This window comes from Variovorax defluvii (genome assembly GCF_039541515.1).
Lineage (GTDB): Bacteria > Pseudomonadota > Gammaproteobacteria > Burkholderiales > Burkholderiaceae_C > Variovorax > Variovorax defluvii.
In genome coordinates this window covers 105,034-158,454 of the sequence record NZ_BAABGJ010000080.1, presented here as the reverse complement: position 1 = coordinate 158,454, position 53,421 = coordinate 105,034, and the positions used below count along the sequence as shown (strand labels likewise).

Here is a 53,421-nt window from a genome sequence, read left to right as displayed (position 1 = left end):
GAGCCGCCGGCGGCCCAGGGCACGATGATGGTGACGGGCCGCGAGGGCTTCCAGTCCTGGGCCAGTGCGGGCGAGCCCAGCGCCGCCAACGCGGCAGCCAGGGCGATGCTTCGAATCAGTCGGCGCTTCTGCATGGTGTCTCCTGTGGATGAGTTGGACTGGGAAACGGGATGCGTGAAACAGGACGGGCGCGCGCTAGCCGAGCCAGCGCGCGAGATTCGCGGCGACGAAATCGTCGTCGTGGAGATGAGGGTAGGCGTCGTGCACGCGGGACAGCGCGTCGGCCTGGCCGGGGCTCAGGCCTTCCTGCGGGTCCAGGCACCAGATGCCCTCCAGCAAACCCTGGCGCCGCAGCACCTCGTGGCAGCCGGCGATGCAGCCGCGGAAATCGTGGTCGACGTCGAACAGGGCCGCGTTGCAGTCGGTGACCTGCCCGTCGAGCGCCAGCAGTTGCATCGGCACCGCGTCCGCGGCGACGGCCTCGTGGATGCGCGCGAGCAGCTCGACCGCGCGGCGCGTTCCCACGCTCCAGTGGCCCAGCAGGCCGCCGCGGATGCGCACCGTGACCGGCTGCCCCTCGCGCATCAGCACCAAGGGCGCGAGCAGGTCCAGCACGATGTGGTCGTCGTTGCCGGTGTAGAGGGTGATGCGGTCTTCGGCGCCGGCCTCGACCACGCCGCGCACCACGTCCAGCGTGCGGTAGCGGCTGAAGGGCGCCATCTTGATCGCGATCACGTTGTCGATGGCGGCGAAGCGGCGCCAGAAGCTCACCGGCAGGTGCAGGCCGCCGACGGCGGGCTGCAGGTAGAAGCCGACCAGCGGCATCACCTCGGCCACGGCGCGGCAATGGGCGATGAGTGCGTCCTCGTCGGCGCCTCGCAGTGCCGCCAGGCTCAGCAGGCCGGCGTGGTAGCCGAGCGCGCGGGCGGTCTCGGCCTCCGAGGCGGCCTGCGCGGTCGGGCCGGCCAGGCCGGCGATCATGAAGAGCGGGCGCCGGCCACCCAGCGGCTCCCAGTGCTGCGCCTCGTGCATGGCGAGTTCGAGCACCGGCTTGTGAAGGCCCTTCTCGCGGATCGCGAACTGGGTCGAGTGCACACCCACCGCCAGGCCGCCGGCGCCGGCATCGAGGTAGTAGCGGCTCATGGCGCGCTGGCGGCGTTCGTCCAGCCGCCGGTTCGCGTCGAGCGCGAGCAGGTGCGCCGGGATCACCGTGCCGCGACGCAGCAGCGACAGGGAGGCGGCGGGGATCTGCGTGCGGTGCATGGCTTTCAGTACCGGCCGTCGCGCGCTTCGAAGTGCGTGGGCTTGTTCAGGCTCGCCATGCCGCGCCGCACCCAGTCGGCGGTCCAGTCCAGCATGCGGGAAAGGCCGACCTGCTGCGGGCCGAAGAGTTCGAAGGCTCGGCGGCAATCGACCAGCCAGGCGGTGTCCGCGGGGCGGCCGGTGAAGGCCGGCGTCACGCCCAGCCGTTCGGCCAGGCCCTCCGCGGCCTCGCGGATCGCGATGGCCGGGCCGCTGAGGTTGAGCGGCGAGGTCGGCGTGTCGCAATGGGCCAGCGCGCGCAGCGCCCAGTCGTTGGCCTCGCCCTGCCAGATGATGTTGGCGTGGCCCATGGCCAGGTCGATGGGCTCGCGCGCGATGAGCTTCTGCGCCAGGTCGTGCAGCACGCCGTAGCGCATGTCGATCGCGTAGGACAGGCGGATCAGGCGGCCCGGCGTGCCGTGCAGGTGCGAGAAGTGCTGGAACAGCCGCTCGCGCGCGACACAGGAGTTCGCGTATTCGCCGGGCGGCGGCGTGGGTGCGACCTCTTCGGCCGCGCCCGCCCCGCGTACGTCGGCGAAGGGATACACGCAGGCGGTGGAGAAGGCGACGATGCGCGAGCCTTGAAAGCGCTCGGCCACCAGCGCCGGCACGTGGGCATTCATCGCCCAGGTCAGCCACTCGCTGCCGGAGGAGCCGAACTTGCGCCCGGCCATGAAGACCACGTTGGGCGCATCGGGGAGGGCGGCAAGCGCTTCGCGCGCGAGCAGGTCGGCCTCGATGCAGTGGATGCCGTCGGCCTCGAGCCGGGCGCGCAGGCCGGGCTCGGAAAAGCGCGCCACGCCGATCACCCGGTGCGCCCGGCTCGCGCGCTTCGCCATGCGCGCCAGCGAGGGGCCCATCTTGCCGCCCACGCCAAGCACCAGGATGTCGCCCGGAACACGCGCCAGCGACCGCTGGAGCGCCTCGGAGGGGCGCGAGAGCAGCTCTTCGAGCTGGTCCGGATCCTCGATGCGGTCGGGCAATGACATGGCGATCTCGGCGGTGTTGCTTCAGTTGCCGACGCCGTGCAGCGCCAGCAGCGTCTTCATGCGCCGGACGGCCTGATCCGGTTGCGCCAGCAGGTTGGCGTGGTCGGCCAGCCGGAACAGCTCCGCCAGGTGCTGCAACGAGCGCGTGCTCTGCTGCCCGCCCACCATCGTGAAGTGCTGCTGGTGGCCGTTGAGCCAGGCCATGAACACCACGCCGGTCTTGTAGAAGCGCGTGGGCGCCGCGAAGATGTGGCGCGACAGGGGCACCGTCGGGCCGAGGATGGCGTGGAAGCCCGCCGTGTCGCCCTGCGCCAGCGCGCCCAGCGCGGCGCTCGCCGCCGGAGCGATCGCGTCGAAGATGCCCAGCAGCGCGTCGCTCTTGGCGTGCGTGGGCTCCGTGCCGGCGCCATCGCCCGCGATCAGCTCCGCGTAGTTGAAGTCGTCGCCCGTGTACATGCGCACGCCCGGCGGCAGGCGGCGGCGCATCGCGATTTCCTTGTCCTTGTCGAGCAGGGAGATCTTGATGCCATCGACCCTGTGCGGGTGGGCCGCGATGATGCCGAGGGCCGTGTCCATGGCGGCATCGATGTCCTTCGTGCCCCAGTAGCCCGCCAGGGCCGGGTCGAACATGTCGCCCAGCCAGTGCAGGATCACCGGCTGGCGGGCCTGGCGCAGGATGCGGTCGTAGACGCGTTCGTAGTCCGCCGGGCCCTTGGCCACGTGTGCGAGCGCGCGGCTCGCCATCACGATCAGCTTGCCGCCCAGCGCCTCGATCGCGGCCATCTGGGCCTCGTAGGCCTGGATGACGTGGTCCACGTCCTTCACGTCGATCAGGCTCAGGTGGTCGGTGCCGCAGCCGGACGCCACGAAGGCGCCCGGCACATCCTTCGCGGCATCGAGCGAACGGCGGATCAATTCCAGCGAGGTCGGCCAGTCCAGGCCCATGCCGCGCTGGGCCGTGTCCATGGCTTCGGCCACCCCGAGCCCCAGCGACCAGAGGTGGCGCCGGTAGGCGATGGTGGCGTCCCAGTCCACCGCGCATTGCAGCCACGGGTCGATCGCGGCGAGCGGGTCGGCCACGACGTGCGCGGCGGAATAGGCGATGCGGTTGAACTGCACGCCGCCCGGGGGGCGCACCGGCGCCGATCCACGCAGCGTGTAGGCCGCCAAGCCGCCGGCGGCAGTGGGAAGGGTGAGAGACAGGGCCATGGCGCGCTCAGACCTTCAGCGCCGGCACGTCGATCCAGCGGCGCTCCTGCCAGCTCGCCAGCGCGGCCTCCACCAGCTGCACGCCCTTGGCGCCTTCGGGCAGCGTCCACTTGTATGGCGCGTTCTCCACCACGTGCCGGATGAAATGCTCCCACTGCAGCTTGAAGCCGTTGTCGTAGACCTGAGAGTCCGGGATCTCCTGCCACTGGTCGAAGAAGTTCATGGTCTGCTTCTCGTCCGGGTTCCACACCGGCCGCGGCGTGGCCACCCGCGACTGCGCACGGCAGCTCGACAGGCCGGCGACCGCCGAGCCGTCGGTGCCGTCGACATGGAAGGTCACCAGGTCGTCACGCCGAACGCGTGTGACCCAGCTCATGTTGAGCTGCGCGATCACCGGTTCGCCGTTGTGGCCGGTCAGCTCGCAGGTGGCGTAGGCGGCATCGTCGGCCGTGGCTTCGTAGGGTCGGCCCGCCTCGTCCCAGCGCTTCGGGATGTGCGTGGCGCCGATGCAGGACACCGACTTCACTTCGCCGAACAGGTTGTCCAGCACGTAGCGCCAGTGGCACATCATGTCCAGGATCATCCCGCCGCCGTCTTCCTTGCGGTAATTCCACGAGGGGCGCTGGATCGGCTGGAGGTCGCCTTCGAACACCCAATAGCCGAATTCCAGGCGCACCGACAGCATGCGGCCGAAGAAGCCGGCGCGGCGCAGCATGTCGAGCTTGCGCAGGCCGGGCAGGAAGAGCTTGTCCTGCACGGCGCCGTGCTTGAGACCCCTTGTCTTTTCGGCTTCCTGTGCGAGGCGGGCGATCTCCACCGCCTCGTTGAGGTTGGTGGCGATCGGCTTTTCGCAGTAGACGTGCTTGCCCGCGCGGATGGCCTTGGCCAACAGCGTGGGGCGCATCTGGGTGGTGCCGGCGTCGAAGAAAACGGTGTCCTGCGCGTCGGCCAGGGCCGCGTCCAGGTCGGTGCCCCAGCGCCCGATGCCATGGGCCTTGGCCAGCGCCTCGATCTTCTCGGCATTGCGCCCGATCAGGATCGGGTCGGGCATCACCCGGTCGCCGTTGGAAAGGGTGACGCCGCCCTGCGCGCGAATGGCGCAGATGGAGCGGATGAGGTGCTGGTTCATGCCCATGCGTCCGGTGACGCCGTGCATGATGAGTCCGAGTCGTTGGGTGGCCATGTCAGAAGGTCGGGCGAGAAGGAGGTGGGCGGGTCATTGCGGCGCGAGGCCGGCGGCTTTCACCAGCCTGGCGTTGCTGGCGATTTCTTCCTTGATGTAGGCGTCGAACTGCTCGGGCTTGAGCGTCCAGGCATCGGCGCCGAGCTTGAGGAAGCGTTCCTTGACCTCGGGGCTGGCGAGCGCCTTGACCACCTCGTCGTGCAGGCGGTTGACGATCTCGCGCGGCGTCTTGGCCGGCGCCATCATTCCGATCCAGAAGTTGAACTCGGACCCGGGCACGCCGGCCTCGGCGGTGGTGGGCACGTCCGGCAGCGCGGCCGCCCGCTTGGGCGATCCCACGGCCAGGGCCAGCAGCTGTCCGTCCTTGATCTGGCCGATCACCGGGGCGATGGGCGAGAAGTAGTAGTCGACGCGGCCGGCCAGCACCTCGGTCACGGCCTCGGCCGAGCCCTTGAAGGGGATGTTGGTCGCGTCGATGTCGGCGGCCATCTTGAATTTCTCGGCGTTCAGGTGGGTGGCGCTGCCCTGGCCCGCGGAGGCGAAGTTGACGCTGCCGGGCTTGGCCTTGGCGGTCGCCACCAGGTCCTTCAGCGTCTTGATGTTCTTCGAGGGCGAGATCACCAGCGCGTTCGGCAGCGAGGAAATCGGCGTGATGCCGGCGAAGTCGGCGACTGTGTCGAAGGGCAGCTTGGCGAAGGTCGACGGGCTCACCGTGTGCGACGACGAGTGGATCATGATCGTGTAGCCGTCCGGCGCGGCCGTGGCCACCGCCTGCTGGCCGATGGTGCCGCTGGCGCCGCCGCGGTTGTCGATCACCAGCGACTGGCCCATGCTGGCGCCCATCTTGTCGGCGATGGCACGGGCAATGATGTCGGTGGTGCTGCCGGCGGCGAAGGGCACGATCACGCGGATCGGCTTGTTGGGGTAGGCGCCCTGCGCGCCGGCTCCCAGCGCGGTGCAGAGGGCCATGGCGGCGATGAGGGCGTGGCGGCGGGTGGTGCTTGGCACGGGTGTTTCCTTTGTCGTGGGCGCGTCGACGTCTCGAATGCAATTCACCAAAAAGTGAATTAGTCATTCTAGGAACGCGCTTGCGAGCCCGTCAACGGCCCGGTCCTAGGAGATACCCGTATCAGTGCAACACGTAGCCGAGCACGAGATCCGTCATGTGGGAGAGGCGCTGCGCCATGGCTTTCGGCGCGCGCAGGTCGCGGCCGAAGATGGTCGACAGCGTGTCGTTGTTCGACAGGTAGAAGTAGCAGAGCGCGGCGATGGAGATGTACAGCTGCACCGGGTCGATGCCCGCTCGGAACAGCTTGTCGCGCCTGCCGCGTTCGAGCACGCCGTCCAGCAGCTGCACCAGCGGCGAGTTCATTTCCTGGATGCGCTCGGAGCGCTTGAGGTGAGCGGCACGGTGCAGGTTCTCGCTGTTGAGCAGCGTGATGAACTCGGGGTGGTCGAGGTAGTAGTGCCAGGTGAAGGAGACCAGGCGGCGGATCGCCTCCACCGGCTCCACCTCGTCCAGGTGCAGTTGCTGCTCGGCCTCGCGGATGTCGGCGTAGGTTCGTTCCAGGACGGCCAGGAACAGGTCGTCCTTGCTGCCGAAGTAGTAGTAGATCAGCCGCTTGTTGAGCCCGGCACGCTCGGCGATGCTGTCCATGCGCGCGCCCGCCAGCCCGCGCTGCGCGAACTCGTCGCGGGCCGAGGCGAGGATGGCGAGTTGGGAGCGGTCGGCGTCACGCGAGCGCGGCTCGGCGAGTGCAGGGGAAGGGGCTGCTTTCATGGGGCGGAATTTAACCAGTTGGAGAATTAACGCAAGCGTTCCGAGGGGTGCGGATAATCGCCGCTTCCGATATTGCAGCAGAGGCATTCCTTCATGAGTTCGTCCCAACCCGCAGGCCACCTGATCGTCGAATGTCTCATTCAACAGGGCGTGGAACTGGCCTTCGGCGTGCCGGGCGAGAGCTTCCTGGCGGTGCTCGACGGCTTCCATGCGTATGGGGACCGCATCCGCTTCGTCGTCAACCGGCAGGAGGGCGGCGCCGCCTTCATGGCCGAGGCGCACGGCAAGCTCAGCGGCCGGCCCGGCATCTGCTTCGTGACGCGCGGGCCCGGCGCCACCAATGCCTCGATCGGCGTGCACAACGCCTTCCAGGATTCGACGCCGATGGTGCTTTTCGTCGGCGACGTCGGCAGCGACTTCCGCGACCGCGAGGCCTTTCAGGAGGTCGACTACGCCAGCTTCTTCGGACCCAGCACCAAGGGCTTCGCCAAGCGCGTGGAGCGCATCGACGATGCCGACCGCATCCCGGAGTACGTGGCCCGTGCCTTCGCCACCGCGATGAACGGGCGCCCCGGCCCCGTCGTGCTGGTGCTGCCGGAGGACATGCTCCGCCGGACCACCTCCGCGCGCCCGCTGGCCCGCGTGGAAGCGGTGCAGCCCTGGAGCGACCCGGGTGCACTGCGCACGCTGCGCGAGCTGCTGGTGAAGGCGAAGCGGCCGCTGGTGATCGCGGGCGGCGGCGGCTGGACCGTGCAGGCGGCGCAGGCGCTGCAGCGCTTCGCCGAGAGCTGGAAGCTGCCGGTGGCGAATGCCTTCCGCTTCCAGGACACCTTCGACAACCATCACCCGCAGTACGCGGGCGACGTGGGCATCGCGATCAATCCGAAGCTGGCCGAGCATGTGCGGCGAAGTGATCTGGTGCTGGCCATCGGGCCGCGCCTGGGCGAGATGACGACCGGAGGCTACACGCTCATCGAGGCGCCGAGGTCGAAGCAGACGCTGGTCCACATCCATGCCAGCGCGGAGGAATTGAACCGCGTCTACCAGGCCGATCTGGCCATCAACGCCGGCATGAGCGCTGCGGCGCGCAGCCTGGAAGTGCTAAGCCCCCCTGCGGAGTTGCATTGGGAGGCGTGGACGGCGCAGCTGCATGCCGACTACCTCGCCAACCTGGAGCCTCAGGCGCTGGAGGGGCTGCCCGCCGAGATGCCGCGCGGGGCGGTCGACCTGGCTGCCGTGGTGAGCTGCCTGCAGAAACACCTGCCGGAGGATGCCGCCATCACCAACGGGGCGGGCAATTTCGCGAGCTGGGTCCATCGCTACTTCCGCTATCACGGGCTCGCGAAAGGCCACAAGACGCAACTCGCGCCCACCAGCGGGGCCATGGGTTACGGCGTGCCGGCCGGCATCGCGGCGAACCTCACGACCGGCCGGATCGCCTTCACGATCGCCGGCGACGGGGACTTCCTGATGAACGGGCAGGAACTCGCCACGGCCTCGCAGCACGGTGGCAAGAGCATCATCGTGCTGCTCAACAACGGCATGTTCGGGACGATCCGGATGCACCAGGAGCGCGAGTACCCGGCCAAGGTGAGCGGCACGGCCCTGGCCAACCCCGACTTCTGCGCCCTGGCCCGTGCCTACGGGTACGCGGCCGAACGCGTGACCGAGACTTCGCAGTTCGAGGCGACGCTGCTGCGTGCGCTGGCTGCCGACACGGGCACGCTGATCGAGATTCCGCTGGACCCCGAGGTGATCACCACGCGCGGCACGCTGTCCGCGCTGACGAAGGCGGCGCAGGCGCGTGGCTGAGGCCTGCGCCTTTCGCCCGAAGAAGGAAGCCGGCTCGCGCAGTCGGCAAACAGAAAAGAAAAAAAGCCGGCTTGCGCCGGCTTTTTGATGTGAGCGCCCAAGGCGCCTTGGCTTACTTGACGTGCTTGCCGATCAGCGAGGCCAGTTCGAACATCGAGACTTGCGGCTTGCCGAAGATGTCCTTCAGCTTGGCGTCGGCGTTGATGTTGCGCTTGTTGGCCTTGTCCTGCAGGTTGTTCTTCTTGATGTAGTCCCACAGCTTGCTCACGACGGCGGTGCGCGGCAGAGGCGTCGAGCCCACGACGGCGGCGAGCGCCGGGCTGGGGGTCAGGGCCTTCATGAACGCGGCGTTGGGGGTGCGCTTCTTGGCGGGGGCGGCCTTCTTGGCTGCAGCCTTCTTCGCCGGAGCGGCCTTCTTGGCGGGTGCCGCCTTCTTCGCCGGAGCAGCCTTCTTTGCCGGAGCGGCTGCCTTCTTCGCGGGAGCAGCCTTCTTTGCAGGTGCTTTCTTGGCCGGAGCCTTCTTTGCAGTTGCCATGGTTGATTTCCTTTTTTGGATTGGACAGTCTTCACCAATGAAAACGCTGTCTCCACTGGCACTGCGGATGCTAAAGGAGAAGAAACGCGTTTCCAAGGGAAAACGGCGATTTTTCATTGGGGGCTGTTGTTTTTTCAGAGGGGAGAAGTGGTCCTTGTCCCTCTGGAGTGGGATCGAGAGAGTTCGAGCAGGCTCGCAGCGCCTCATCGACGTCGTGCAGGCCATGTCGCGAGCACCACGCCAAGCAGCGCGAACGCGAATGCGCAGACCTGCAGCAGCGACAAGCTCTCGCCGAGCACGAGCACGCCGATCAGTGCTGCACTCACGGGCAGCATGACCGTGAACACACCCGCCTGCGAGGCCGGCACGCGCTTGAGTCCCGTCATCCAGAGCCACACGGTCCAGATGCTGGCGGCCAGCGCGTAGACCACCAGCAGGCCCCAGAGGCCCAGCGGCACGGCGGCGAAGTCGAAGCGCAGCGCGAACCACAGGCCCAGCGGCGTGGAGAGCAGGAAGCCCCAGAGGTTGATCAGCGAAGAGATGCGCTTGGGACTCAGCTTGCCGGTGAGCGACTTGCCGATCACCGCATAGGCGGCTTCGCAGAGCACGGCGCAGAAAACCAGCACGTTGCCCAGCCAGGGTATCGAGGGTGTGCCTGTGCCGCCGGCATGCGCGGTGGACTGGGCCGGCGCGATGGCGAGCAGACCGATGCCGCCCGCCGCGCAGGCGATCGCGAGCGCGGTGCGCCGCGTGATGGCCTCGCGCAGGAAGACGCGGCTGCCGATTGCCACCACGGCCGGGATCGAGGCCATGATCACGCCCGCCGACACGGCCGTGGTCATGCTCACGCCGAACAGCATGCAGATCGAGAACAGGAAATTGCCCAGGAAGGACTCGAGGAAGACCAGGCCGCGCGTGCGCGTGCTCATCGACGGCTCGTCGGGCGGGCGGCGCAGCCAGTGCGGCATCGCGAGCGCCGCGATGCCGAAGCGCAGCCATGCAAGCAGGAAGACCGGGAAGGCGAGCACCAGCGGCTTGGACAGAGCGACATAGCTGCCGACCAGCGACATGCTGAGGGCCAGGCAGCCGTAGGCAAGGAGACGGCCGGTTGCGGGGTGGGCAGTGTTCAATAGACTGGGGCGATTGCAAACCGAGCCGATGATCATGCCCCAATCCCCTTGCGCCTCACGCCACGTTTTCGTCTACGGCACCTTGCGCCGTGGTGGGCGCAACGACATCGCGCGTTTCGATCCGCCGGCGCGCTTCGTGGGCGCGGCCAGCGTTGCCGGCACCCTCTATGACCTCGGCAGCTATCCGGGCGCCGTGCTCGGCGGCGACGGCGTGTTGACCGGCGAGGTCTACGCGATCGATCCGGCGCTGGAAGCGCAGCTCGATGTGCTCGAGGGGGTGCGGCCCGACGACAGCGGCGAGTACATCAAGCGCGAACTGCGGGTGCGGGTCGGCGCGTTGGAGATCGACTGCCTCGTCTACGAAATCCATCCCTCGCGCATCGTGGGCAGACCCGCGATCACCTCAGGCAACTGGCTCGACCGTGCGCCGCCTTTTTCATGATGAGAAGTTGGTTGCGCATCGCGAAATTGCCGAATGCTGCGCCGCACTATTTTTTCTTGATATGAGAAAACTATTATCGCATTGAGAAAAGTTGATGTAACTCGTTGATTTTGTTGGGTCAAAAAAAACTCTTCTATAAGACATAAGACAGGAGATGCTCGCGTACAGTGGGTTCCCAAGGGCGCACGCCCACCTCTCAATCAATCAACCCTTGAACCTTGGAGTGACCATGCCTCAAACCATCACCGAACAACTGAGCCGCGAACAACAGATCGCTGCCCTCGAGAAAGAGTGGGCGACCAATCCGCGCTGGAAGGGCATCAAGCGCGGCTACAGCGCTGCCGACGTGGTGCGCCTGCGCGGCTCCTTCCCGATCGAGTACACCATCGCACGCCGCGGCGCCGAAAAGCTCTGGGACCTGGTGAACAACGAGCCCTACGTCAACTGCCTCGGAGCGCTGACCGGCGGCCAGGCCATGCAGCAGGTCAAGGCCGGCATCAAGGCGATTTACCTGTCGGGCTGGCAGGTCGCCGCCGACAACAACAGCTATGCGGCCATGTATCCGGACCAGTCGCTCTATCCGGTGGACTCGGTCCCGACCGTGGTCGAGCGCATCAACAACACGTTCCGCCGCGCTGATGAAATCCAGTGGTCGAAGGGCACGAACCCGGGCGACAAGGGCTACGTCGACTACTTCGCGCCCATCGTGGCCGATGCCGAAGCGGGCTTCGGCGGCGTGCTCAACGGCTTTGAGCTGATGAAGGCCATGATCCGTGCCGGTGCCGGCGGCGTGCACTTCGAGGACCAACTGGCCTCGGTCAAGAAGTGCGGCCACATGGGCGGCAAGGTGCTGGTGCCCACCACTGAGGCGGTGCAGAAGCTGATTGCGGCACGCATGGCCGCCGACGTCTGCGGCACGCCCACTCTGGTCATCGCGCGTACCGACGCCGAGGCGGCCGATCTGCTGACCAGCGATTACGACGAGAACGACAAGCCCTTCCTGACCGGCGAGCGCACCGCCGAGGGCTTCTACAAGACGAGGAAGGGCATCGATCAGGCCATCTCGCGCGCCATCGCCTACGCGCACTACGCCGACCTGGTGTGGTGCGAGACCGGGACGCCGGACCTCGAGTTCGCCCGCAAGTTTGCCGAGGCCGTGCACAAGGTGCATCCCGGCAAGATGCTGGCCTACAACTGCTCGCCGTCTTTCAACTGGAAGAAGAACCTCGACGACGCCACCATCGCCAAGTTCCAGCGCGAGCTCGGTGCCATGGGCTACAAGTACCAGTTCATCACGCTGGCCGGCATCCACTCGATGTGGTTCAACATGTTCGACCTGGCCCAGGACTACGTGCAGCGCGGCATGTCCGCCTATGTCGAGAAGGTGCAGGAGCCCGAGTTCGCGGCCCGCGACCGCGGCTACACCTTCGTGTCGCACCAGCAGGAAGTCGGTACCGGCTATTTCGACGAAGTCACCACCGTGATCCAGGGCGGCAAGTCGAGCGTGACGGCGCTCACCGGCTCGACCGAGGAAGAGCAATTTCACTGATCTCCGGCTGTCACTGAGTGTTCGGTCCCCGCGCGAGTCATCGGCGGGGATTTTTTTTACCCGGACTCAGTCGCGCAGCCGCAGTTCCCGTACGCCGCGGCCGAGGCGCTGGCGAAGCAGGGCACGCAAGGTGACGCCCTCGACATAGCCCACGAGGGCGGCTATCTGCTCGAGGCTCTTGTCGCTGGTCTTGAGCAGGTGAACGGCGCGCTCCACCCGCAGGTCCTGGAAATAAGACAGCGGCGTCTTGCCCAGGACCTGCCGCATGCGGCGCGCCAGGGTGCGCTTGCTGGTGCCGGCGGCCGCCGCGGCCTCATCGAGCGAAAAGCCCTCGGCCAACCGGCTACGCGCCCAGCGTTCGAAGCGTTGCACGGTGGGATCGGCATGCGTCAGGTGATCGGTGATCACGTAGGCGGACTGGGAAGGCCGCGAGTCGACGATCAGGTACTTGGCCACGGTGGCTGCGAGCTCCGGGCTGGCGTGGCGCACGAGCAGTAGCGCCATATCGATGTGGCTCAGCGCGGCACCGGCGGTGACGAAGGGGCCCGAGCTCACCAGCATGCGGGATTCGTCGAGCTTCACGGCGGGATAGCGCTGGCGGAACAGCGAAGCCAGCCACCAGGTCGTGGTCGCATGGCGCTGATCCAGCAGGCCTGATTCCGCCAGCACGAAGGTGCCGATGCACGCGGCTGCGATGCGGACGCCGTCTCCGGCCCGGCTACGCAAAGCGGCCGCGGCTTCGTCGACGTCGCGTCGCCTCAAGGCCGCCTGGAGGCGTTCAGGCATCTTCTCACCCAGCGCCGGCACCACGATCCAATCAGGCCGGCCGGCATCGGGTGACGACACGACCGGCACGCGCAGACCCTGGGAGGTGCGGACGCGGCTGCGCATGCCCGTGACCCGCAGCTCGAAGGGAGGAACGTCGACGCCCAGCATGCCCGCCAACTCATTGGCCGTGCTGAAGACATCCTGCACCGTGGCCAGCCCGGTATCGAACACGCCATCGAGTGCGAGCAGGTTGATCCTCATGGCAATAACAGTAGCAAAGATGTCAAGAATGCCAATAGGTCGAACCCCGTGCCGTGCCTAGAGTTGTTGTCATGGACGCGCATCCCGCGCGGCCTGGTTCAACGGAGACTCTCATGATCAAGTACGCATTGTTCGCCCGCCTCGAAGCCAATCCTGGCAGGGAAGCCGAGGTGCAGAAGTTCCTCGAAGCCGGCCTCGTCATGGCGCGTGAGGAAAAGACCACGCCGATCTGGTTCGCCCTGCGCCTGTCGCCGAGCACCTTCGGCGTGTTTGATGCCTTCGAGGACGAGGCTGGCCGCCAGGCACATCTGTCCGGGCCTATCGCGCAGGCGCTGATGGCGAAGGCCCCCGAGTTGTTCGCCCGCCCGCCCTCGATCGAGCCCATCGAGGTGCTGGGACTGAAGAACGCGGCGCCCGCATCCTGATCGCAGCGGCTAGAATCGCGAGCTTCCGTCAGCGCAGCAACAAGGGCGAGAAAGGCATCCTGGTTATGACACCGCGAACTACTCCGCAAGGACTGAGCGGCTTCTTCCGTGAAGGAAAGGGCCGGTAGGCCGCGCATGCTGGAAGGCTCCAGCGCCTGATGCTCAACACCGAAGCGCGGTCCCCGGACCGCGCTTTTTGTTTTTCCGCCGAGGTTTTTCCATGATCCAGATCACGCTTCCCGACAACTCGCGCCGCGAGTTTCCAGGCCCGGTTTCCGTGGCCGACGTAGCCAAGTCCATCGGCCCTGGCCTGGCCAAGATGACGGTGGCCGGCAAGGTCGACGGCCGCCTGGTGGACGCGAGCGACCTGATCGAGCAGGACGCGAAGCTGCAGATCATCACGCCCAAGGACGAAGAGGGCCTGGAAATCATCCGCCACTCGACGGCCCACCTGGTCGGTCACGCGGTCAAGCAGCTCTACCCGACGGCGAAGATGGTGATCGGACCGGTCATTGAAGAGGGCTTCTACTACGACATCTCGTACGAGCGCCCCTTCACGCCCGAGGACATGGAGGCCATCGAGGCGCGCATGCGCCAGTTGATCGCCCAGGATTACGACGTCATCAAGAAGATGACGCCGCGCGACGAGGTCATCGAAGTCTTCAGGGGCCGGGGCGAGGACTACAAGCTGCGGCTGGTGGAAGACATGCCCGATGAGAAGGCGATGGGCCTGTACTACCACCAGGAGTACGTCGACATGTGCCGCGGTCCGCACGTGCCGAACACGCGCTTTCTCAAGGTCTTCAAGCTCACGAAGCTGGCCGGGGCCTATTGGCGCGGCGACGCACGCAACGAGCAATTGCAGCGCATCTACGGCACGGCCTGGGCCGACAAGAAGCAGCTCGACGACTACATCCGCCGCATCGAGGAGGCTGAAAAGCGCGACCACCGCCGGCTCGGCAAGGAACTGGACCTGTTCCACATTGACGAGGTCGCCCCGGGCGTGGTCTTTTGGCACCCCAAGGGCTGGGCGATCTGGCAGGCGGTCGAGCAGTACATGCGCAAGGTCTATCGCGACACGGGCTACCAGGAGGTCAAGGGCCCGCAGATCCTCGACAAGAGCCTGTGGGAGAAGACGGGCCACTGGCAGAACTACCGTGAGAACATGTTCACGACCGAGTCGGAGAAGCGCGACTACGCGCTCAAGCCGATGAACTGCCCGGGCCACGTGCTGATTTTCAAGAGCGATCTGCGCAGTTACCGCGACCTGCCGATCCGCTACGGCGAGTTCGGCCAATGCCACCGCAACGAGCCTTCGGGCGGGCTGCACGGCATCATGCGGGTGCGCGGCTTCACCCAGGATGACGGCCACATCTTCTGCACGGAGGACCACATCCTGGACGAGTGTGTGGCCTACACCGGGCAACTGCTCAAGGTCTATGCGGACTTCGGCTTCAAGGACATCCTCTACAAGGTGGCGACGCGGCCCGACAACCGCATCGGCTCCGATGAGCTCTGGGACAAGGCCGAGAACGCGCTCATGGAGGCGCTGCGCCGCTCCGGCGTGGAATTCGTGATCTCGCCTGGCGAAGGGGCCTTCTACGGCCCCAAGATCGAGTACACGCTGCGCGATGCCATCGGACGCCATTGGCAATGCGGCACGATGCAGGTGGACTTCAACATGGCCGAGCGCCTGGGCGCCGAGTACGTGACGGAAACGAGCGGCAGGGCGCATCCGGTCATGCTGCATCGCGCGATCGTCGGGAGCCTGGAGCGATTCATCGGCATGCTGATCGAACACCACGCCGGCGCCTTGCCAGCATGGCTGGCGCCGGTGCATGTCGCGGTGCTCAACATCAGTGAGGGACAGGCGGAATACGCATCTCAGGTTGCGAAAACGTTGCAAAATCAAGGGCTTAGAGTTTCACTCGATCTTCACAACGAAAAGATTACGTATAAAATACGGAAGCATTCGTTGCAAAAGCTTCCCTACATCCTTGTCGTAGGCGAGAAAGAAAAGGAAGCAGGTGCCGTCGCAGTGCGCGCCCGGGGCAATCTTGACCTCGGTGTCATGTCGGTAGAGGCGTTCTCACAGAAGATCGCCCACGACATCCAACACAAGCTTTGAATTTCAACCGGTTCAAAGGCTGATTTCAACAATCAGGCCGCTTGTGGGTGCGAACTGAACGGTGTTCGCTACAAATTTTGTAGCAAATGATTTGAAGGACCCTGACCATCGCTACTGCATTTCGCGACCGCCGCCACCGCGAGGAACGCCAACACCGCCTGAACCGGGAGATCATGGCCCCGGAAGTTCGCCTGATCGGGCCCGACAACGAGCAATTGGGTGTCGTGAGTCTTGCCGAGGCCTTGCGGCTGGCCGGTGAGCAGGACGTGGACCTCGTGGAGGTGGTTGCGGCGGCCAATCCGCCGGTCTGCCGCCTGATCGAGTACGGCAAGTTCAAGTACCACGAGCAGAAGAAGGCCGCTGAAGCGAAATCGAAGCAGAAGGTCATCGAGGTCAAGGAAGTCAAGTTCCGTCCGGGCACGGACGAAGGCGACTACAACATCAAGATGCGCAACATCCGGCGCTTTCTCGATGACGGCGACAAGTGCAAGATCACGCTGCGCTTCCGGGGGCGCGAGATCACGCACCAGGAACTGGGGCTGGCGCTGCTGCAGCGCATTCGCGACGAACTCGGCGACAGCATCGTCGTCGAGCAGTTCCCCAAGCTGGAAGGCCGGCAGATGATCATGATGATCGCGCCGGGCCGGAAGAAGGGCGGCGGGGCCGTCAAGTCGGCGGCCGACGCGTCGGCGACGCCTGCGGCGGCTTGAGCCGCTGTGGCTGTCATGGAGTTTTGAAGGGATTTCGCTGCTGCCCGCGCTCCAGGGTGCAGGCAGCGGCGAGATGAAGAAGTGTCTCGGGGCCGACAAGTCCGTGGGAATCATTCCCCGGCGCCTCACGAGCACAAAAGATAGGAGCATTCACATGCCCAAAATGAAGACCAAGAGCAGCGCGAAAAAGCGTTTCCGCGTTCGTCCCGGTGGCACCGTCAAGCGCGGTCAAGCCTTCAAGCGTCACATCCTGACGAAGAAGACCACCAAGAACAAGCGTCACTTGCGTGGTGCCACGGCAGTGCATGAGACCAACATGGTCTCGATGGCCGCCATGTTGCCCGGCAGCGGCATCTAACACGACGAACAAGGAGTACACACATGCCTCGCGTCAAACGTGGTGTTACGGCCCGCGCCCGCCACAAGAAGGTTCTCGCACTCGCCAAGGGTTTCCGCGGCCGCCGCGGCAATGTCTTCCGCATCGCCAAGCAGGCGGTGATGAAGGCCGGGCAATACGCCTACCGTGACCGCCGTACCAAGAAGCGCGTTTTCCGCCAACTGTGGATCGCACGTATCAATGCCGCGTCGCGTGAACTGGGCTTGACTTACAGCCAGTTCGCCAACGGCATCCGCAAGGCCGGTATCGAGATCGACCGCAAGGTCCTGGCCGATATTGCCGTGCACGACAAGGCCGCTTTTGCCGGCATCGTGGAGCAGGTCAAGGCCAAGCTGGCTGCTTGATCCCGCAAGCAGGTCGCCGCCTTCGGGTGGTGGCCTGCGCCCACGGCTACAAGGGCTGGCGCTTGAAAGGGCTCCAGCCCTTTTTTATTCGCGGGCCGGCCTCTTTCACTTCACGTCTCCAAGAATTTCCATGAACGAGTTGGACTCCCTGGTCGAAACCGCACGTGCGGCCTTTGCCGAAGCCAAGGCCCCGGCCGAGCTCGAGAACGCCAAAGCCCAGTTCCTGGGCAAGTCCGGCCGTATCACCGAGCTGATGAAAGGCATGGCCGCCCTCAGCGTCGACGAGAAGAAGTCACGTGGCGCTGCGATCAACGTGGCCAAGCAGGCCATCGAGGCGGCCCTGGGCGAACGCCGCCAGCAGCTTGCCGACGAAGAACTCGCGGTCCAGTTGCACGCGGAAGCGCTCGACGTGACGCTGCCTGGCCGCCGGCGTGCGGGGGGTGGCCTGCATCCCGTCAGCCGCACCATGGAGCGCATCGAGGCGATCTTCTCCAGCATGGGTTTCGATGTCGCCGATGGCCCCGAGGTCGAAAGCGACTGGCACAGCTTCACCTCGCTGAACAATCCGCCGAATCATCCTGCGCGCTCGATGCAGGACACCTTCTACGTCGACATTCACGGCGAGGATGGCATCCCCTACAACCTGCGTCCTCACACCAGTCCGATGCAGGTGCGCTATGCGCATCAGCACATCAAGAAATACGCGGCACAGTTCGAGGCCGCGGCCGCCGACTCCACCGGCACCGTCAAGGCGCCCGAGATCCGCGTGATCGCGCCGGGGCGCACCTACCGCGTCGACAGCGACGCCACCCACTCCCCCATGTTCCACCAGTGCGAAGGCTTGTGGCTGGGCGAGAACGTCAGCTTCAAGGACCTGAAGGTCGTCTTCACCGACTTCTGCCGCAGCTTCTTCGAGACCGATGACCTGGTGCTGCGCTTCCGGCCCAGCTTCTTCCCGTTCACCGAACCGAGCGCGGAGATCGACATCCAGTTTCAAACGGGCCCCCTGGCGGGCCGCTGGCTCGAGGTGTCGGGCGCGGGCCAGGTCCATCCGCAGGTGGTGCGCAACATGGGCCTCGATCCGGAGCGCTACATCGGCTTCGCCTTCGGCATGGGCCCGGACCGGCTCACCATGCTGCGCTACGGCGTGAACGACCTGCGCCTGTTCTTCGACGGCGATCTGCGCTTCCTGAGCCAATTCCAGTAAACAGACGACAGAACGAGAACGCGAGATGCAATTCCCCGAGTCCTGGTTGCGTGAGTTCTGCAACCCGCCGATCGACAGCGAAGCCCTCGCCGAGACGCTCACCATGGGCGGCTTCGAAGTCGAAGAGCGCCGCCCGGCCGCGCCGCCCTTCAGCCGGGTCGTGGTCGGCGAGATCAGAGAGGCGGCGCAGCATCCCAATGCCGACCGGCTGCGCGTGTGCCAGGTCGACGCGGGGCAGGGCAGGCTGTTGAACATCGTTTGCGGCGCGCCCAATGCGCGCGCCGGCATCAAGGTGCCGCTGGCGCTGGTCGGCGCCGAACTGCCGCCCGGCGAGGACGGCCAGCCCTTCAAGATCAAGCTGGGCAAGCTGCGCGGCGTCGAAAGCGAAGGCATGCTGTGCTCGGCACGCGAGCTCAAGCTCAGCGAGGACCACGGCGGCCTGCTCGAGCTTGCGGCCGACGCGCCGATCGGTGCGGACGTGCGCGAGTTGCTCAAGCTCGACGACATCCTGCTCACGCTCAAGCTGACGCCTAACCTCGCACACGGCCTGAGCGTCTACGGCATCGCCCGCGAGCTGGCAGCGCTGACGGGTGCGCCGCTCAAGACGCCGGCGATCCCGCCGGTGACGGTGGCCGTTGACGACAAACTGCCGGTCCAGGTCGAGGCTCCCGATCTGTGCGGCCGTTTCTCCGGCCGCATCGTGCGCGGCGTCGACACCCAGGCCAAGACGCCGGCCTGGATGGTGGAGCGCCTGGCGCGCTGCGGGCAGCGCAGCGTGTCGCCGCTGGTCGATATCTCGAACTACGTCATGTTCGAGTACGGCCAACCCAGCCACATTTTCGATCTCGACAAGATCGACGGCGGTTTGGTCGTGCGCTGGGCCAAGGCGGGCGAGCAGCTCAAGCTGCTCAATGGGAACACGGTCACTCTGGATGCGAAGGTCGGCGTGATCGCCGACGGGCACGGCAACGTGGAGTCGCTGGCCGGCATCATGGGCGGGGATGCGACCGCGGTGTCCGACGACACGCGCAACATCTACGTCGAGGCCGCATTCTGGTGGCCCGAAGCGATCCAGGGCCGGGCACGCCGCTTCAACTTCTCGACCGATGCGGGCCATCGCTTCGAACGCGGCGTCGACCCGAGCCGCACCGTGCAGATCATCGACCGCGTCACGCACCTGATCCTCGAGATCTGCGGTGGCCAGCCCGGCCCGATCGACGACAAGACCCTGCGCCAGCCCGAGGCCCGTTCCGTCACGCTGCGGGTGGCCCGTGCCGCGCGCGTGATCGGCATGCCGCTGACCCAGGCCCAGTGCCGCGATGCCCTGCGCCGGCTCGGCTTTCCGATCGAGGAGGGCGAGGGCACCCTGGTGGTCACGCCGCCGCCGCATCGCTTCGACCTGCTGATCGAGGAGGATCTGATCGAAGAGGTCGCCCGCCTCATCGGCTACAACAACCTGCCCACGGTGGCGCCCCTGGCGCCCATCACCGCCCGCGCGAAGCCTGAAGCGCAGCGAAGCAACTTCGCGGTGCGGCACCGGCTCGCCGCGCTGGGCTACCAGGAGACCATCAACTTCAGCTTCGTCGAGGCCCACTGGGAACAGCAGCTCGCGGGCAATGCCAATCCCATCAAGCTGCTGAACCCGATCGCCAGCCAGATGAGCGTGATGCGCTCCTCGCTGATCGGCTCGCTGCTCCAGGTTCTGAAGTTCAACCTCGACCGCCGCGCCCCGCGTGTACGCGTGTTCGAGATCGGCCGCGTGTTCCTGCGCGACGACACGGTCGCCACCACGGACAGCACGGTCAAGGGTGTGCACCAGCCGATGCGCGTGGCCGGCCTGGCCTTCGGCGATGCCGAGGCCGAGCGCTGGGACGGCAAGCCCCAGCGCGTCGACTTCTTCGACGTGAAGGGCGATGTCGAGGCCTTGCTCGCGCCCCGTGTGCCCACCTTCGAAGCGGCCGAGCATCCGGCGCTGCATCCCGGCCGTGCGGCGCGCGTGCTGCTGGATGGCCGGCCGGTCGGTGTGATCGGCGAACTGCACCCGCGCTGGCGCCAGCAGTGGGAGTTCCCGCAGGCGCCCGTTGTGTTCGAACTCGCGCTCGATGCCGTCAACGCGCGGCCCGTGCCCGCTGCCCGACCGGTGCCCAAGCATCAGTCGGTGGAACGCGACATCGCCGTCGTCGTGGGCGAAGCCATCACGCACGATGCCTTGATGCGTACCATCCGCGCGGCCGCCGATCCGGCGCTGCTGCGCGATGCCGTGCTGTTCGACATCTACCGGCCCCCGGTCGGTCGCGACACGCCGACGGGCCCCGGTGGGCTGGCGCGCGGCGAGAAGAGCATGGCCGTGCGGCTGCGCTTCAACAGCGATGGCGCGACGCTGACCGACGAGCAGGTCGAGGCGGCCGTGGCGGCCATCCTCGAACAACTGAGCGCGCGGCTCGGCGCGCATCTGCGGGTATGAAGCTCATGGATTTCACGCTCGAAGCTCTGGAAACGCCGGCGCTCACCAAGGCGCACCTGGCCGATCTGCTGTTCGAACAGATCGGCCTCAACAAGCGTGAGTCCAAGGACATGGTCGAGGCCTTCTTCGACCTGATCGCGCGCAGCCTGATCGAGGGCACGGACGTCAAGATCTCGGGCTTCGGCAATTTCCAGATCCGCACCAAGGCGCCGCGACCGGGGCGCAACCCGCGCACCGGTGAAGCCATCCCGATCGGCGAGCGCCGCGTCGCCACCTTCCACGCCAGCGCCAAGCTCAAGGAGCAGATCCAGGGGAGCGCCGACGAGGGCGCCTCGCAGGAGGTGGAGTGGAATCTCGGGGCCGAATAGTTGATGCTGTTGGTACCCACGGTACTTGGACTCGTGCGCTGCGTGGAGTAACCTCTCAGGTTTCCCGCGCACCGTCTTGATTTCAATGGAGAAAACGCTCCTGCCCCCGATCCCCGTCAAACGCTACTTCACCATCGGTGAGGTCGCTGAGCTTTGCGGCGTCAAGCCGCACGTGCTGCGCTATTGGGAACAGGAATTCACGCAGCTGCGTCCGATGAAGCGGCGCGGCAACCGCCGCTACTACCAGCACCACGAGGTGCTGATGATCCGCCGCATCCGCGACCTGCTCTACGACCAGGGCTTCACCATCAGTGGTGCGCGCAACAAGCTGCAGGAGATGGTGCAGTTCGAGCGCGAGCGCCGCAAGGCCGGGGACGTGCCGCTCGAAGGCATGGAAGCGGTCGAGATCGATCGCGAAGAGTTCGAGGCCGCACTGCAGGAGGACCACGAAGCGCACGACGATGCGGAACGTCCGACCTTCGACATGTCGCAACTGGCGCGGCTGAGACGCGAGCTTTATGAAATTCGTGAGTTGCTCAGCCCGAATCACTGAAAAGCCCGGGCTATAATGGCGAGCTTCGGTGTGTGGCGCAGCCTGGTAGCGCACTTGCATGGGGTGCAAGGGGTCGAAGGTTCGAATCCTTTCACACCGACCAACAAAACGTCCAAGGGCGTCCGGTTTCACTGACCGGACGCCCTTGTTTCGTCCGCCGCTCACATGTTGCCTGCCATCCAGGGTCTCGCGCACAGGGTGCGCACGCGGCGTGCCAACCGGCAACTGGGCGGTCTGCTCGCGTTCGTGGCCGGCGCGGTCAATGCCGGAGGCTTCCTGGCGGTGCAGCGCTACACCTCTCACGTGACCGGCATCATCTCTTCCGTGGCCGATGACCTGGTCCTCGGGCAGTTCGCCCTCGCCATGGCGGGCGTCTGTGCCTTGCTTGCGTTTCTCTTCGGTGCAGCCACGACGGCGGGGCTGGTGCACTGGGCGCGCCGGCGCGAACTCCACAGCGAATTCGCCTTGAGCCTTCTGGTCGAGGCCTTGCTGCTGCTGATCTTCGGCCTGCTCGGCGCCAACCTGGAACTCTACGTCGATGTCTTCGTATCCTCGACGGTCCTGTTGCTGTGCTTCATCATGGGCCTGCAGAACGCCATCGTCACCAAGATCTCCAAGGCCGAGATCCGCACGACGCACATGACCGGCATCGTGACCGACCTCGGTATCGAGCTGGGACGGCTGCTCTACTGGAACCGCACCCGCGATGCGAAGCTGGAGCATTTCGTTCGTGCCGACCGGGACAAGCTGGCCATCCACGCCACGATCCTCGGGCTCTTCTTCGTGGGCGGCCTTGTCGGTGCCACCGCCTTCAAGGCCATCGGCTTCTCTTCGACCGTCCCGCTCTCGGCGTTGCTGATGGCGGTCGCGGCGCCGCCGCTGCTGCGCGACCTGCGCGCGCGCGCCATGGCTGCGGCAAGGAAGTCTTGAGAAGCCGTGGCGCAAGCCCGCCGCGCCCGCTCGCGCGGCAGCTCAGATGATGCGAGAGAAGCGGGCCCGCTTGCGGTCCGACTGCAGATAGCGGTCGAAGACCATGGCGACGGCGCGCACGAAGAACCATCCCGTGTCGGTCACCGTGAGATCGCGTTCGGTGATGTGCACCAGGCCGCCGGTTTCCATCGGTTCCAGGCCAGCCATCTCGGCCGCGAAGTACGCCTTGAAGTCGATGAGATGGGCGATGCCGACGGATTCGAAGTCCACGTAGCCCTGGCACATGATGGCCATGATGACACTGCGGCGCAGCACGTCGTCGCGTGTGAGCGCGAGGCCGCGTGCGATCGGCAGCCTTCCCTGGTCCAGGTCGTCGTAGTAGTCCTCGAGCGACTTCGCGTTCTGGCTGTAGGTGCCGCCGAGCTTGCCGATGGCCGAGACACCCAGCGCGACCAGGTCGCAGTCCGGATGGGTGCTGTAGCCCTGGAAGTTCCGGTGCAGCCGTCCCTGCCGCTTCGCGATCGCGAGGCTGTCGGTCGGCAAGGCGAAGTGGTCCATCCCGATGTACACATAGCCTGCCGCGGTGAGTGCGGCGATGGAGCGTGACAGCATCTCGATCCTGGTTGCCGCGCCGGGCAACTCCTCTGTGGCGATCCGGCGCTGCGGCTTGAAGCGCTCGGGCAGGTGCGCATAGGCATAGAGCGCGACGCGATCCGGCCGCAGCGTGCATATCCGCGCCAGCGTGCGATCGAAGGAGTCGAGCGTCTGCCGGGGCAGGCCGTAGATCAGGTCGCAGTTGACCGAAAGAAAGTGCTGCGCGCGCGCCGCAGCCATCAGGTCGAACACCTGCTGCGCGGGCTGGATCCGATGCACGGCGCGCTGCACCTCGGGCTCGAAGTCCTGCACGCCGAAGCTCAGGCGGTTGAAGCCCAGCCGCGAGAGATGTGCCAGGCGCTTGGCGTCGACGGTGCGCGGATCGATCTCGATGGCGTATTCGCCGTCCGGCGCCAGCGTGAAGGCCTCGCGCAGCATGCGCATCAGTTCGCTCAGCCCCTGGTCATCGAGAAAGGTGGGCGTGCCCCCGCCGAGGTGCAACTGGCTCACCGGCGCCCGGGCCCCGATCTGCTCGACCTGCAGCGCGATCTCCTTGCCCAGGTACTGCAGGTACTCGCGCGCACGTTCCGCGTGGCGCGTGATGATCTTGTTGCAGGCGCAGTAGTAGCAAAGCGATGCACAGAAGGGGATGTGTACGTAGAGCGACAGCGGCGCCCTGCCGGCGCTCATGCCCAGGCGGCGCTGGCGTGCGGCGTCCGCGTAGTCGGCCGGCCCGAAGGCCTCGACGAAGCGGTCCGCCGTCGGGTAGGAGGTGTAGCGGGGCCCGGCCACGTCCAGGCGCGCCAGGGTCTGGGAGGAAACGGGGCTCGTCGGTCTTTCGGTGGGCGGCGGCGGAGCCAGCGCGATGGTAGGCATGCTGTGTAGAGATAAGGAGGGAGCGTTTTCAGCGTAGCGGTGCGCCGGACTTCGTGGTTGATCTGGATCAATCAAGTCGCGGCGCAACGCCTTGGCGCATCAGGCCCGGTGGACCTCACGGCCATCGCCGTGCCCGGGTTCTTTCCGCTTCGTGTAGCCGTGCCACAGGCTGCCCGCGATGCGATGCGCGAGTTCGTCGGCGCGCCGCTGCAAGGCAGGATTGCCCAGCGCCTGGGTCGTGTCGCGGAACAGCGCGAGCCAGCGATGGAAGAGGCAGGGCGTGAGCCCCGGCAGGGCGGCGTGGACCGGCATGGGCGCGCCCCTGTAGCGCGCCGTGCCGCGAAGGGTGGAAGACCAGAAGTCGACCAGCTTGGCGAGATGCCGGTCCCAGTCCTTGATGCGCGCATCGAAGATCGGCCCCAGCACCGGGTCCTCGCGGATCCTGGCATAGAAGGCGTGGACCAGCCGGACCACCTCGTCCTCCGTGCAGAGTTCTTCGGCCGGGTTCGGCAAGCTGTCGTCCTGCGAATCAAAGGCCCCGGGTTGTGCGCTCATCGTGCTGGCCTCCTTGTCGGTTCCATGCGTCGCGTGGTGCGGCGATCGACAAGCTTAGACCTGCTGCCCTGCGCGCGTGTTGACGTAGGGCAAGCTTTCGTCGAGGTCACGGCGCCGCGGGGGGCGGGCGACGCAAAGCTTGCGCTAGCGCAAGGTCGGCCGTCGCGGCGCAGGCGACCATTCCGGCACCACGGCACACACGTACACACGCGCAGACGGCGCCGCGAGAGCCCGGCCTGCCTGCCAGAAGGAGACCCCATGACCCATGCCACCACCAGAATCATTCGCGAGGAACACGGCGCTCTGTCCGCCATGCTGCGATCCATCCCGCTTCTTCTGGCGCAGCATCGCCAGCATGGCACCTTGCCGGACTTCGCTGCGCTGCGCGCCATGGTCTTCTACGTGGACGAGTTCCCCGAGAAGCGGCACCACCGCAAGGAATCGGAGCTGCTCTTTCCCAAGCTGCGCGCGCGCACGCCGCTGTCGCGCGAGCTCCTCGACCGGCTCGACGAGGACCATGCGCGCGGCGAGCGCAGGATCCGTCACGTCGAGCATGCGCTGCTGGCCTTCGAGATGATGGGCGAGGCGCGCCGGCGCGAGTTCGAGGAAGCCGTCGACCAGTACGTCGACTTCTACCTGGCGCACATGGCGATGGAAGAGCGCGAGATCCTGCCGCTGGCCGAGCGCGTCCTCACCCCGGAGGACTGGGCGGACCTGGACGAAGCCTTCGCTCGCAACCGCGACCCTCTGACGGGCTGCGAACCCGACGAAGAGTACCGGCAGCTCTTCACGCGCATCGTCAATGTGGTCCCCGCGCCGATCGGCCTGGGGGCCGCCGCCTGAGAGTCGGCGCGGCAGCGTGGTCCGCGCCTTGATCCAGATCAAGCCCCACGCCCCTGCCGCGCCCTAGCCTCGAAGCATGCAAGCTGCCTTCCAGCCGGCGGCGCCATCGTCGGCCTCGCCTTCTTCTTCCCCGCACGCCACGCCGCCCCAGCACGCCGCCTGGGCGCTGCTCGACGATCCTGCGGAGTGGCCCGCGTTCGGTCGCCCGGTGGACGGGCAGGGCGACGAGGGGCAGGGCGGCCGCTGGGAATCGCAGGTGGTGGTCGAAGGCATGCACTGCGCGGCCTGCGCCTTCTCGGTCGAAAACGCCCTGTCGCAGGTGCCCGGCGTGCTCGAGGTGGACGTGAACGCCGCCACCCGGCGTGCGCGCGTGGTCTGGTCCGCGGCCGCGGTGAAGCCCTCGCGCTGGTTCGCGGCCAGCGCCGCCGCGGGCTACCGCCTCCTGCCTGCGGCCGACCTCTTCCTGCGCGCGCGCCGCACGCGCGAGGCGCGGCTGGCGCTGTGGCGCTGGCTCGTCGCGGGCTTCTGCATGATGCAGGTCATGATGTACGCCTACCCGGCGTACGTCGCCGAGCCCGGCGACATGACGGCGGACGCAGCCCAGCTGCTGCGCTGGGCCTCCTGGGTGCTGACGCTGCCGGTGCTGCTGTTTTCGTGCAGCCCCTTCTTCCGCAGCGCGCTTCGCGATCTGCGGGCGCGCCGCGTCGGCATGGACCTGCCGGTCGCGCTCGGCATCGCGATCACCTTCGTCGTCAGCACGGCGGCCACCTTCGATCCGACGGGCCCGCTGGGCAGCGAGGTCTACTTCGACTCGCTGACCATGTTCGTCTTTTTCCTGCTCACGGGTCGCTGGCTGGAAGCGCGTCTGCGCGACCGTACCGCCGGTGCCCTGGAAGCCTTGATGAACCGCCTGCCCGACAGCGTGGAGCGGCTGGGCGCCGACGGCGAATTCACGCGCGTCGCCGTGCGCCGCCTGGCCGCGGGCGACGTGGTGCGCGTGCTGCCCGGCGAGGCCTTTCCCGCCGACGGGGTGGTGCTCGAAGGCGAAACCGCCGCCGACGAAGCGCTGCTCACCGGCGAATCGCGGCCGGTGTCGCGCGGCTGCGGTGCGCGGGTGCTGGCCGGCAGCCACAACCTGTCGTCGGCCGTGCGGGTGCGCATCGATGCCGTCGGCGACGACACCCGCTTCGCGCAGATCGTGGCGCTCATGGAGAACGCCTCGCTGCAGAAGCCCCGCCTGGCCCGCCTTGCGGATCGCGCAGCGCGGCCTTTCCTCGCCGCGGTGCTGGCCGCTGCCGCCGCTGCGGCCGCGCTGTGGTGGCACATCGACCCCGGCAAGGCGCTGATGGTGGCGGTGTCGGTCCTGATCGTGACCTGTCCCTGCGCGCTCTCCCTCGCCACGCCGGCCGCCATGCTCGCGAGCGCCGGCGCGCTGGCACGACGCGGCGTGATGGTGCGCAACCTCCAGGCGCTGGAAGCGCTCGCGGCCATCGACACCCTCGTCTTCGACAAGACGGGCACCCTGACCGGCGAGACGCCGCGCCTGGGCCGGGTCTACTGCCGCCAGGGCATGCGGCCCGGCGATGCGGTGGAACTGGCCGCCGCGCTCGGCCAGCGCTCCCTGCATCCCGCCTCGCGTGCAATGACGGCGGCATGGGCGGCGCAGTTCCGATCGCCGCCCGCATGGGAGCTGCTCCAGGTCACCGAGCACGGCGGCCTGGGCCTGGAAGGGAGGGTGCGGCGCCGTGGCCTCGCGGACGCCGAAGCCTGGCGCTTGCGCCTGGGTTCGGCCGCGTTCTGCGGCGTCCAGCCCCTTGACATCGAGTCCGCGCAGATCCACCTGAGCGATCCGAAAGGATGGATCGCCAGCTTCGTGCTGAACGAGGAACTGCGTCCCGATGCCTGCGATGCCGTCGCGGCCTTGAAAGCCCAGGCGCTGGCGGTGCGGTTGCTGTCCGGCGACCGCGCGGCCGCGGCGTGCGAGATCGGTCGGCAAGCGGGCATCCACGCCGTGCAGGGCGACTGCAGCCCCGAGTCCAAGCTCGGCACCTTGAGGGAGCTGCAGGCCGAAGGCCACCGCGTCGGCATGGTGGGAGACGGCCTCAACGACGGGCCGGTGCTCGCCCATGCGGACGCCTCCTTCGCCATGGGCAACGCGGTCCCGCTGGCCCAGGCGCGTGCCGACTTCGTCGTCCTCGGCGGCGCGCTCGGAGCGGTGCCCGCGGCGGTGGCGCAGGCCCGCCGGACCCTGCGTGTCGTGCGGCAGAACCTCTGGTGGGCCGCGGGCTACAACGCTCTGTGCGTGCCCGTGGCCCTCGCCGGATGGCTGCCCGCCTGGCTGGCAGGGCTCGGCATGGCCGCGAGTTCTCTGGCGGTGGTCTTCAACGCGGCGCGCCTGGCGCTGCCGGCCGGCAAGAGCGAAAGCGGGGGCTGCTGATGGACATCCTCTTCCTGCTCGTTCCCCTCTCCGTGGTGCTCGTGCTGGCCATCCTCGGCGGGCTCTGGTGGGCGGTGGAGCAGGGCCAGTTCGAGGACATCGAAGGCGAAGGCGAACGCATCCTGCACCGGGATTGATCTGTATCAAATCCCTGCGCGCGCATGGCCGGGACACTCGAAGACATGCACGACAAGGCCATGAAATGAACACGTCCAACTCTTCTCCTGCCATCTACGACGACACTGTCGTGCGGCAGTTCGCCCTCATGTCCGTGGTCTGGGGGGTGGTCGGCATGCTCGTCGGCGTGGTCATCGCATCACAGCTGGCCTGGCCGCAGCTGAACTTCGGCATCCCATGGCTCAGCTACGGGCGGCTGCGTCCGTTGCACACCAATGCGGTGATCTTCGCCTTCGGCGGCTGCGCACTGATGGCGACGAGCTTCCACGTCGTGCAGCGCACCTGCCAGACACGTCTCTTCGCGCCCAGGCTGGCCTCCTTCGTCTTCTGGGGCTGGCAGGCCGTGATCGTGGCGGCAGCCATCAGCCTGCCCCTGGGCTACACCAGCGGCAAGGAATACGCCGAACTCGAATGGCCGATCGACATCCTCATCGCGCTGGTGTGGGTGGCCTACGCCATCGTCTTCTTCGGCACCATCGGCACGCGCAAGGTGCGCCACATCTACGTGGCCAACTGGTTCTACGGCGCCTTCATCATCGCCGTGGCGCTGCTGCACATCGTCAACAGCGCGGCCATGCCGGCGGGCTGGATGAAGAGCTACTCGGCCTATGCCGGCGTGCAGGACGCGATGGTGCAGTGGTGGTACGGCCACAACGCGGTCGGCTTCTTCCTCACCGCGGGCTTCCTCGGGATGATGTACTACTACATCCCCAAGCAGGTCGGCCGGCCGGTGTACTCGTACCGGCTCTCCATCGTCCACTTCTGGGCGCTGATCTTCACCTACATGTGGGCGGGCCCGCACCATCTGCACTACACGGCGCTGCCGGACTGGACGCAGTCCATCGGCATGGTGTTCTCGCTGATCCTGCTCGCGCCGAGCTGGGGCGGCATGATCAACGGCATCATGACCCTGTCGGGCGCCTGGCACAAGCTGCGCACCGACCCGATTCTGCGCTTCCTCATCGTGTCGCTGTCCTTCTACGGCATGTCGACCTTCGAGGGGCCCATGATGTCGATCAAGACGGTCAACGCGCTGTCGCACTACACCGACTGGACCGTCGGCCACGTACACAGCGGCGCGCTCGGCTGGGTCGGCCTGATCTCGATGGGTTCGCTCTACTACCTGATCCCCCGCATGTACGGCCGCACCGAGATGTACAGCGTCAAGGCCATCGAGCTGCACTTCTGGATGTCCACCGTCGGCATCGTGCTCTACATCGCCGCCATGTGGATCGCCGGCGTGATGCAGGGCCTGATGTGGCGCTCGGTCGACCCGGACGGCACGCTGACCTACACCTTCGTGGAGAGCGTCAAGGCCACCTATCCCTACTACGTGGTACGGGTGCTCGGCGGCCTGCTCTACCTGGCCGGCATGGTCCTGATGGCCTGGAACGTCCTCATGACGGTCGTGTCCGGTCGCTCGGCGCGCGCGCCCATTCCCCAGCCGGCGGCCGCACTGACCTGAGAAATCAGCTGAGAAAGAACAACGATGAGCTCTTCTTCTTCTTCTTCTTCTTCTTCTTCCGGGTCCGGCTTCTCGCACGAGAAGGTCGAGACCAGCAATTTCCTGATGGTGGTACTGATCCTGCTCGTCGTCGCCGTCGGCGGCCTGGTGGAGATCGTGCCGCTGTTCTTCCAGCGCTCCACCACCGAGGCCGTGGCCGGCATGAATCCGCCCACGCCGCTGCAGGTGCTCGGCCGCGACGTCTACGTGCGCGAGGGCTGCTACAACTGCCATTCCCAGATGATCCGGCCCTTCCGGGCCGAGACCCTGCGCTATGGCCACTACTCGGTGGCGGGCGAGTTCGTCTACGACCATCCCTTCCAGTGGGGCAGCAAGCGCACCGGCCCCGATCTGCATCGCGTGGGCGCCAAGTACAGCGACGAGTGGCATCGCATCCACCTGGTCAACCCGCGCGACCTGGTGCCCGAATCGAACATGCCGGCCTATCCCTGGCTGGAGAAGGCGATGGTCGACGGCGCTGCCGCCGCCGAGCACATGCGGGCGCTGCGCCGCGTGGGCGTGCCCTTCACCGACGAGCAGATCGCCAAGGCACCGGCGGAGGTCAAGGGCAAGACCGAGATGGATGCCGTCGTGGCCTACCTCCAGTCCCTCGGCCTGGCCGTGAAGTGAGGAGCGCCCAGATGGACATCACCACCCTGCGCATCGTGGCCACCCTGGTCTCCTTCGCCGCTTTCCTCGGCATCCTCGCCTGGGCCTGGTCGCGCCGACGCGCCGGCGCCTTCGAGGACGCCAGCCGACTGCCTTTCGAGCAGGACTGACAGACCCGAAACACTGAAAGACAACCATGAGCGATTTTTTCAGCAGCTTCTGGTCGAACTACGTGGCCATCGCCACGCTGGCGAGCATCCTGCTCTGCGCGCTGCTGCTCTGGGTGGTGGCGCGGTCCCGCACGCCCGGCAGTGCCGACGGCACCACCGGCCACGTGTGGGACGAGGACCTGCGCGAAGCCAACAACCCCATGCCGCGCTGGTGGATGGGGCTGTTCGTCATCACCATCGTCTTCGGCATCGGCTACCTGGTGGCCTACCCGGGCCTGGGCAGCTACCAGGGCGAGCTGGCCTGGAGCACGCAGAGCGAGTACAGCAAGGACCAGGAAAGCGCCAGGCGCCAGCTGGAGCCCGTGTATGCCGGCTTCGCCGCCATGCCGGTGGAGCGCGTGGCGGGCGAGCCGGCGGCCATGGCGATCGGCGAGCGCCTGTTCCTCAACAACTGCGCCCAGTGCCACGGCTCGGATGCCCGGGGCAGCAAGGGATTCCCGAACCTCGCGGACCGCGACTGGCTGCACGGCGGCACGCCGGACAAGATCAAGGAGTCCATCACGCAGGGTCGCACCGGCGTGATGCCGCCGATGGCCGAGGCCGTCGGCAGCACGGACGACGTCAAGAACGTGGCCAACTACGTGCTCAGCCTGTCCGGCAGCCCGCACGACTCGGTGCGCGCGGGCCTGGGCAAGAGCAAGTTCAGCGCCTGCGCGGCCTGCCACGGCGCGGCAGGCACCGGCAACCCGGCCCTGGGCGCGCCCAATCTCGCCGACAAGATCTGGCTGCACGGCTACGGGCAGGAGGCGATCATCTCGATCATCAACACCGGCAAGACCAACCAGATGCCGGCGCAGCAGGGTCGCCTGACCGACGCGCAGATCCATGTGCTGACCGCCTTCGTGTGGGGCCTGTCGAACAAGGCCAATGGCGCTCCCTGAACTCCCCATGGCCGACAGTCCCACACCGGTGCGGCCTTCGCGCCGGGTCATCCCCATTGCCGCGGAGCCGGCGGCGCCGTCCGGCGGCGGGCTCTTCGCGGCCCACCAGAAGGTCTATCCGCGCAGCGTGCGCGGCGTCTTCGCCCGCTGGCGCTGGGCGATGGTGTTCCTCACCCAGCTGGTCTTCTACGGTTTGCCCTGGCTCGAATGGGGCCAGCGCCAGGCGGTGCTGTTCGACCTGAGCGCGCGGCGCTTCTACATCTTCGGGCTGGTGCTGTACCCGCAGGACCTCATCTACCTCACCGGCCTGCTGGTGATCTCGGCGCTGTCGCTGTTCCTGTTCACGGCGGTGGCGGGGCGGCTGTGGTGCGGCTATGCCTGTCCGCAGACCGTCTACACCGAGATGTTCATGTGGGTGGAGCACCGCATCGAAGGCAACCGGACCGCCCGCATGCGGCTGGACGGCGAGTCCTTCTCGCTCGAGAAGCTGGTCAAGAAATGGTTCAAGCACGTCGTGTGGCTCGGCATCGCCCTGTGGACCGGCTTCACCTTCGTCGGCTACTTCACCCCGGTCCGCGAACTCGGCCTGGCCTTCCTGCAGACGCAGATGAGCGGCTGGGAGGTCTTCTGGGTGCTGTTCTACGGCTTCGCCACCTACGGCAACGCCGGCTTCATGCGCGAGCAGGTCTGCACGTACATGTGCCCGTATGCGCGCTTCCAGAGCGCGATGTTCGACCGCGACACGCTCATCGTCAGCTACGACGGCGCGCGCGGCGAGCCGCGCGGCGTGCGGCCCAAGGGCAGCGACGCCCGCGCCCGCGGTCTCGGCGACTGCATCGACTGCGCCCTGTGCGTGCAGGTCTGCCCCACCGGCATCGACATCCGCCAGGGTCTGCAGTACCAGTGCATCGGCTGCGGCCTGTGCGTGGACGCCTGCGACACCGTCATGGACAAGATGGCGGCCCCGCGCGGCCTGATCCGCTACGCGACGCAGAACAGCATGGCCGGCGGCTGGACGCGGGCGCAGGTGTTGCGTCGGGTGCTGCGCCCGCGGGTGCTGATTTATGCCGCGGTGCTGCTCGCCTTGACCGCCGGCCTGCTCGCCAGCCTGGTGGTGCGCACGCCGATGAAAGTCGACGTGGTGCGCGACCGCGCCTCGCTGGCCCGCATCGTCGAAGGCGGGCAGCTCGAGAACGTGTACCGGCTGCAGATCATGAATGCGACCGAGCGGCCGCAGCATTACCGCATCGAAGCCCGCGGACTGCCCGGCCTGCGCGTGGCTTCCTCGGCCACGGTGGAGGTCGGCCCCGCGCAGGCGCGCTGGGTGGTCGTGGGCCTGCAACTTCCCTATGGCAGCGCCACGCCCGGCTCGCACCCCGTGCACTTCGACGTGCGCGCGGAAGAGGGCGGTGCGCAGGTGTCGGAGAAGACCACCTTCCTGGTGCCCCGGTGAAACGACAGAAGAAGGAGATCCGATGAACGAACTCGCCCCACCCCCGGCCGCCGCCGATCCCTGGTGGCGCCACCCGATGCTGTGGATGGTGCTCGGCCTGCCCGCCATCGTGGTCGTGGCCAGCTTCGTGACGCTGTACCTCGCGCTGCGCACGCCCGACCCGGTGGTGCCGCAGAGCGACAACCCGCGCGCCCTCGGGTCATCCGGGGAGCGGGCCGGCAAGGGCCTGCTGCCGGCGATCGCCGGGCGCAACCATGCGGCGACGCCGGCGGAATATGCGCCGGGCGCGAAGCAATGAAACGCCAGCAGTGGATGTCGATTCTCTGGCCGGCCTTCCTGCTGGCCTGCGTCACCGAACTCGTGGTGTTCGCGCTGGTCGACCCGGCCGACCTGCACTGGCGCGGCGAAACCCTCGCGCTGTCGCGGCAGGCGATCTACACGGCCGGGTTCTTTCTCTTCTGGCTGTTCGGCGCCTGTGCCAACGCGCTGACGCTGCTGCTCATGCAGCCGGCCGCGGTGATCAACAGCCAGGAGGATTGATCATGCGCCGCAGGCCCTCGGGATCGACGATGCGCACGCGGCGCTGATCGATGTCGAGGATGCCGTCGCTCATGAACTTCGACATGGTCCGGCTCACCGTTTCGAGCGTGAGGCCGAGGTAGCTGCCGATCTCCTCGCGCGTCATGCGAAGGATGAACTCCGATTGCGAGAAGCCGCGGGCATGCAGCCGCTGGACCAGGTTGAGCAGGAAGGCGGCCAGCCGCTCCTCGGCGCGCATGCTGCCCAGCAGCAGCATCACGCCGTGCTCGCGCACGATCTCGCGGCTCATGATCTGGTGGACATGCCGCTGCAGCGCCTGCACTTCGCGCGACAGCGCCTCGATCTGGTGGAAGGGCATGACGCAGACCTCGGCATCCTCCAGCGCCACCGCATCGCAGCTGTGCTGGTCGTTGACGATGCCATCCAGGCCGATGATCTCGCCGGCCATCTGGAAGCCGGTCACCTGGTCGCGCCCGTCTTCGCTGGCCACGCGCGTCTTGAAGAAGCCGCTGCGGATGGCGAACAGCGAGGTGAACGGATCGCCGGTCCGGAACAGCGTTTCGCGCCGCTTGACCTTGCGGCGCCGGGCGACGATCGCGTCGATGCGTGCGAGATCGCCGGCGTCCAGGCCGGCAGGCATGCAGAGTTCGCGCAGGTTGCAACTGGAGCAGGCGACCTTGATGTGCTGAGAGTTCATGGTGTGCTGGGGATGCGGTCGATTCTGGGTCGCGCTGCGCATCGCCGGTTTGACGCACATCAATGTCGGCAGGCCCTGCCGACGGCATAGTGGCCTGGATTTGCCATCGCACCCCATGTCGAACGCCTCCAACGTCGCGGTTGCCGCCGCTTGCTCCGCCGCATGAACATGCAGACTGCTCTGGCGGGCACCGCCTTGCTGATGGGCCTGTTGGGGGGGCCGCATTGCGTCGCCATGTGCGCGGCAGCCTGCAGCGGCGTCATCCGCATCGTCCGCCCGGTGGGCGGCGGCGCCGCCGCCGCGTCGCTCCCGGCGCTGAGCGGCGAGGGCAGGGCGGCATGGATCTTCCACGCGGGTCGCATTGCAGGCTACGCGGGTGCGGGCGCCATCGCCGCATCGGCCGTGCAGGGCCTGGCTGCGGCGAGCAGCCACGCGATCGCGCTGCGGCCCTTGTGGGTCGTCCTCCACGTGTTCATCCTCGCCTGGGGATCGGCGCTCGTGGTGACGGGCCGTCAACCGCTGTGGGCGCATCGGCTGGGCCGCGGCATGTCCGCGCGGCTGCGCCCCGCCGTGGGCACGGCGCCAGGGCTGTTCGCCACGGGGGCCCTGTGGGTCTGCATGCCCTGCGGGCTGCTCTACTCGGCCCTGATGCTCGCGGGCCTGGCCAACTCGCCTGTCGGGGGCGCGGCGGCCATGGCCCTGTTCGCGGCAGGCAGCGGCCTCTCGCTGGTGCTCGCCCCCTGGCTGTGGACCCGCCTGGCGGCGGGCGCAGGCGTTGTCCGGAAAGAATGGGGATGCCGGCTGGCGGGCGTGATGCTCGCGGCCATGGCGGTTCAAGCCATCTGGACGGACCTGAGCCACCAGATCGAACTCTGGTGCCGCTGAGCCACCCGGCATGGCCGGCGCGGCTCAAGGCCTGGCGAGCGTGTCCAGCAGAATGGCTTTGATCACGCAGCGATGGTTCTCGGCACGGCGCGGCTCGTCCACGGGGTGGTTGCCCTCACGCAGCGTCCAATGCGGCGAATGCCGCGCGTCGACGAAGAAGTTGACATCCGGGCCGGCGAAAGCTTCGGGCGCGCCGAGGATGACCTTGAAACCCAGTTCGCGCGCACCGCACAGAAAGCGCTCCGCCCTCGGCGCGCCCGAGTCGCCCGCGAACACCATCGTCGCGCCCGGGAGTCTGCTGCATTCGTGGAGCGTCATGAGATCGGCGACTGCGCGGGCGGGATGTTCGTCCAGGAACAGGCCGCGATAGACGGGTACGCCGGCTTCGCGCTCGATCTGCCGGACGACCGGGGCCGCCAGGAGGCCGCAGTCGACAGCGTCGTACATCCGACCCAGCATGCGGGCGAGCATGCGGACATCGGTGCTGCCCGGCGCCGGCTCGGCGAAGCGCAACTCCGCCACCTTGGCGCCGAGTTCCTGGGCAGCGCGGCTCAGCGCCGGCGTGTCGCCGACGGGCGCCGACCCGAGCAGAACCGCGAGATTCCTGCCTCGCAGCGGCTCGGCAGCCGGACGGTCGCGCCCCGGAGACCGCACGCCGTCCGCCTCGGCGAAGGCCGCGAGGAGGCTGGCGGCGGCCAGCGGCTGATCCAGCCGTGCCGATAGCTCAGGTAGCGATGGTCGCGAACTCACAAGCTGGAAGGTAGGCGCTGCCGTGTTTGCCGATTTGACCTGCGTCAAGGAAACGCGCGCTGCGGCACCCTGATACACGCCGGACATCGAGCATTCACCCACTGTTACGCCAGGCGGTCGACGTGTTATCGGTCCTGTTGCGAAGCCTTTCTACGCTAGCGGCATCGACAGACAAAAGGAACCAGAGATGAACGCAGTCACCACCCCTGCCAAGCCGGCCGCGTCGGGCGTCCAGCGTATTGCCGACATGCTGCGCCTGGTCGAGGAAACGGTGGCAGTCACGCGGCGCGTGGTGCGCTGCGGTGAGGCGGTCTACCAGGTCGGACAGCCCTTCGGCTGCTTCTACATCATCAACTCGGGCTTCTTCAAGACCGTCAGCCTGAGCGCCGAAGGGCGCGAACAGGTCATCGGCCTGCACTTCAGGGGCGACTGGCTGGGGCTGGACGGCATTTCCGCCGGCCACTACGGCGGCGACGCCGTCGCGATCGACACCGGCGAAGTCTGGGCCGTGCGTTACGACGCGCTCTTGCAGGCGGCCTTGCGCGCCCCCGCGCTGTTGACGGCGCTGCACGAGGCCATGAGCCGCGAACTCGTGCGCGACCACGACTCGCTGCTGTCGCTGTGCACGCTGCCGGCCGATGCGCGCGTGGCCGGCTTCCTGCGCTACTGGGCCGACGCGCTCGAGCAGAGGGGCCTGCGCACGGACCAGATCACGCTCCACATGACACGCGCCGAGATCGGCAACTACCTGGGCATGACGCTGGAATCGGTCAGCCGCGCGCTGTCCAGGCTCGCGCGCGGCGACGTGATCCGCTTCATCGAGAAGGGCCGGCGCGACATCCACATCCCGAAGGTGGAAGCGCTGACCCGCTTCATCCAGCACATGGCGTCGCCGGTGCAGGCGGCTGCGCTTCACTGAGGGCCTGGGCATCGGCCTCTGCGAGCCGGATCGCTGCGAGGAGGGGCGCGCGCGCTGCGGGTTTGCGCTGGCGCAAGAAGGTGGACGGGCGCTGCATGCACGATGGTTTCGCGGGTACGACACCGAGGTCGCCCGAGGCGCCTGCATCGATGCCATGCAGGCATGGGTCCATGGATCGAAGTGCGAAAGGCAGATCATGAAAACGGATGCCCAACTGAAGCAGGATGTGGAACAGGAACTGGCATGGGATCCCGCGGTGAACGCGACCCACGTCGGCGTCGCGGTCGACAAGGGTGTCGTGACGCTCAGCGGTCACCTCGAGACCTACGGCGAGAAATACCTGGTGGAGCGGGCCGTGCAACGCGTCGAGGGCGTCAGGGCGCTCGCCGTGGAACTGGACGTCAAGCTCGCACCGGGACACAAGCGCAACGATTCCGAGATTGCGCAGGCCGCCGAGACGGCGCTCAGCTGGCACACGCTGGTGCCGAACGAGCGCCTCACGGTCAAGGTCGAGGGAGGCTGGGTCACCTTGCGGGGCGACGTCGACTGGGACTACCAGCGCGACGCGGCGGCTCAGGCGATCCGTTCGTTGACGGGTGTCCTGGGCTTCACCAACGAGGTCGTCATCAAGCCCAGGGTGCTGTCGTCCAACGTGACCGAGCGCATCCGCGAGGCGCTGGAGCGGTATGCCGCGCAGGAAGCCGACCGCATCGAGGTCGAGGTCAGCGGCTCCACCGCGCGCCTGCATGGCACCGTGCACTCCTGGGCCGAGCGCGCTGCTGCGCAGGGCGCTGCATGGTCGGCGCCCGGCGTCACCGGCGTGATCAACGAACTCAAGGTAGGCGTCTGAAAGGCATTGGGCTGGAGCCAACCCCGCCCGCGCCGTGCCGGCGCCGGCTCCAGCCGGGCGGCATGGCGCAACCCGGCTTCGCTGCGTCAGGGATTCAGGACTTCGCCGTCGAGAACCCGGGTCCACTCTTCGTGATCCTGGAGGAACTCGTCGATCTCCTGCAGCACATCGAGCACGATGCCGTCGGCCCGCAGCGTGCTCAGGTGCCTGGCCCCGGCGGCGGGGCAGGAAGGACGCGCATGCACGCTCAGGCAGGTGGAACCGGAGTTCGCGCAGATTCGAACCTCATGCCGTGACAGCTCGAACGGGGCAAGCAAGGCCCGCAGGGCTTGCAGGCAGCGGGCGGCGTGTTGGCGGCGCGCCTGCTCCAGCGCCTTTTCCATCTCGGTCTCGATGGCGTCCAGCGCGGCCAGGCATCCGGCGCGGGAGAACATCACGCCGTCCATCGCCCCGGCGCCGCCTGCATCGAACGTGGTGTTCAGGGCCGGCATGGCGTTCAGTCCTCGACCCTGAGTTCGTTGACGACGGATGTGATGCCGGGCACCGACCAGGCCGCATGCCGCGCCGCCGCCGATTCGGCGTAGGAATGGACCCGCCCCCGCAACGTGACCTGGGAGCCCATGACCGAGATGTCGATGCGATCGCTTTCTCGCCTCGCCTGGCGCGCCAGGGCCTCGTGCAGCCTCTTCTCGATGTCGGCCGCCTTCAGCTGCGGAGCGATCCTGATCATGTTCGACACGCCCCTGACTCCCATCAGCGGACGCACCGCTTTCTCCGCCGCGCGGCGCTGGTATTCCCATTCGACTTCGCCGTCCAGCGTGACCCAGCCGCCCTCGACCATGGGGGTGACCTTGCCGTCGGGGACCCAGACATTCCAGGTCAGCGCATGCTCGGCCGCTCTCGCGATGTCGGCGTCGGTGCGCTCGTCGCCGGCGGGCAGCTTCACCGAGAGCTCGACGGCAATGGCCTTCACGCCGCGGACGCGCTGCACCGCGCGTTCGGCAGCCGCCTTCTCGGCATGGCTGGCGAGATGGCCGGTCAGGGTGACGACCCCGTCCTTGACCGTCACGCCGACCGCAGCCGCCTGGATCGCAGGGTCCCAGTCCAGCTCGGCCAGGACGTCGGTTCGAAGTTGTGCATCGGATTTCATCGGTCGCTTCCTTTCAGAGATGGCGTGAGGCGTGCCGCAGGGGCCGCGCTCTCACTGTAGGAAGCGGTGACGGCCGCCGTATTGCGCTGGATCAAGTGCGCGCGGCGACCGCCGGCCGCTTGACGAACATCAAGTCCGAAGTCGTGCCGTGCCGCGACGATGAGTGCCCCTTTCCTCCGTTCCCGCTGCGTGCAAGTCGCGGCGCGGGGCATGTATAACGAATCCCGATGCAGATCGAATCTCCCGGCGGCCCGGACACGGTGCCCGGCTCCAGGCACGTGATGGCGCACGGAATCGCCGGGGCGCGCGCGCGATCGCCGTCCGCGAAGCCGTCGGTCCGCCGGCCCGCCGCCGCGAGAGAAGTCGACTTCCTGTTGCTGGGCGGCGGGCTCGCCAGCGCGACGGCGGCGGAAGCGCTGCGCCAGGAAGGCGCCGAAGGTTCGATCGTCATCGTGAGCGCCGAGCAGCGCCTGCCCTACCATCGTCCTCCGCTGTCGAAGCGAATCCTCGTCGCCGACACGGTCCGCGAGCCGCCGCCGGTGCTGAGGCAGGCCGACTACCTTCGAATGCGCATCGATCTCCTGCTCGGGACACGCGCACTCTCCGTCGATGCGAAGGCGCACCGGGTCTCGACCGACGCAGGGCTGCTGCGCTATCGCAAGCTGCTGATCGCGACCGGCGCCAGCCCCGTGCGGCTGCAGGTGCCGGGCGCCGCGTTGCAGGGCGTCCACCACCTGCGCAGCATCGAGGACGCATGGTCCCTCCAGGCGGCGGCCCGCAAGGGCAGCAGGGCAGTCGTGATCGGCGCCAGCTTCATCGGGATGGAGGTCTCGGCATCGTTGGTGCAACGGGGTGTCCAGGTGACGCTGCTGATATCGAGGGAAGGCATTTTCCCGACCCTGCATGCACCGGAGGCATCCCGCTTCTTCGAGGCTCAGCATGCACGGCACGGCGTGGACATGGTGGCCGGCGAGGTGCTCGCGCTGGAGGGCGAGGGTCGGGTGGAAGGGGTGCGCACCTCCGATGGCCGCCTCCTGCCATGCGACTTCGTCGTCGTCGGCATCGGGGTCGCGCCGGAGATCGACTTCCTGGCGCACAGCGGCATCCAGACCGGCAGCGGCGTCCTGGTCGACCAGCGGCTGCGTTCGAGCGACCCCGACGTGTTCGCCGCAGGCGACGTGGCCGCCTTCCTCGACCGCGCCCTGCACACGCGCCGCCGCGTCGAGCATTGGGACAACGCCATCAAGCAAGGCAGGCTCGCAGCCAGGAACATGCTGGGCCAGGAACTGCCCTACGACGACGTGTCGACCTTCTTCTGCGACGTCTTCGAGACCAGCTTCCAGTTTCTGGGGACGCCCGACGACGCCACGCAGCGCAGGGAACTCGGGTCGCCGGACTCCGGCGCCTGGGCGTTGCTCTACCTGAAGGGACAGGTGCCGCGCGCGCTGTTCACCACCGGCCGCCCGGCGCAGGAGACCAGCGCGATCAGGGCCTTGATCCGCTATCGCACCCACATCGGGCGCATCGGCGGCGCGCGCTGGAACCGGCCCGGTTTCTCGATCACCGACATCCCGAGCCAGACCGTGCTGATCCTGCAGGGCGGCGGTGCCCTCGGTGCCTTCGAGTGCGGCGCGGTCCAGGCGCTGGAGCAGCGCGGCATTCGGCCGGACATCGTGGCCGGCGTCTCGATCGGCGCGTTCAACGGTGCCATCGTCGCATCCCATCCGGGCCATGCCGGCGAGGCGCTGGCGTCCTTCTGGCACGAGCTGGCGATGTCCACGCCGGAGCTGCCACAGGAACAGGCCCGGCGCCTCCTGTCGTCCACCATCGCGATGATGTGGGGCGTTCCTGCCTTTCTGCGGCCGCGCTGGCAGATGCCGGGCAGCCTTTTCACCGACCCGGCGTCTTTGACCTCCTGCTACGACACCGCGCCGATGCGCGCACTCCTGGCGCGCTACGTGGACTTCGCCGCGCTGCGCGACAGCCCGGTGCGGCTGCTCGCGAGCGCCGTCGATGTCGAGACTGCGGAGCTCAGGATCTTCGACAGCTACGTCGACGACATCACGGTCGATCACCTGCTGGCCAGCGGCAGCCTCCCGCCCGGCATGCCCTGGACGGAGGTGGGCGGGCGCCACTACTGGGACGGCGGCATCGTCAGCAACTCGCCGCTGGACCTGGTTGCCGAGCGCTGCGGCGTCGCAGGAAAAAGAATCTTCATCATCGACCTGTTCTCCCCCGAGCGGCCCTTGCCGCGCAACATGATGGAAGTGCTGACGCGCCGCGACGAGATCGGCTTCGCGGAGCGGATTCGCCGCACGAGCGCCGAGCAGGCCATGGTCGGCGACTTCCGCAAGCTGGTGGACGATGTCGTGCAGCTGCTCGACCCGGCCACGGCGGCACAGGTGCGGCAACGCCCGAACTATGTCGAGCTGATGGGCGCGGCGTCCGGGCTGGACATCGTTCGCATCGTCCGTGATGCCACGGCGGGGGAGCCGGCATCGCGCGACTTCGATTTTTCGCTTCGCTCGATCGAGGAGCACATCCTCGCCGGCCATGCGCGGACGCTGCTGGCGCTGGAGGCTTCGCGCCGCTCGCCGCGCCGGTGACGGGTCCCGTGGGATGGCCGCCGGAAGGCGCGCGCAGACCGATGCAGGGGCGAGCACGGACCGACCGGCGTGCCCGTGCCAGCCTTACTCGAAGGGGACGCCTTTGGGCTCCTGCGTGTCGCGCAGCTCCTCCGGCGCTTCGATGCCGCCGGGGTCCGCATGGCTTGACACCGCTTCGATCGAGCCACCGGGTCGCTCGTTCGCCCGTTCGATGTCGGATCGGTCCGGGCTCCATCCGTGGCTCGGGCCCGTGTCGTTCGAGTCCTTCGAGGGGATCGGGCTGTTCGCGGCGGCGCCGGCAGCGGCGCCACTTCGGCCGCGGCTTCGCCGCGCGCGGCGTCCCGAGGGCCCGGGTGCAGGTGTTCGTTTCATCGTCATACTCCTTCACCGAAAGTATCGGAAGCGGGGCATGGGAGCACCTCGATTCGCCTGCGCGCTGTCTCAGGCGGGTGCGCGCAGATGCTCGAGGAACCAGCCCCGGGCGAGGCCGGCGACCGCTTCGAGCGTGCCGGCTTCCTCGAACAGGTGCGTGGCGCGCGGCACGATCTCCAGGCGCGCCTGGCAGCGCAACCGGCCCATGGCCATTCGATTGACTGCCAGCACCTCGGTGTCCGCGCCCCCCACGATGAGCAGCGTTGGTGCGGCGACCCCGTCCAGCGCCTCGCCGGCCAGATCGGGACGTCCGCCCCGGGAGACGACGGCCTGTACGCGATCGGGCCGGCGGGCTGCCGCGACCAGTGCGGCGGCGGCGCCCGTGCTCGCGCCGAACAGGCCGATGGGCTGGCGCGCCTGCGGCAGCGCGTCGAGCGCATCCAGCGCGTCGTGCACCCGCTGCGCCAGCAGAAGAATGTCGAACACGTTGGCCCGGTCGTCCGCCTCCTGGGGCGTGAGCAGGTCGAACAGCAGGGTGCCGAGTCCTCCGCGCTGCAGCGCCATCGCCACGTGCCGGTTGCGGCGGCTGTGGCGGCTGCTGCCGCTGCCGTGGGCGAAGACGACGATGCCCCGCGGGCGATCCGACAGCCATAGATCGCCTTCCAGTTCCTGGGGGCCGATGCTCAAGCGCAGCGAGGTCGGCACGGTGGTCTCCTTCTGCCTTCGATCAAAGTCCGAAGGGATAGGTCTCCGGCAGTCCTTCGATCGTTTCGGTCCGAAGAGGCGTGATGGCGTGGGTCTGGTCGAACCAGACGTACTCGTCGAACTGCCGCGGAAGCACGGCCTGGAAATAGTGGCTCTGCAACTCCGTCTCGGGACGGTACAGGACGCCGATGGCACGTTCGAGCCGCGGCTGCGACAGGGCGGCCAGCAGGTCAGCCGACGTGGGTCGCCGCAAGGGCAGCAGGAAGTTCGCTGCCTCCGATTCGTGGAAGAGGCGCTCGTAGCTTCCGGCAAGCGCCGGGCGGATCGGCTTGACTTCCATCGCCCCGTCCCAGTGGGACGCCGCCGCCACCGTCCCTCCATGCGTTCCGAAGCCCACCAGGCAGGCGCCCTGGCCGAATTCGGCGCGGCAGAGCTGGCCGATGTTGTGCTCGCCGCGGCGCGACATGTCTGTCGCCCGCGCATCGCCGACATGCGAGTTGTGGGCCCAAACGATCGCCTTGCTCGAGGGGCCGTGGTAGGCCAGCAGCGTCTTCAGGGTCTCGAACATGTGGCTGTCGCGCAGGTTCCAGGACGCACGCGAGCCGTAGTACATGGTGCGGTAGTAGCGTTCCGCGTTCGCGACCAGGCGTGCGTTCTGCACTGCGTCGAGGAAGCGCTCCCCATCGTCCGCGGCGTAGTCTTGCCGTTTGCGCAGCAGGTCGCCGAGCATCGTGACCACTTCGCGCTCGCAACTGCGGTACTGCGAGTTCAGTGCCGCCTGCGCATAACTGGCGGGATCGGACTGCCAGGGCGTCAGGCAGCCATAGCGCCTGCGGGCGATGTCGGCAGTCTGCGGATCGACGTCCTCCAGATAGCGGACGACGGAATGGATCGAGTTGTACAGGCTGTAGAGGTCCAGGCCATGGAAGGCCACCCGCTCGCCCGCGGCGGCATGGCCGTTGCGCCCGCGCAGCCATTCGACGAAGTCGCGCACTTCCCTGTTGCGCCACATCCAGGCCGGGAAGCGGGCGAAGGCAGTCCATTGCGGCGGCCGATGCGCGGCATGGCGCACATAGTGGTCGATGCGGGCCGCATCGGGCCAATCGCCCTCGATGGCGATGAAGCCGAAGCCTTTGTGCTCGATCAGCCCGCGGGTGATGCGCTCGCGCATCCGGTAGAACTCCGAGCTGCCGTGCGTCGCCTCGCCGAGCAGCACCACGCGCGCGTCGCCGATGCGATCGAGCAAAGGTGCGAGGTCCGCGGTTTCGACGGACCCGAAGCGCTGGCACTCGCGGCCGACGGCGCCTGCCAGGCGCGCGTCGGGGGAGCCTTCACCCGCGCGGCGCCCGGCGCCGGTGTTCAGGGGGGCCAGCCTGATGTCCGCCAGGTCCTCGCGCGTGTATTCGTCCCGGCCGATGCGCGTCAGGCGGACCAGTTCGCGGACGACGGGATCGGTGCCCGCGGGCGCCACCAGGCGGCCTCCGATCGACAGTTGTTTCTTCAGTTCGCCCACCAGCCTTGCGCTGCCCGGGTTCACGAAGATGGCGTCGAAGGGCGCTTGCGCCGGCAGTCCCGCATCGGGGTCGCCATGCACGACGTGCACATGGGGACACCGCAGATCGCGCAGGATGTCGGCCGCCCTGGCAGCCGTCGAATCCACCGGCTCGATGCTGTGGACCCTGCCGCCGAGGTGGGACAGCACGGCGCTGGCGTAGCCTGTGCCGGCGCCGATCTCCAGCACCTTCGCCTGCGCGTCGATCGACAGGGCATCGGCCATCGCGGCGACGAGATAGGGCTGCGGGAGCAGCGTGCCCTGTTCGTCGATGGCCAGCGACGCGTCCTCGTACGCGAATTCCCGCAGCGGCTCCGGCAGGAAGCGCTCGCGCGGCACCGCGCGCATGGCTGCCAGCACCCGCGGGTCGCGCACGCCGCGATCGGCGATCTGCTCTTCGACCATCCGGGCACGGAGCTTTCCGAAATCGGCTTCCGACATGTCGATGCTTCCCGTTTCTCGGCGGTGTGGTGCGCGGTGGGTGATGTCGCTGCGGCCGCCGCGTGTCGGACAGCGGCCCTCAGCAGTCATTTCAATGTTTCAGCCTAGCGAAGCACCAGCACAGGCAGCGTCGAATGGGCCAGCACGTGCTGCGTTTCGCTGCCCAGCAGCAGGCGCTTGAGGCCCTTGCGGCCGTGCGAGGCCATCACGATCAGGTCGCTCTTGTGCTTCTTCGCCGCCGCGATCACCGCGTCCGCCACGAGGTTGGAGTTGACGGTGGCGGTCTTGATGCGCACGCCGGCTGCCCTCGCGCGCTGGGCGACGGCGTCGAGCCCGCGCTGTGCCGTATCGGCCCACTGCTTCTCGATGCGTGAGACGTCTTCCCTCGTGAAGGCGGTGTCTTCGTAGTAGCTCTTGGGATAGTGCGGCACGACGGTGAGCGCCACCAGGTCGGCGTCGTGCTGCGCGGCCATGGCAATGGCGCCGGCCACCGCCTTCTTGGAGAGGCGGGACCCATCGGTGGCCACCAGGATGCGCTTGAACATGATGTCGCCTGTCGAGCAAGAGTGGCGAAAGCGTAGGTGCTTGGCGCGAGACGGCCTTGATCCAGATCAAGCCTGCACCCGCCGCGCGCGAAGGCGCAGGCCATGGCGCGTCCACCGCTTGATCTACAACACGCCCCGTGCCACTAGATTGGCACCGGCGACTGCGGCACCCAACCGAGGAGCGAATCCCAGAACGTTTCGAGCCTCTGCCGCCGGGAAGTCGTCGGCGTCGTCGCCGTTGGCTTCCTCGAGGAAGCCGCGAAAGAGACGCCGCCTCAGGTCGTCGGGATGCTCACCCACCGCGACATCGCGCTCCGGCGGTGGGGCGCTGCGCGCGTGCTTCGGCGGCCGGCTCAATGCACCGTGCACGCCTGCACGCAAGGCCAGGCGAGTTCCCGGCCCATCATGGCCCGGGCATACAGGTAGTTGTTGAGCGTTGGGCCGCTCAAGGCGTCCATGTCGACCTGACCCTGCGCGTTGCAGGGAAAAACGTACCCGCGGCGGCACAGGAACAGGGGCTCGAAGCGGAGTTCCCACTCGGTGGATGCATGCGACGCGGTCATGGCGCTCTCCTCGTGCGCCCCTGTGCCGGTGGACCCGGCCGCGACGTTGGCGCCACTTCAATCTAGGCGCTGCCGTTGACTGCTGCGTGAATGCCGGACGGCGGTGAGGAACACTGTGTGAACGGATCGTGTCGGGTTTGCGAATGCATCGCGCTACTCGGGGCTGGACGAGCTCACGCACACCACTTCCGGCCACACGGCGCACGAAACGCTGTTGTAGTGCCAGCGGATCTGGGTGATGGTGGCTTCGCCTTCGGCCTCTGCATTGGCCGATGCCTGTGCCGGAATCACCATGGTCTGCCCGACCTCGGGAATGGGGCCCAGGTAGGGATGGTGTGCCGTGCCGACCTGGAATTCGCGGATGCCGCTCGATGGCGTATGGATGGTGATCTTCATGGCGTTCATGCGGCGGATCGCCGTCTCTCAAAGCGCGCTCTGTGCGGGCCAGTACAGCGTCAGTTGCGTGGCGCCCTTGCCGATGCGCAAGGTTGTCGTTCGCGAAACGCCCCCAAGGGTCGCGGTGACGCGATAGACACCGGGCGCGAGCGACACGTAGAACAGCGGACCGCAGTCCCGATAGGGGCCCAGGGGCGCATCGCGCCCCGTGGGCTCGATCGTGACCGTGACGCCCGCGAGATAGGCGCCGGTCCCTGCCTCGGCGAAGGCGAGCCGCAGGTTGTAGAGTTCCCGGCTCTGCTGCATCTCTTCGCGGCCCTCGAGGCTGATGCCGCCGGTGGCATGCGTGCCCGGGGCCAGCACCGGCGATACGGCTGCGAGTGCGGGTGGTGATGAAACGAGAATGGCGCCTGCAAGGCCGGCACCCCAAGGGAATCTGCGGGATCTCATGGCTGGTGTCCTCGGTAGCCTGACGTCGGATCATTGTTGGCGGCGCGCCAGCCTCGGTGCTTGCGCTGCATCAACACTTGCGCGGCATCGGCCATCGCAGTCCAGCTCTGTCGAGAAGAGCACGCGACGCAGGTGAGAGATCCCCGCAGCGGCGATCAGGCGGGGCGCGGGCCTTCCAGGCGAAGGTCGCGGATCCGATCGTGGTGCCGCTGAGCGCCCAGCCTCTGGTGCTCCACGAAGCTGCGCACTGCGGGCGGCAGGTCCAGCGCCAACGCCCGGCGGTAGCGCGCCAGCGCCGCGTCCTCCCGCTGTTCGCATTCGTCGAGCATCGCCTGGTCGCTCTGCGCGCCGCCGGCTTCGCTGATTCGAAGCGGCCCTCGGTCGATGTCCCCGCTCGACCTGCCCACTGTGGAGGGCGTGCCGCCAAAGCGCCAGATCAATTGGACCAGCTCGTCGGCGGCCTGGTGGCACTGCTCGGCGCGGTGATAGAACAATTCCTGAAGCAGCGGTGCAGTGGCCTCGTCCGCGCAGGCCTGGAAGCCAAACTCCTGATCGCGCGCGGTCTCCAGCAGTTCGTCGAGCACTTGCAGCACCGCTGCGTTGTCCGGCGCCCTTGTCTCCGCGTCGCCACCCAACCCGCCCACGTTCGTCGCTCGGGCCTCGCCGAGGCGGGTGTCAGGAGAACCGGCGGCCGGCTGTCCCGTCGATGGAGGGTGGTTCGTCTGGGTGGTAGCTTGATTGTCCTTGGTCATGTTGCCACTCCTGGATACCTCGGCGCGACAGAATCCTTTCAGCCGCATGGTGGTGCGATGGGGAGAAGTCTCTCGTCATCTAGGTAAGACGCGCGATGTAGGAGTCGTCACGCAACTGCTCCTTGCGGCGGGGTCGCCACCGGCAGGGAGACGTGGAAGGTCGCCCCGGCATCCCGGCCGGCGCTTTCCACCCGGATCGTTCCGCCATGGCGTTCGACGATGTGGCGGGCGATGGACAGCCCGAGACCGAGGCCTTGCGCATTCGCCTTCAGCTGCTTCATGAACGGGTTGAAAACCTGCGGCAGAAGCGCCTCGTCGATGCCGCTGCCCGTATCCGTCACCGAGACGGCGTACCTCTGAGCGTCGAGGCGCAGCCGAAGCTCGATGCGACCGGACGCCGGGGTGAACTTGACCGCGTTGGAGAGCAGGTTCCAGAACACCTGCTGCAGCCGATGCGCGTCGGCGACGATCGGCAGCCGGCCGGCTTGATCCAGATCCGGAACGACGAAGGAGATCTGCTTGGCTTCGGCATGCGGCAGCACGGCGGAAACCGCCGCCCGCAGGACGTCGCGAAGCGATGCAGGCTGCAAGTCCAGGCGCAGCTGGCCGGTGCGAGTCCGGGCCGCCTCGATGAGGTCCTCGACCAGCCGCGCCTCGGTTTGCACATGATGCTTCATGTTGACCAGCGATGCCCTGATCGCCTCCGGATCGGCGAGGGCACCGCGCAGCAGAAGCTCGATTCGCGTGCCGAGCACGGACAGCGGCGTTCGAAGCTCATGCGACACGCCGGCGAGAAATACCTCCCTCAGCCGGCTGAGCTCCTGAAGGCGCTCGACCGCCTCGGTGTGGCGGATCGTCGACTCGATCATCGTCTCCAGCAGCTCGGTGTACACCGTCATGCGCGTCTCGGGCACCGGTGACTCCAGGCGCGCCTCCGCCCAAAGCCGCACGCCGTCGACGAGAAGCTGGCGCGCGATGCGCTCGCATCCCAGCGGCGTGCCGAAAGAGGAGAACGCCCACCCGTAGACGATCGCCCCGCGCGCCTGGCCGCCCATCACCAAGGGGACGGCCTGCAGGCGCAGTTCGTCGCACACGCTGGTGTGCGCGGGCGCCCCCGTTTCGAGGACCTGCACGGCAAGATCCCGCTCGATCCTGTCGCCGAGGCGGCCCTCGTTCCAGACACCCGACGCCGCCAGCAGGCGCGCGACCTTCGACGAGGGGAACGGTCCGGCCTGCCTCTGGCCTTCGGGGTCGTAGGCGGACACGCACAGACCCGTCGCCGCGGCGAAGCGCCCCAACGCACGACGCCAGCCTTCCCAGTCCAACCCCGTCGGACGGCTCTCGGCGTCGGCGCTGTCGTTCACGGGGCCGTCTCGGGCGGCAGTTCCGGCGAGTCCGGCAATGCCTTGCCATGCGCGACGGCGTCCTCGATCACCGGGCTCTTGCGCGACGGCGAGCGGGCCAGCAAGCCGTAGTAGGACGAGAACGGCAGCTGCGGCACGGGGGTCGTCTCCTCGCCGTCGACCACCGATTCGTCGAGCAGGGAGATGCCGCCGGCGCCGATCACGTACTCGCGGGTGGTCTGGATGTTCTTGCTGCCGCGCACCTTGGGCACCGCGATCGCGCGGCGCAGACGCGTGGAGATTTCCACGTAGCTCAGAAGAATGATGTTGTCGACCAGGTGCGACCCCTTGAGTTCTTCGCTGATCTGCGAGACCCCCAGGAGTTCGGGGCTTTCGTAGTTGAAGAATGCCGTTGCAAGCCGTCCCTTGACGAAGTCCGCCAGCGCATAGAGAAAGGCAGGGGCCTGGTCAGGACTGGCCATTTCGTACACGGCCACCGAGTCGAACACGACGCAATCGATGCCTTCCTTCTCCACCAGCTTGGCCACCCGGTCGAAGTGGACGTCCAGTTCCAGTTCGAGGGGGGACTCGTAATGCATGAAGAGCGAACCCTGCCGCATCAGGCCTTCGAGGTCGAAGCCCAGGCTCGCTGCGTTGCGGATCAGCTGTCTCGGATGCTCGTCGAGGGTCACCAGCAGCGCCCGCCGGCCGGCCTTGACCGCCGATGTCAGGAACTGGACGCCCAGGACGGTCTTTCCGGTGCCGGAGATGCCGGTGACCATGGTGATCGAGCCCTCGTACAGGCCCCCGTCCATGATCAGGTCCAGCGCGGCGCAGCCGACCGAGATGCGTTCGGTCGAGGTGGGCTGGTCTTCGTCGACCATGGGGCGCGATTGGGCACGCCGGTACACAAGGATGCCCGCGCCGGCCTCGATGCGCATCGAATGGCTTCCGCTGATGAAGTCCTGGCCGCGCGACTTGACCACGGACAGCGTCCTGTGAACCCGGCGGCGCACTTCGGTGCGGGTCAGCGAAATGATGGTGTCGAAGACGAAGCGCTCGTGCGCATGGCTTTCCTGCCTGCCTTCCGCACGCTCCGCGGTGACGAGGGTCGTGACGCCAAGCCGCGTCAGCCCCTCGACGAGCAGGTGGACGTCCTCGCGGAAGGGCTTGTCGTTGCTCTCGGCGTAGAGCCGCAGCGGCGTCAAGCCGTCGATCATCAGCCTGCGCGCGCCGATGGCGGCCAACTCGGCAGTGAACGCGCCGTCCGACGAGCGAAACTCGTTGAGCAGCACCGCCGGCGAGGTCTGGATGATCTTGACCTTGCGTTCGTCGATGAGCCCTTGCAGATTCCAGTTGAATCCCCTGGCATCCCGCAACAGTTTCTCCGGGTCGAGTTCGAAGGAGACGATCACGCCGGGCTCGCCGTAATGGGCGGCGCCCGCGTAGATGAAGCCCAGACCCAGGGTGGTCTTGCCGGCCCCGGGTGCGCCCTCGACCAGGATGTTGTTGTTGCGCTGGATGCCGCCGAGAAGCACCTCGTCCAACCCTGGAATACCTGTGCGAACAGGGTCCTGCATCATTGGCAAATCGTCCTTTAGGTTTGGTTGCTTGGAAGGCTGGACTTTACTCCCTGGGGTCGACCCCCACGAGCCTGACACGAGTGCGCACCGGTGCGCATCGGGGCAACGATTCGTCGGATGCTTGCCGGCGTTCGACGGGGAGGGCACCGGCCTGGCGGCGGCGCCGCCTGCGCGCTAGATGCTGCGGCGGTGCCTGGTGAACAAGCGGGGGTCCGCCAGGTCGCCGGCGCGCCCTGCCATGCGACGCGGGTCGCCGTTGCGGCCGGCCAGGAGCATGCGGGACGGCGCCGCCAGCCTGGGCGGCGAGCGCCCCGCCAACAGCAACGATGCGCCGGCGCGCGCTAGCGCTGCGGCAGTGGCCTCTCCGATGCCCCCATAGGCCCCGGTCAGGAGCACCCGGGCATCGGGTGCCTTCATCGCTCGTCCGATGCGTCCGCTTCGCGCACGAGCAGCACCGGCACGGGACTGGCGCGTACCACCCGGTCGGCATCGCTGCCGAGTGCCAGGCGGCTGAAGCCGCGACGCCCATGCGTTCCCATGACGATCAGATCGCAACCCAGGGCGCTTGCCTCCTTGATCACGACGTCGGCAACCCGGCCGTTCGTGACTTCCCGCAGAAAGGTGTCCACGGGCACGTCCGCTTTGGCGGCCTCGCTGCGGCCCTTGGCGAGAACCTGCTCCCCATATTCGCGGACCTTGCGCAGCGAGTCCTCGAAGTTCGCGACGGACGACATCTCCAGCAGCATCGGGAAATCGTCGATGACGTGCAGCAGGCTCAGCTTGCTCTTCTGCTCCGTGGCCAGTTGCAGGGCTTCGCGGAAACCGCGCTCGGCAGTCGCGCTGCCGTCCAGAGGGACCAGGATGTGCTTGTACATGGTGTTTCCTCGTTGCCGGTCATGTTCGGGACAGCCCGCCGGCCGGCATGTCCGACGTGCCATTCGATTGGAAGGCGAGCCACAGCAAGGCGGCGCCGACCAGGACGAGCGAGGCGACGACCACCGGAATCTTCGGCAGGGTCCGCTCAGGTCGGCGTGCCTGTCTTGTCGCCGTGCGGGCAGGTGCTGATTCCGAGAAGGCCGTAGGCCGGGCAGATTCCGGCGGCACCCGTGAGCAGCGGCACGATCCCGATGTAGCCCCAGGGCCCGATGACTTCGCCGAATGCCAGCAGGATGAGGAGGACGCCCGCCGCGATGCGGACGAGGCGATCGATGAATCCAACGTTGCGGCTCATGATGCGATCCTTTCCGTGAGTCATAGGCATCCTGCCAAAGGAACGGGCCGCCGTATTTGCGCTGGATCAAGAGTGCCGGCTATCGAGGGCCGGGTGCCCGAGGACGGCAGGCAGGCCGTGGCCTCCACCTGGTGGAGCCGCAGATCGCGCAGCGCCTCTGCGTCTTCGACGTGCCTTGTCAGCGGGTGCGCGGCTGGCATCGCCGGGAACCCGCTTGCCGTTCTCGCGCGGAGCGTCGGGCCGATCGCCGGCGGAGCAGTCCGCCAGCGCCTGCTTTTACTGGATGAGGATCTTCGAGGCGGCAGCCGGTGCCTTCTTCGGCAGTTCCAGCGTGAGCACGCCGTCGACGTATTTCGCGTCCACCTTGCCGTCGTCGACGTCCTGCCCGAGGCTGAAAGTGCGGGCGACCGAGCCGTAATAGCGTTCGCTGCGCAGGATCTTGTCGCCGTTGCCCTTGGTCTCCTTCTCGCTCTTCGTCTCGGCGCTGATGCTCACGACATTGCCGTTGACGCTGACGTTGATGTCCTCCTTCTTCACGCCGGGGATGTCGGCCTTGACGGTGAAGGCCTTGTCGTTCTCCGTCACGTCGATGCGCATCTTGGGGGGCGCCTGTTCGCCTTCGAACACGGCGGGGGAGAAGAAGCGGCGCAGGGCCGAATCGAAATCGGTGCCGAACATGGGATCCAGGAGTCTGAGGTTGCTCATGATCTTTCCTTGCTATCGAAGTGGTTCACACGGCGTCGGCCGCATCGTCAATGTACGCAACGACAAGGCAGCGAGGCTTGATCTTGCGCAAGTTCGACGAGCCTTTGCCGCAACATGATCGCCATGCGCGGGCATCGCGACCCGTCCTAGACAACACCCCCGAAAGGAACTCCCCATGGCCCGGATGAAAGCAGCGATCTTCGTACAGCCCGGACGCATCGTGCTGGACGAAAAGCCGATCCCTGACGTCGGACCGCTCGATGCGTTGATGCGCGTGACCACCACGACCATCTGTGGAACCGACGTCCATATTCTCAAAGGCGAGTATCCGGTCGCCAAGGGCCTGACGATCGGCCACGAGCCGGTGGGCGTGATCGAGAAGCTGGGCTCCGCCGTGCAGGGCTTGCGCGAAGGGCAGCGGGTCATCGCCGGCGCCATCACCCCCAGCGGATGGAGCAACGCCTGCCTGTGCGGCGCATGCTCGCAGGACGGTGCCGGCACGAAGCATGGCTGGAAGCCCATCGGCGGATGGAAGTTCGGCAACACCATCGACGGGTGCCAGGCGGAGTACGTCCTCGTGCCCGATGCCATGGCCAATTTGGCGCCCGTGCCCGACGACCTGACGGACGAGCAGGTGCTCATGTGTCCCGACATCATGTCGACCGGCTTCGGCGGTGCCGAGCGTGCCGGCATCCGGATCGGGGACACCGTCGCGGTGTTCGCCCAGGGTCCGATCGGCTTGTGCGCCACGGCGGGCGCCAAGCTGAGCGGCGCCACGACGGTCATCGGCGTGGATCGGCTGGCGAACCGGCTCGAGATCGCGCGGCGGATGGGCGCGGACTTCGTGATCGACGGCAGCGCGAAGGACCCGATCGAGGAAATCATGCGCATCACCGACGGGCGCGGCGTCGATGTCGCGATCGAGGCCTTGGGCACGCAGTCGACCTTCGAGGCCTGCCTTCGCGTGCTGCGGCCGGGCGGCACCCTTTCGAGCCTGGGCGTCTACTCCGGTGACCTTAAGATTCCGCTGGGCCCCTTCGCCGCGGGGCTGGGAGACCACCAGATCGTCACGACCTTGTGCCCCGGCGGCAAGGAGCGCATGCGGCGGCTGATGGCGGTGATCCAGTCCCGCCGGGTCGACCTGGGGCCGATGGTGACGCACCGCTTCAAGCTCGACGACATCGAGCGCGCCTACGAGCTGTTCGCGAACCAGCGCGAGGGTGTGCTGAAGGTCGCCATCACGCCTTGAGAGACCGGCGCGGCGCGGCCGCGACAAGGACATCGACGGGGGACACATGGACTTGGCGTTCGGGGCTTTGTTTTGGCCTTGCTTATTGTTTGGCGCAGGAGCCTTGAATTTGGCTCTTGGGCCTTTGTTTTTGCCTTGTTGGGTGTTTGGCGCAGGAGCCGGGAATTCGCCCCGGCGGGCGAGTTACTTTCTTTGTCTCGCCAAAGAAAGTAACCAAAGAAAGGCGACCCCACTGCGCGTGTCCCTGCGCTTCGCTACGGGCAACCTGCGGTGCTCGCACATCCGGCCCCGCCGCAGAACTCGCTACGCGCCCTTCGGGCGCTACGCTCAAACAGCTGCGGCGAGCTAGACAACGAAGCACGCCTGTCCTTCGGCAGGCGTGCGGGCCGGATGCACTGCGCTCCTCGGCACGCGCAGAGGGGATGGAACTCCAACGCGCCATGGCGCGTACTTGTGTGGGGGGTGGGAAGGCGTATGTTGCGGGTCTTCTCA

Annotated in this window: 58 protein-coding genes and 1 tRNA gene (1 of these 59 only partly in view); 29 read left to right on the top strand and 30 right to left on the bottom strand. The window is 67.4% G+C overall.

Going from position 1 to position 53,421, the window contains the following annotated elements; all coding sequences use genetic code 11:
• The 7 genes from ABEA07_RS23560 to ABEA07_RS23530 all read right to left on the bottom strand — a co-directional run.
• A protein-coding gene (locus ABEA07_RS23560; RefSeq protein ID WP_345540924.1) for a Bug family tripartite tricarboxylate transporter substrate binding protein crosses the window boundary here: on the bottom strand, positions 1 to 134 show its start. Its footprint begins 877 nt before the window's first position; 134 of the gene's 1,011 nt are visible here — the first part of the coding sequence; it begins with the start codon at positions 132 to 134; the stop codon falls past the left edge of the window.
• 61 nt (positions 135 to 195) lie between these two features.
• Positions 196 to 1,263, bottom strand: coding sequence for a dihydrodipicolinate synthase family protein (locus ABEA07_RS23555; RefSeq protein WP_345540923.1), 1,068 nt, complete (start codon positions 1,261 to 1,263; stop codon positions 196 to 198).
• Positions 1,264 to 1,268: 5 nt separating this feature from the next.
• Positions 1,269 to 2,291 carry an NAD-dependent epimerase/dehydratase family protein gene (locus ABEA07_RS23550; protein WP_345540921.1) on the bottom strand — a complete coding sequence of 341 codons (1,023 nt, stop codon included), beginning with the start codon at positions 2,289 to 2,291 and terminating at the stop codon, positions 1,269 to 1,271.
• A 21-nt stretch (positions 2,292 to 2,312) separates the two neighbouring features.
• Entirely contained in the window at positions 2,313 to 3,500 is a 1,188-nt protein-coding gene (locus tag ABEA07_RS23545; protein WP_345540920.1) for a dihydrodipicolinate synthase family protein, read from the bottom strand.
• A gap of 7 nt (positions 3,501 to 3,507) precedes the next feature.
• On the bottom strand, positions 3,508 to 4,683 hold the full coding sequence (locus tag ABEA07_RS23540) for a Gfo/Idh/MocA family protein (RefSeq protein ID WP_345540919.1): 1,176 nt from the start codon (positions 4,681 to 4,683) through the stop codon (positions 3,508 to 3,510).
• A gap of 33 nt (positions 4,684 to 4,716) precedes the next feature.
• On the bottom strand, positions 4,717 to 5,652 hold the full coding sequence (locus tag ABEA07_RS23535; RefSeq protein ID WP_345541402.1) for a tripartite tricarboxylate transporter substrate binding protein: 936 nt from the start codon (positions 5,650 to 5,652) through the stop codon (positions 4,717 to 4,719).
• A gap of 160 nt (positions 5,653 to 5,812) precedes the next feature.
• Entirely contained in the window at positions 5,813 to 6,463 is a 651-nt protein-coding gene (locus ABEA07_RS23530) for a TetR/AcrR family transcriptional regulator (protein ID WP_345540917.1), read from the bottom strand.
• Positions 6,464 to 6,556: 93 nt separating this feature from the next.
• On the opposite strand from ABEA07_RS23530, the gene ABEA07_RS23525 reads away from it, so the two are divergent.
• Positions 6,557 to 8,275, top strand: a complete 1,719-nt coding sequence (locus tag ABEA07_RS23525) for a thiamine pyrophosphate-binding protein (protein WP_345540916.1) — start codon at positions 6,557 to 6,559, stop codon at positions 8,273 to 8,275.
• A 112-nt stretch (positions 8,276 to 8,387) separates the two neighbouring features.
• Here ABEA07_RS23525 and ABEA07_RS23520 read toward each other — a convergent pair whose 3' ends face one another.
• Together ABEA07_RS23520 and ABEA07_RS23515 are read right to left on the bottom strand one after the other, a co-directional pair.
• Entirely contained in the window at positions 8,388 to 8,810 is a 423-nt protein-coding gene (locus ABEA07_RS23520; RefSeq protein WP_345541400.1) for an SWIB/MDM2 domain-containing protein, read from the bottom strand.
• Positions 8,811 to 9,013: 203 nt separating this feature from the next.
• On the bottom strand, positions 9,014 to 9,880 hold the full coding sequence (locus ABEA07_RS23515) for a DMT family transporter (RefSeq protein ID WP_425584166.1): 867 nt from the start codon (positions 9,878 to 9,880) through the stop codon (positions 9,014 to 9,016).
• A gap of 94 nt (positions 9,881 to 9,974) precedes the next feature.
• On the opposite strand from ABEA07_RS23515, the gene ABEA07_RS23510 reads away from it, so the two are divergent.
• Together ABEA07_RS23510 and aceA are read left to right on the top strand one after the other, a co-directional pair.
• Positions 9,975 to 10,382: a gamma-glutamylcyclotransferase family protein gene (locus tag ABEA07_RS23510; RefSeq protein ID WP_345540914.1), complete on the top strand. Its 408-nt coding sequence runs from the start codon at positions 9,975 to 9,977 to the stop codon at positions 10,380 to 10,382.
• Positions 10,383 to 10,611: 229 nt separating this feature from the next.
• On the top strand, positions 10,612 to 11,931 hold the full coding sequence (aceA, locus tag ABEA07_RS23505; protein ID WP_345540913.1) for an isocitrate lyase: 1,320 nt from the start codon (positions 10,612 to 10,614) through the stop codon (positions 11,929 to 11,931).
• A gap of 66 nt (positions 11,932 to 11,997) precedes the next feature.
• On the opposite strand, the gene ABEA07_RS23500 is transcribed toward aceA, so the two are convergent.
• Positions 11,998 to 12,960, bottom strand: coding sequence for a GlxA family transcriptional regulator (locus ABEA07_RS23500; RefSeq protein WP_345540912.1), 963 nt, complete (start codon positions 12,958 to 12,960; stop codon positions 11,998 to 12,000).
• A 113-nt stretch (positions 12,961 to 13,073) separates the two neighbouring features.
• Here ABEA07_RS23500 and ABEA07_RS23495 point away from each other — a divergent pair, with 113 nt between their 5' ends.
• From ABEA07_RS23495 to ABEA07_RS23445, 11 genes are all read left to right on the top strand, one after another.
• Entirely contained in the window at positions 13,074 to 13,385 is a 312-nt protein-coding gene (locus ABEA07_RS23495; RefSeq protein WP_345540911.1) for a putative quinol monooxygenase, read from the top strand.
• A 220-nt stretch (positions 13,386 to 13,605) separates the two neighbouring features.
• Entirely contained in the window at positions 13,606 to 15,513 is a 1,908-nt protein-coding gene (thrS, locus tag ABEA07_RS23490; protein ID WP_345540909.1) for a threonine--tRNA ligase, read from the top strand.
• A gap of 101 nt (positions 15,514 to 15,614) precedes the next feature.
• Positions 15,615 to 16,223: a translation initiation factor IF-3 gene (gene infC / locus ABEA07_RS23485; protein ID WP_345541399.1), complete on the top strand. Its 609-nt coding sequence runs from the start codon at positions 15,615 to 15,617 to the stop codon at positions 16,221 to 16,223.
• Between the two features lie 154 nt (positions 16,224 to 16,377).
• On the top strand, positions 16,378 to 16,581 hold the full coding sequence (gene rpmI / locus ABEA07_RS23480; protein ID WP_028253491.1) for a 50S ribosomal protein L35: 204 nt from the start codon (positions 16,378 to 16,380) through the stop codon (positions 16,579 to 16,581).
• Positions 16,582 to 16,604: 23 nt separating this feature from the next.
• The gene (gene rplT / locus ABEA07_RS23475) at positions 16,605 to 16,964 is read left to right on the top strand and encodes a 50S ribosomal protein L20 (RefSeq protein ID WP_028253492.1); all 360 of its coding nucleotides are present in this window, start codon (positions 16,605 to 16,607) and stop codon (positions 16,962 to 16,964) included.
• A 130-nt stretch (positions 16,965 to 17,094) separates the two neighbouring features.
• Positions 17,095 to 18,171: a phenylalanine--tRNA ligase subunit alpha gene (pheS, locus tag ABEA07_RS23470; RefSeq protein WP_345540907.1), complete on the top strand. Its 1,077-nt coding sequence runs from the start codon at positions 17,095 to 17,097 to the stop codon at positions 18,169 to 18,171.
• A gap of 25 nt (positions 18,172 to 18,196) precedes the next feature.
• Entirely contained in the window at positions 18,197 to 20,635 is a 2,439-nt protein-coding gene (pheT, locus tag ABEA07_RS23465; RefSeq protein WP_345540905.1) for a phenylalanine--tRNA ligase subunit beta, read from the top strand.
• Complete coding sequence (locus ABEA07_RS23460) at positions 20,632 to 21,003, top strand: integration host factor subunit alpha (protein WP_345540903.1); 372 nt, start codon at positions 20,632 to 20,634, stop codon at positions 21,001 to 21,003. The genes pheT and ABEA07_RS23460 overlap by 4 nt, the downstream gene beginning before the upstream one ends.
• Before the next feature lie 85 nt (positions 21,004 to 21,088).
• Positions 21,089 to 21,556 carry a MerR family transcriptional regulator gene (locus ABEA07_RS23455; RefSeq protein WP_345540902.1) on the top strand — a complete coding sequence of 156 codons (468 nt, stop codon included), beginning with the start codon at positions 21,089 to 21,091 and terminating at the stop codon, positions 21,554 to 21,556.
• Between the two features lie 26 nt (positions 21,557 to 21,582).
• Positions 21,583 to 21,659, top strand: a tRNA-Pro gene (locus ABEA07_RS23450).
• 62 nt (positions 21,660 to 21,721) lie between these two features.
• Positions 21,722 to 22,486 (top strand): YoaK family protein, encoded by a 765-nt coding sequence (locus tag ABEA07_RS23445; RefSeq protein WP_345540901.1) that lies wholly within the window; start codon positions 21,722 to 21,724, stop codon positions 22,484 to 22,486.
• A 42-nt stretch (positions 22,487 to 22,528) separates the two neighbouring features.
• Here the strand turns inward: ABEA07_RS23445 and hemN are convergent, their stop codons facing one another.
• Both hemN and ABEA07_RS23435 read right to left on the bottom strand, forming a co-directional pair.
• Positions 22,529 to 23,956, bottom strand: coding sequence for an oxygen-independent coproporphyrinogen III oxidase (hemN, locus tag ABEA07_RS23440; protein ID WP_345540900.1), 1,428 nt, complete (start codon positions 23,954 to 23,956; stop codon positions 22,529 to 22,531).
• A 99-nt stretch (positions 23,957 to 24,055) separates the two neighbouring features.
• Positions 24,056 to 24,511: a group III truncated hemoglobin gene (locus ABEA07_RS23435; RefSeq protein ID WP_345540898.1), complete on the bottom strand. Its 456-nt coding sequence runs from the start codon at positions 24,509 to 24,511 to the stop codon at positions 24,056 to 24,058.
• Between the two features lie 258 nt (positions 24,512 to 24,769).
• Here ABEA07_RS23435 and ABEA07_RS23430 point away from each other — a divergent pair, with 258 nt between their 5' ends.
• From ABEA07_RS23430 to ABEA07_RS23385, 10 genes are all read left to right on the top strand, one after another.
• On the top strand, positions 24,770 to 25,354 hold the full coding sequence (locus ABEA07_RS23430; RefSeq protein ID WP_345540897.1) for a hemerythrin domain-containing protein: 585 nt from the start codon (positions 24,770 to 24,772) through the stop codon (positions 25,352 to 25,354).
• A gap of 76 nt (positions 25,355 to 25,430) precedes the next feature.
• A complete protein-coding gene (locus ABEA07_RS23425) occupies positions 25,431 to 27,791 on the top strand; it encodes a heavy metal translocating P-type ATPase (protein ID WP_345540896.1) in 2,361 nt (786 codons plus the stop codon).
• Positions 27,791 to 27,928 carry a cbb3-type cytochrome oxidase assembly protein CcoS gene (gene ccoS / locus ABEA07_RS23420; protein ID WP_345540894.1) on the top strand — a complete coding sequence of 46 codons (138 nt, stop codon included), beginning with the start codon at positions 27,791 to 27,793 and terminating at the stop codon, positions 27,926 to 27,928. The genes ABEA07_RS23425 and ccoS overlap by 1 nt, the downstream gene beginning before the upstream one ends.
• A 65-nt stretch (positions 27,929 to 27,993) precedes the next feature.
• Positions 27,994 to 29,433, top strand: a complete 1,440-nt coding sequence (gene ccoN / locus ABEA07_RS23415; RefSeq protein WP_345540893.1) for a cytochrome-c oxidase, cbb3-type subunit I — start codon at positions 27,994 to 27,996, stop codon at positions 29,431 to 29,433.
• Positions 29,434 to 29,457: 24 nt separating this feature from the next.
• A complete protein-coding gene (ccoO, locus tag ABEA07_RS23410; protein WP_345540891.1) occupies positions 29,458 to 30,102 on the top strand; it encodes a cytochrome-c oxidase, cbb3-type subunit II in 645 nt (214 codons plus the stop codon).
• Between the two features lie 11 nt (positions 30,103 to 30,113).
• Complete coding sequence (locus tag ABEA07_RS23405) at positions 30,114 to 30,251, top strand: cbb3-type cytochrome oxidase subunit 3 (RefSeq protein ID WP_345540890.1); 138 nt, start codon at positions 30,114 to 30,116, stop codon at positions 30,249 to 30,251.
• Between the two features lie 26 nt (positions 30,252 to 30,277).
• Positions 30,278 to 31,192: a cytochrome-c oxidase, cbb3-type subunit III gene (gene ccoP, locus ABEA07_RS23400; protein ID WP_345540889.1), complete on the top strand. Its 915-nt coding sequence runs from the start codon at positions 30,278 to 30,280 to the stop codon at positions 31,190 to 31,192.
• Between the two features lie 7 nt (positions 31,193 to 31,199).
• A complete protein-coding gene (gene ccoG, locus ABEA07_RS23395) occupies positions 31,200 to 32,645 on the top strand; it encodes a cytochrome c oxidase accessory protein CcoG (protein ID WP_345540887.1) in 1,446 nt (481 codons plus the stop codon).
• Between the two features lie 22 nt (positions 32,646 to 32,667).
• The gene (locus ABEA07_RS23390) at positions 32,668 to 32,943 is read left to right on the top strand and encodes a nitrogen fixation protein FixH (protein ID WP_345540886.1); all 276 of its coding nucleotides are present in this window, start codon (positions 32,668 to 32,670) and stop codon (positions 32,941 to 32,943) included.
• Positions 32,940 to 33,185: a hypothetical protein gene (locus ABEA07_RS23385; protein WP_345540885.1), complete on the top strand. Its 246-nt coding sequence runs from the start codon at positions 32,940 to 32,942 to the stop codon at positions 33,183 to 33,185. The genes ABEA07_RS23390 and ABEA07_RS23385 overlap by 4 nt, the downstream gene beginning before the upstream one ends.
• Here ABEA07_RS23385 and fnr read toward each other — a convergent pair.
• Positions 33,166 to 33,882: a fumarate/nitrate reduction transcriptional regulator Fnr gene (gene fnr, locus ABEA07_RS23380; protein WP_345540884.1), complete on the bottom strand. Its 717-nt coding sequence runs from the start codon at positions 33,880 to 33,882 to the stop codon at positions 33,166 to 33,168. The two genes, ABEA07_RS23385 and fnr, sit on opposite strands and share 20 nt — an antisense overlap.
• A gap of 168 nt (positions 33,883 to 34,050) precedes the next feature.
• On the opposite strand from fnr, the gene ABEA07_RS23375 reads away from it, so the two are divergent.
• The gene (locus ABEA07_RS23375; RefSeq protein WP_345540882.1) at positions 34,051 to 34,767 is read left to right on the top strand and encodes a sulfite exporter TauE/SafE family protein; all 717 of its coding nucleotides are present in this window, start codon (positions 34,051 to 34,053) and stop codon (positions 34,765 to 34,767) included.
• Between the two features lie 24 nt (positions 34,768 to 34,791).
• On the opposite strand, the gene ABEA07_RS23370 is transcribed toward ABEA07_RS23375, so the two are convergent.
• Positions 34,792 to 35,604 carry a Rossmann-fold NAD(P)-binding domain-containing protein gene (locus ABEA07_RS23370; protein ID WP_345540880.1) on the bottom strand — a complete coding sequence of 271 codons (813 nt, stop codon included), beginning with the start codon at positions 35,602 to 35,604 and terminating at the stop codon, positions 34,792 to 34,794.
• A 100-nt stretch (positions 35,605 to 35,704) separates the two neighbouring features.
• On the opposite strand from ABEA07_RS23370, the gene ABEA07_RS23365 reads away from it, so the two are divergent.
• Positions 35,705 to 36,436 carry a Crp/Fnr family transcriptional regulator gene (locus ABEA07_RS23365; protein ID WP_345540879.1) on the top strand — a complete coding sequence of 244 codons (732 nt, stop codon included), beginning with the start codon at positions 35,705 to 35,707 and terminating at the stop codon, positions 36,434 to 36,436.
• 196 nt (positions 36,437 to 36,632) lie between these two features.
• On the top strand, positions 36,633 to 37,286 hold the full coding sequence (locus tag ABEA07_RS23360; RefSeq protein WP_345540878.1) for a BON domain-containing protein: 654 nt from the start codon (positions 36,633 to 36,635) through the stop codon (positions 37,284 to 37,286).
• 86 nt (positions 37,287 to 37,372) lie between these two features.
• Here ABEA07_RS23360 and ABEA07_RS23355 read toward each other — a convergent pair whose 3' ends face one another.
• Together ABEA07_RS23355 and ABEA07_RS23350 are read right to left on the bottom strand one after the other, a co-directional pair.
• Positions 37,373 to 37,777 carry a hypothetical protein gene (locus ABEA07_RS23355; RefSeq protein WP_345540877.1) on the bottom strand — a complete coding sequence of 135 codons (405 nt, stop codon included), beginning with the start codon at positions 37,775 to 37,777 and terminating at the stop codon, positions 37,373 to 37,375.
• 5 nt (positions 37,778 to 37,782) lie between these two features.
• Positions 37,783 to 38,436: a BON domain-containing protein gene (locus tag ABEA07_RS23350; protein WP_345540876.1), complete on the bottom strand. Its 654-nt coding sequence runs from the start codon at positions 38,434 to 38,436 to the stop codon at positions 37,783 to 37,785.
• Positions 38,437 to 38,663: 227 nt separating this feature from the next.
• On the opposite strand from ABEA07_RS23350, the gene ABEA07_RS23345 reads away from it, so the two are divergent.
• Complete coding sequence (locus tag ABEA07_RS23345; RefSeq protein WP_345540874.1) at positions 38,664 to 41,042, top strand: FAD-dependent oxidoreductase; 2,379 nt, start codon at positions 38,664 to 38,666, stop codon at positions 41,040 to 41,042.
• An 84-nt stretch (positions 41,043 to 41,126) separates the two neighbouring features.
• Here the strand turns inward: ABEA07_RS23345 and ABEA07_RS23340 are convergent, their stop codons facing one another.
• From ABEA07_RS23340 to ABEA07_RS23275, 14 genes are all read right to left on the bottom strand, one after another.
• Positions 41,127 to 41,414, bottom strand: a complete 288-nt coding sequence (locus ABEA07_RS23340) for a hypothetical protein (protein WP_345540873.1) — start codon at positions 41,412 to 41,414, stop codon at positions 41,127 to 41,129.
• Positions 41,415 to 41,483: 69 nt separating this feature from the next.
• On the bottom strand, positions 41,484 to 42,119 hold the full coding sequence (locus ABEA07_RS23335) for a dienelactone hydrolase family protein (RefSeq protein WP_345540872.1): 636 nt from the start codon (positions 42,117 to 42,119) through the stop codon (positions 41,484 to 41,486).
• A gap of 22 nt (positions 42,120 to 42,141) precedes the next feature.
• Positions 42,142 to 44,112: an erythromycin esterase family protein gene (locus ABEA07_RS23330; RefSeq protein WP_345540870.1), complete on the bottom strand. Its 1,971-nt coding sequence runs from the start codon at positions 44,110 to 44,112 to the stop codon at positions 42,142 to 42,144.
• A gap of 104 nt (positions 44,113 to 44,216) precedes the next feature.
• Positions 44,217 to 44,657, bottom strand: coding sequence for a universal stress protein (locus ABEA07_RS23325; RefSeq protein ID WP_345540869.1), 441 nt, complete (start codon positions 44,655 to 44,657; stop codon positions 44,217 to 44,219).
• A 353-nt stretch (positions 44,658 to 45,010) separates the two neighbouring features.
• A complete protein-coding gene (locus ABEA07_RS23320; RefSeq protein ID WP_345540868.1) occupies positions 45,011 to 45,220 on the bottom strand; it encodes a hypothetical protein in 210 nt (69 codons plus the stop codon).
• 153 nt (positions 45,221 to 45,373) lie between these two features.
• Positions 45,374 to 45,625, bottom strand: coding sequence for a hypothetical protein (locus tag ABEA07_RS23315; protein WP_345540867.1), 252 nt, complete (start codon positions 45,623 to 45,625; stop codon positions 45,374 to 45,376).
• A gap of 18 nt (positions 45,626 to 45,643) precedes the next feature.
• Positions 45,644 to 46,066, bottom strand: a complete 423-nt coding sequence (locus tag ABEA07_RS23310) for a hypothetical protein (protein ID WP_345540866.1) — start codon at positions 46,064 to 46,066, stop codon at positions 45,644 to 45,646.
• Between the two features lie 155 nt (positions 46,067 to 46,221).
• Positions 46,222 to 46,818 carry a PA2169 family four-helix-bundle protein gene (locus ABEA07_RS23305; protein WP_345540865.1) on the bottom strand — a complete coding sequence of 199 codons (597 nt, stop codon included), beginning with the start codon at positions 46,816 to 46,818 and terminating at the stop codon, positions 46,222 to 46,224.
• A 107-nt stretch (positions 46,819 to 46,925) separates the two neighbouring features.
• The gene (locus ABEA07_RS23300) at positions 46,926 to 48,182 is read right to left on the bottom strand and encodes an ATP-binding protein (RefSeq protein WP_345540863.1); all 1,257 of its coding nucleotides are present in this window, start codon (positions 48,180 to 48,182) and stop codon (positions 46,926 to 46,928) included.
• A complete protein-coding gene (locus tag ABEA07_RS23295; protein ID WP_345541397.1) occupies positions 48,179 to 49,741 on the bottom strand; it encodes an ATPase domain-containing protein in 1,563 nt (520 codons plus the stop codon). Before ABEA07_RS23295 ends, ABEA07_RS23300 begins: the two co-directional genes overlap by 4 nt.
• A gap of 177 nt (positions 49,742 to 49,918) precedes the next feature.
• On the bottom strand, positions 49,919 to 50,161 hold the full coding sequence (locus ABEA07_RS23290) for an SDR family NAD(P)-dependent oxidoreductase (RefSeq protein WP_345540862.1): 243 nt from the start codon (positions 50,159 to 50,161) through the stop codon (positions 49,919 to 49,921).
• Complete coding sequence (locus ABEA07_RS23285) at positions 50,158 to 50,619, bottom strand: universal stress protein (RefSeq protein ID WP_345540860.1); 462 nt, start codon at positions 50,617 to 50,619, stop codon at positions 50,158 to 50,160. Before ABEA07_RS23285 ends, ABEA07_RS23290 begins: the two co-directional genes overlap by 4 nt.
• Positions 50,620 to 50,765: 146 nt before the next feature.
• The gene (locus ABEA07_RS23280) at positions 50,766 to 50,975 is read right to left on the bottom strand and encodes a YgaP family membrane protein (protein WP_345540859.1); all 210 of its coding nucleotides are present in this window, start codon (positions 50,973 to 50,975) and stop codon (positions 50,766 to 50,768) included.
• A 276-nt stretch (positions 50,976 to 51,251) separates the two neighbouring features.
• Positions 51,252 to 51,680 (bottom strand): Hsp20/alpha crystallin family protein, encoded by a 429-nt coding sequence (locus ABEA07_RS23275; RefSeq protein ID WP_345540857.1) that lies wholly within the window; start codon positions 51,678 to 51,680, stop codon positions 51,252 to 51,254.
• Positions 51,681 to 51,855: 175 nt separating this feature from the next.
• Between ABEA07_RS23275 and ABEA07_RS23270 the strand changes: the two genes are divergently transcribed.
• Entirely contained in the window at positions 51,856 to 52,929 is a 1,074-nt protein-coding gene (locus ABEA07_RS23270) for an NAD(P)-dependent alcohol dehydrogenase (RefSeq protein ID WP_345540856.1), read from the top strand.
• Positions 52,930 to 53,421 lie beyond the last annotated feature (492 nt).

Excerpts from the sequence above, each read along its gene's own strand:
- ccoN (WP_345540893.1), top strand. The coding sequence starts at position 27,994 with ATGAACACGTCCAACTCTTCTCCTGCCATCTACGACGACACTGTCGTG.
- ccoS (WP_345540894.1), top strand. The coding sequence starts at position 27,791 with ATGGACATCCTCTTCCTGCTCGTTCCCCTCTCCGTGGTGCTCGTGCTG.
- ABEA07_RS23355 (WP_345540877.1), bottom strand. The coding sequence starts at position 37,777 with ATGCCGGCCCTGAACACCACGTTCGATGCAGGCGGCGCCGGGGCGATG.
- aceA (WP_345540913.1), top strand. The coding sequence starts at position 10,612 with ATGCCTCAAACCATCACCGAACAACTGAGCCGCGAACAACAGATCGCT.
- ABEA07_RS23445 (WP_345540901.1), top strand. The coding sequence starts at position 21,722 with ATGTTGCCTGCCATCCAGGGTCTCGCGCACAGGGTGCGCACGCGGCGT.
- ABEA07_RS23365 (WP_345540879.1), top strand. The coding sequence starts at position 35,705 with ATGAACGCAGTCACCACCCCTGCCAAGCCGGCCGCGTCGGGCGTCCAG.
- pheS (WP_345540907.1), top strand. The coding sequence starts at position 17,095 with ATGAACGAGTTGGACTCCCTGGTCGAAACCGCACGTGCGGCCTTTGCC.
- ccoG (WP_345540887.1), top strand. The coding sequence starts at position 31,200 with ATGGCCGACAGTCCCACACCGGTGCGGCCTTCGCGCCGGGTCATCCCC.
- pheT (WP_345540905.1), top strand. The coding sequence starts at position 18,197 with ATGCAATTCCCCGAGTCCTGGTTGCGTGAGTTCTGCAACCCGCCGATC.
- ABEA07_RS23325 (WP_345540869.1), bottom strand. The coding sequence starts at position 44,657 with ATGTTCAAGCGCATCCTGGTGGCCACCGATGGGTCCCGCCTCTCCAAG.
- ABEA07_RS23555 (WP_345540923.1), bottom strand. The coding sequence starts at position 1,263 with ATGCACCGCACGCAGATCCCCGCCGCCTCCCTGTCGCTGCTGCGTCGC.
- ABEA07_RS23460 (WP_345540903.1), top strand. The coding sequence starts at position 20,632 with ATGAAGCTCATGGATTTCACGCTCGAAGCTCTGGAAACGCCGGCGCTC.
- ABEA07_RS23290 (WP_345540862.1), bottom strand. The coding sequence starts at position 50,161 with ATGAAGGCACCCGATGCCCGGGTGCTCCTGACCGGGGCCTATGGGGGC.
- ABEA07_RS23385 (WP_345540885.1), top strand. The coding sequence starts at position 32,940 with ATGAAACGCCAGCAGTGGATGTCGATTCTCTGGCCGGCCTTCCTGCTG.
- ABEA07_RS23405 (WP_345540890.1), top strand. The coding sequence starts at position 30,114 with ATGGACATCACCACCCTGCGCATCGTGGCCACCCTGGTCTCCTTCGCC.
- ABEA07_RS23320 (WP_345540868.1), bottom strand. The coding sequence starts at position 45,220 with ATGACCGCGTCGCATGCATCCACCGAGTGGGAACTCCGCTTCGAGCCC.
- ABEA07_RS23435 (WP_345540898.1), bottom strand. The coding sequence starts at position 24,511 with ATGAGCGCACAACCCGGGGCCTTTGATTCGCAGGACGACAGCTTGCCG.
- ABEA07_RS23360 (WP_345540878.1), top strand. The coding sequence starts at position 36,633 with ATGAAAACGGATGCCCAACTGAAGCAGGATGTGGAACAGGAACTGGCA.
- ABEA07_RS23310 (WP_345540866.1), bottom strand. The coding sequence starts at position 46,066 with ATGAGATCCCGCAGATTCCCTTGGGGTGCCGGCCTTGCAGGCGCCATT.
- ABEA07_RS23535 (WP_345541402.1), bottom strand. The coding sequence starts at position 5,652 with ATGGCCCTCTGCACCGCGCTGGGAGCCGGCGCGCAGGGCGCCTACCCC.
- ABEA07_RS23305 (WP_345540865.1), bottom strand. The coding sequence starts at position 46,818 with ATGACCAAGGACAATCAAGCTACCACCCAGACGAACCACCCTCCATCG.
- ABEA07_RS23280 (WP_345540859.1), bottom strand. The coding sequence starts at position 50,975 with ATGAGCCGCAACGTTGGATTCATCGATCGCCTCGTCCGCATCGCGGCG.
- ABEA07_RS23330 (WP_345540870.1), bottom strand. The coding sequence starts at position 44,112 with ATGTCGGAAGCCGATTTCGGAAAGCTCCGTGCCCGGATGGTCGAAGAG.
- hemN (WP_345540900.1), bottom strand. The coding sequence starts at position 23,956 with ATGCCTACCATCGCGCTGGCTCCGCCGCCGCCCACCGAAAGACCGACG.
- ABEA07_RS23495 (WP_345540911.1), top strand. The coding sequence starts at position 13,074 with ATGATCAAGTACGCATTGTTCGCCCGCCTCGAAGCCAATCCTGGCAGG.
- ABEA07_RS23275 (WP_345540857.1), bottom strand. The coding sequence starts at position 51,680 with ATGAGCAACCTCAGACTCCTGGATCCCATGTTCGGCACCGATTTCGAT.
- ABEA07_RS23370 (WP_345540880.1), bottom strand. The coding sequence starts at position 35,604 with ATGTCCGGCGTGTATCAGGGTGCCGCAGCGCGCGTTTCCTTGACGCAG.
- ABEA07_RS23430 (WP_345540897.1), top strand. The coding sequence starts at position 24,770 with ATGACCCATGCCACCACCAGAATCATTCGCGAGGAACACGGCGCTCTG.
- thrS (WP_345540909.1), top strand. The coding sequence starts at position 13,606 with ATGATCCAGATCACGCTTCCCGACAACTCGCGCCGCGAGTTTCCAGGC.
- ABEA07_RS23285 (WP_345540860.1), bottom strand. The coding sequence starts at position 50,619 with ATGTACAAGCACATCCTGGTCCCTCTGGACGGCAGCGCGACTGCCGAG.
- ABEA07_RS23525 (WP_345540916.1), top strand. The coding sequence starts at position 6,557 with ATGAGTTCGTCCCAACCCGCAGGCCACCTGATCGTCGAATGTCTCATT.
- ABEA07_RS23340 (WP_345540873.1), bottom strand. The coding sequence starts at position 41,414 with ATGAAACGAACACCTGCACCCGGGCCCTCGGGACGCCGCGCGCGGCGA.
- ABEA07_RS23500 (WP_345540912.1), bottom strand. The coding sequence starts at position 12,960 with ATGAGGATCAACCTGCTCGCACTCGATGGCGTGTTCGATACCGGGCTG.
- ABEA07_RS23350 (WP_345540876.1), bottom strand. The coding sequence starts at position 38,436 with ATGAAATCCGATGCACAACTTCGAACCGACGTCCTGGCCGAGCTGGAC.
- ABEA07_RS23530 (WP_345540917.1), bottom strand. The coding sequence starts at position 6,463 with ATGAAAGCAGCCCCTTCCCCTGCACTCGCCGAGCCGCGCTCGCGTGAC.
- ccoO (WP_345540891.1), top strand. The coding sequence starts at position 29,458 with ATGAGCTCTTCTTCTTCTTCTTCTTCTTCTTCTTCCGGGTCCGGCTTC.
- ABEA07_RS23390 (WP_345540886.1), top strand. The coding sequence starts at position 32,668 with ATGAACGAACTCGCCCCACCCCCGGCCGCCGCCGATCCCTGGTGGCGC.
- ABEA07_RS23375 (WP_345540882.1), top strand. The coding sequence starts at position 34,051 with ATGCAGACTGCTCTGGCGGGCACCGCCTTGCTGATGGGCCTGTTGGGG.
- ABEA07_RS23540 (WP_345540919.1), bottom strand. The coding sequence starts at position 4,683 with ATGGCCACCCAACGACTCGGACTCATCATGCACGGCGTCACCGGACGC.
- ABEA07_RS23510 (WP_345540914.1), top strand. The coding sequence starts at position 9,975 with ATGCCCCAATCCCCTTGCGCCTCACGCCACGTTTTCGTCTACGGCACC.
- ABEA07_RS23455 (WP_345540902.1), top strand. The coding sequence starts at position 21,089 with ATGGAGAAAACGCTCCTGCCCCCGATCCCCGTCAAACGCTACTTCACC.
- ABEA07_RS23270 (WP_345540856.1), top strand. The coding sequence starts at position 51,856 with ATGGCCCGGATGAAAGCAGCGATCTTCGTACAGCCCGGACGCATCGTG.
- rplT (WP_028253492.1), top strand. The coding sequence starts at position 16,605 with ATGCCTCGCGTCAAACGTGGTGTTACGGCCCGCGCCCGCCACAAGAAG.
- ABEA07_RS23315 (WP_345540867.1), bottom strand. The coding sequence starts at position 45,625 with ATGAACGCCATGAAGATCACCATCCATACGCCATCGAGCGGCATCCGC.
- ccoP (WP_345540889.1), top strand. The coding sequence starts at position 30,278 with ATGAGCGATTTTTTCAGCAGCTTCTGGTCGAACTACGTGGCCATCGCC.
- ABEA07_RS23545 (WP_345540920.1), bottom strand. The coding sequence starts at position 3,500 with ATGGCCCTGTCTCTCACCCTTCCCACTGCCGCCGGCGGCTTGGCGGCC.
- rpmI (WP_028253491.1), top strand. The coding sequence starts at position 16,378 with ATGCCCAAAATGAAGACCAAGAGCAGCGCGAAAAAGCGTTTCCGCGTT.
- fnr (WP_345540884.1), bottom strand. The coding sequence starts at position 33,882 with ATGAACTCTCAGCACATCAAGGTCGCCTGCTCCAGTTGCAACCTGCGC.
- ABEA07_RS23425 (WP_345540896.1), top strand. The coding sequence starts at position 25,431 with ATGCAAGCTGCCTTCCAGCCGGCGGCGCCATCGTCGGCCTCGCCTTCT.
- ABEA07_RS23550 (WP_345540921.1), bottom strand. The coding sequence starts at position 2,291 with ATGTCATTGCCCGACCGCATCGAGGATCCGGACCAGCTCGAAGAGCTG.
- ABEA07_RS23520 (WP_345541400.1), bottom strand. The coding sequence starts at position 8,810 with ATGGCAACTGCAAAGAAGGCTCCGGCCAAGAAAGCACCTGCAAAGAAG.
- ABEA07_RS23345 (WP_345540874.1), top strand. The coding sequence starts at position 38,664 with ATGCAGATCGAATCTCCCGGCGGCCCGGACACGGTGCCCGGCTCCAGG.
- ABEA07_RS23515 (WP_425584166.1), bottom strand. The coding sequence starts at position 9,880 with ATGTCGCTGGTCGGCAGCTATGTCGCTCTGTCCAAGCCGCTGGTGCTC.
- ABEA07_RS23295 (WP_345541397.1), bottom strand. The coding sequence starts at position 49,741 with ATGCAGGACCCTGTTCGCACAGGTATTCCAGGGTTGGACGAGGTGCTT.